The 45,507-nt window shown below is 42.0% G+C and carries 33 protein-coding genes and 1 pseudogene; 20 read left to right on the forward strand and 14 right to left on the reverse strand.

Features of this window, described 5'->3' with window-relative positions; translation table 11 throughout:
- Nucleotides 1-184: 184 nt before the first annotated feature.
- From QZ562_RS03455 to QZ562_RS03475, 5 genes are all read left to right on the forward strand, one after another.
- A complete protein-coding gene (locus QZ562_RS03455) occupies nucleotides 185-2,626 on the forward strand; it encodes a TonB-dependent receptor (RefSeq protein ID WP_293756940.1) in 2,442 nt (813 codons plus the stop codon).
- A gap of 103 nt (nucleotides 2,627-2,729) precedes the next feature.
- On the forward strand, nucleotides 2,730-3,527 hold the full coding sequence (locus tag QZ562_RS03460; protein ID WP_293756941.1) for an SDR family oxidoreductase: 798 nt from the start codon (nucleotides 2,730-2,732) through the stop codon (nucleotides 3,525-3,527).
- Between the two features lie 95 nt (nucleotides 3,528-3,622).
- The gene (locus QZ562_RS03465; RefSeq protein ID WP_293756943.1) at nucleotides 3,623-4,612 is read left to right on the forward strand and encodes an NADPH:quinone reductase; all 990 of its coding nucleotides are present in this window, start codon (nucleotides 3,623-3,625) and stop codon (nucleotides 4,610-4,612) included.
- 90 nt (nucleotides 4,613-4,702) lie between these two features.
- A complete protein-coding gene (locus QZ562_RS03470; protein WP_293756945.1) occupies nucleotides 4,703-6,265 on the forward strand; it encodes a carboxylesterase family protein in 1,563 nt (520 codons plus the stop codon).
- Nucleotides 6,266-6,280: 15 nt separating this feature from the next.
- Nucleotides 6,281-7,786, forward strand: a complete 1,506-nt coding sequence (locus QZ562_RS03475; protein ID WP_293756947.1) for a BCCT family transporter — start codon at nucleotides 6,281-6,283, stop codon at nucleotides 7,784-7,786.
- Nucleotides 7,787-8,083: 297 nt separating this feature from the next.
- Here QZ562_RS03475 and QZ562_RS03480 read toward each other — a convergent pair whose 3' ends face one another.
- Both QZ562_RS03480 and QZ562_RS03485 read right to left on the reverse strand, forming a co-directional pair.
- Nucleotides 8,084-9,034, reverse strand: a complete 951-nt coding sequence (locus QZ562_RS03480) for a PEP-CTERM sorting domain-containing protein (RefSeq protein ID WP_293756949.1) — start codon at nucleotides 9,032-9,034, stop codon at nucleotides 8,084-8,086.
- Between the two features lie 239 nt (nucleotides 9,035-9,273).
- Nucleotides 9,274-10,545: a TetR/AcrR family transcriptional regulator gene (locus QZ562_RS03485; RefSeq protein ID WP_293756950.1), complete on the reverse strand. Its 1,272-nt coding sequence runs from the start codon at nucleotides 10,543-10,545 to the stop codon at nucleotides 9,274-9,276.
- 323 nt (nucleotides 10,546-10,868) lie between these two features.
- Here QZ562_RS03485 and QZ562_RS03490 point away from each other — a divergent pair, with 323 nt between their 5' ends.
- From QZ562_RS03490 to QZ562_RS03500, 3 genes are all read left to right on the forward strand, one after another.
- Nucleotides 10,869-12,719, forward strand: a complete 1,851-nt coding sequence (locus QZ562_RS03490; RefSeq protein ID WP_293756952.1) for a class I adenylate-forming enzyme family protein — start codon at nucleotides 10,869-10,871, stop codon at nucleotides 12,717-12,719.
- A 34-nt stretch (nucleotides 12,720-12,753) separates the two neighbouring features.
- Nucleotides 12,754-13,218, forward strand: coding sequence for a MaoC family dehydratase (locus tag QZ562_RS03495; RefSeq protein ID WP_293756954.1), 465 nt, complete (start codon nucleotides 12,754-12,756; stop codon nucleotides 13,216-13,218).
- Nucleotides 13,219-13,308: 90 nt separating this feature from the next.
- On the forward strand, nucleotides 13,309-14,229 hold the full coding sequence (locus QZ562_RS03500; RefSeq protein WP_293756956.1) for an SDR family NAD(P)-dependent oxidoreductase: 921 nt from the start codon (nucleotides 13,309-13,311) through the stop codon (nucleotides 14,227-14,229).
- A gap of 847 nt (nucleotides 14,230-15,076) precedes the next feature.
- Here QZ562_RS03500 and QZ562_RS03505 read toward each other — a convergent pair.
- The 5 genes from QZ562_RS03505 to QZ562_RS03525 all read right to left on the reverse strand — a co-directional run bounded on the left by QZ562_RS03505 (nucleotide 15,077) and on the right by QZ562_RS03525 (nucleotide 20,475).
- Nucleotides 15,077-16,051 carry a 3-hydroxyacyl-CoA dehydrogenase family protein gene (locus tag QZ562_RS03505; RefSeq protein ID WP_293756958.1) on the reverse strand — a complete coding sequence of 325 codons (975 nt, stop codon included), beginning with the start codon at nucleotides 16,049-16,051 and terminating at the stop codon, nucleotides 15,077-15,079.
- Nucleotides 16,052-16,101: 50 nt separating this feature from the next.
- Complete coding sequence (locus QZ562_RS03510; RefSeq protein ID WP_293756960.1) at nucleotides 16,102-16,905, reverse strand: acetoacetate decarboxylase family protein; 804 nt, start codon at nucleotides 16,903-16,905, stop codon at nucleotides 16,102-16,104.
- Nucleotides 16,906-17,051: 146 nt separating this feature from the next.
- Nucleotides 17,052-18,224: a 3-hydroxyacyl-CoA dehydrogenase NAD-binding domain-containing protein gene (locus tag QZ562_RS03515; protein ID WP_293756962.1), complete on the reverse strand. Its 1,173-nt coding sequence runs from the start codon at nucleotides 18,222-18,224 to the stop codon at nucleotides 17,052-17,054.
- Nucleotides 18,221-19,042, reverse strand: coding sequence for an acetoacetate decarboxylase family protein (locus QZ562_RS03520; RefSeq protein WP_293756964.1), 822 nt, complete (start codon nucleotides 19,040-19,042; stop codon nucleotides 18,221-18,223). The genes QZ562_RS03515 and QZ562_RS03520 overlap by 4 nt, the downstream gene beginning before the upstream one ends.
- A gap of 29 nt (nucleotides 19,043-19,071) precedes the next feature.
- On the reverse strand, nucleotides 19,072-20,475 hold the full coding sequence (locus QZ562_RS03525; protein ID WP_293756966.1) for an aldehyde dehydrogenase family protein: 1,404 nt from the start codon (nucleotides 20,473-20,475) through the stop codon (nucleotides 19,072-19,074).
- Nucleotides 20,476-20,788: 313 nt separating this feature from the next.
- On the opposite strand from QZ562_RS03525, the gene QZ562_RS03530 reads away from it, so the two are divergent.
- On the forward strand, nucleotides 20,789-21,439 hold the full coding sequence (locus QZ562_RS03530; protein WP_293756968.1) for a TetR/AcrR family transcriptional regulator: 651 nt from the start codon (nucleotides 20,789-20,791) through the stop codon (nucleotides 21,437-21,439).
- Nucleotides 21,440-21,557: 118 nt separating this feature from the next.
- On the opposite strand, the gene QZ562_RS03535 is transcribed toward QZ562_RS03530, so the two are convergent.
- From QZ562_RS03535 to QZ562_RS03550, 4 genes are all read right to left on the reverse strand, one after another.
- A complete protein-coding gene (locus QZ562_RS03535; RefSeq protein ID WP_293756970.1) occupies nucleotides 21,558-21,887 on the reverse strand; it encodes a hypothetical protein in 330 nt (109 codons plus the stop codon).
- Nucleotides 21,888-22,049: 162 nt separating this feature from the next.
- On the reverse strand, nucleotides 22,050-23,030 hold the full coding sequence (locus QZ562_RS03540; RefSeq protein ID WP_293756972.1) for a CocE/NonD family hydrolase: 981 nt from the start codon (nucleotides 23,028-23,030) through the stop codon (nucleotides 22,050-22,052).
- Between the two features lie 54 nt (nucleotides 23,031-23,084).
- Nucleotides 23,085-23,627: a GDSL-type esterase/lipase family protein gene (locus QZ562_RS03545; protein ID WP_293756974.1), complete on the reverse strand. Its 543-nt coding sequence runs from the start codon at nucleotides 23,625-23,627 to the stop codon at nucleotides 23,085-23,087.
- A 6-nt stretch (nucleotides 23,628-23,633) separates the two neighbouring features.
- A complete protein-coding gene (locus QZ562_RS03550; RefSeq protein ID WP_293756976.1) occupies nucleotides 23,634-25,079 on the reverse strand; it encodes a carboxylesterase family protein in 1,446 nt (481 codons plus the stop codon).
- 293 nt (nucleotides 25,080-25,372) lie between these two features.
- Between QZ562_RS03550 and QZ562_RS03555 the strand changes: the two genes are divergently transcribed.
- The 9 genes from QZ562_RS03555 (at nucleotide 25,373) to QZ562_RS03595 (ending at nucleotide 37,355) form a co-directional block, all read left to right on the forward strand.
- Nucleotides 25,373-26,794 carry an MFS transporter gene (locus QZ562_RS03555; protein WP_293756978.1) on the forward strand — a complete coding sequence of 474 codons (1,422 nt, stop codon included), beginning with the start codon at nucleotides 25,373-25,375 and terminating at the stop codon, nucleotides 26,792-26,794.
- 195 nt (nucleotides 26,795-26,989) lie between these two features.
- Nucleotides 26,990-29,563 (forward strand): TonB-dependent receptor, encoded by a 2,574-nt coding sequence (locus tag QZ562_RS03560; RefSeq protein WP_293756980.1) that lies wholly within the window; start codon nucleotides 26,990-26,992, stop codon nucleotides 29,561-29,563.
- A 79-nt stretch (nucleotides 29,564-29,642) separates the two neighbouring features.
- Nucleotides 29,643-30,335: a Crp/Fnr family transcriptional regulator gene (locus tag QZ562_RS03565; RefSeq protein ID WP_293756982.1), complete on the forward strand. Its 693-nt coding sequence runs from the start codon at nucleotides 29,643-29,645 to the stop codon at nucleotides 30,333-30,335.
- 220 nt (nucleotides 30,336-30,555) lie between these two features.
- Complete coding sequence (locus QZ562_RS03570; RefSeq protein WP_293756984.1) at nucleotides 30,556-32,046, forward strand: NAD(P)/FAD-dependent oxidoreductase; 1,491 nt, start codon at nucleotides 30,556-30,558, stop codon at nucleotides 32,044-32,046.
- A 6-nt stretch (nucleotides 32,047-32,052) separates the two neighbouring features.
- Nucleotides 32,053-33,243, forward strand: coding sequence for an iron-containing alcohol dehydrogenase (locus tag QZ562_RS03575; protein WP_293756986.1), 1,191 nt, complete (start codon nucleotides 32,053-32,055; stop codon nucleotides 33,241-33,243).
- On the forward strand, nucleotides 33,240-33,671 hold the full coding sequence (locus QZ562_RS03580) for a thioesterase family protein (RefSeq protein WP_293756988.1): 432 nt from the start codon (nucleotides 33,240-33,242) through the stop codon (nucleotides 33,669-33,671). The genes QZ562_RS03575 and QZ562_RS03580 overlap by 4 nt, the downstream gene beginning before the upstream one ends.
- Entirely contained in the window at nucleotides 33,668-34,603 is a 936-nt protein-coding gene (locus tag QZ562_RS03585) for an alpha/beta hydrolase (protein WP_293756990.1), read from the forward strand. The genes QZ562_RS03580 and QZ562_RS03585 overlap by 4 nt, the downstream gene beginning before the upstream one ends.
- Nucleotides 34,600-35,436 carry an SDR family NAD(P)-dependent oxidoreductase gene (locus QZ562_RS03590; RefSeq protein WP_293756992.1) on the forward strand — a complete coding sequence of 279 codons (837 nt, stop codon included), beginning with the start codon at nucleotides 34,600-34,602 and terminating at the stop codon, nucleotides 35,434-35,436. The genes QZ562_RS03585 and QZ562_RS03590 overlap by 4 nt, the downstream gene beginning before the upstream one ends.
- Before the next feature lie 113 nt (nucleotides 35,437-35,549).
- The gene (locus tag QZ562_RS03595) at nucleotides 35,550-37,355 is read left to right on the forward strand and encodes an acyl-CoA dehydrogenase (protein ID WP_293756994.1); all 1,806 of its coding nucleotides are present in this window, start codon (nucleotides 35,550-35,552) and stop codon (nucleotides 37,353-37,355) included.
- A gap of 364 nt (nucleotides 37,356-37,719) precedes the next feature.
- Here QZ562_RS03595 and QZ562_RS03600 read toward each other — a convergent pair whose 3' ends face one another.
- Both QZ562_RS03600 and QZ562_RS03605 read right to left on the reverse strand, forming a co-directional pair.
- Nucleotides 37,720-38,721: an HAD family hydrolase gene (locus tag QZ562_RS03600; protein WP_293756996.1), complete on the reverse strand. Its 1,002-nt coding sequence runs from the start codon at nucleotides 38,719-38,721 to the stop codon at nucleotides 37,720-37,722.
- A 138-nt stretch (nucleotides 38,722-38,859) separates the two neighbouring features.
- Nucleotides 38,860-40,038, reverse strand: coding sequence for an acetyl-CoA C-acyltransferase (locus QZ562_RS03605; protein WP_293756998.1), 1,179 nt, complete (start codon nucleotides 40,036-40,038; stop codon nucleotides 38,860-38,862).
- 1,210 nt (nucleotides 40,039-41,248) lie between these two features.
- Here QZ562_RS03605 and QZ562_RS03610 point away from each other — a divergent pair.
- Together QZ562_RS03610 and QZ562_RS03615 are read left to right on the forward strand one after the other, a co-directional pair.
- Nucleotides 41,249-41,707: a hypothetical protein gene (locus QZ562_RS03610; RefSeq protein ID WP_293757000.1), complete on the forward strand. Its 459-nt coding sequence runs from the start codon at nucleotides 41,249-41,251 to the stop codon at nucleotides 41,705-41,707.
- 515 nt (nucleotides 41,708-42,222) lie between these two features.
- On the forward strand, nucleotides 42,223-43,605 hold the full coding sequence (locus QZ562_RS03615; protein WP_293757002.1) for an ATP-binding protein: 1,383 nt from the start codon (nucleotides 42,223-42,225) through the stop codon (nucleotides 43,603-43,605).
- A 427-nt stretch (nucleotides 43,606-44,032) separates the two neighbouring features.
- On the opposite strand, the pseudogene QZ562_RS03620 reads toward QZ562_RS03615, so the two are convergent.
- Nucleotides 44,033-45,058: pseudogene (locus QZ562_RS03620) on the reverse strand (IS110 family transposase).
- Nucleotides 45,059-45,507: the final 449 nt, after the last annotated feature.

Raw genomic sequence — 45,507 nt, forward strand, 5'->3', positions numbered from 1 at the left:
GTTTTATTCAACAGTAGGAGAGATAAAATCGTTTGTTTTGAATGCAACCCCATTGTTACCATTAAATAATTGTAAAGGATATGTTAATAATTTGTTGGCTATCCAAAGTGATATTACGAGTCTACTTTCTACTTTTTTGGGATTTGTGACTTGTTTGATATACATATTATAAAAGGTACACACAATGACCAATAAGCATCTAAAAAACAAATCAAAGTCTATTCAATTAAATCCCATAATGGTGGCAATACGTGATGCCATTAACGACAAAAAGATTCAAGGTATTGCATTGTCAGCGTTGATGGTTGGCGGCATGGCAGTGATGCCCAGCGCCAATGCACAAGTGGTAGATACGGCTCAAACCAAAACAGCTGATAAAAAGACGTCTCAGGGGATCGAGACAATAACAGTAACCTCACGAAAGCGTGTTGAAAATATTCAAGACACTCCCTTAAGTATCACGGCATTAGGTGCGACAAAGTTAGATGAATTAGGAATCGAAAACTTTGATGATTACGCATTGATGTTACCCAGCCTCTCCTATCAATCAGCGGGGCCTGGTTTGTCACAAGTCTATATGCGTGGCGCATCAGATGGTGGCAGTGGAAATGCATCAGGCTCTCAACCAAGTGTTGCCATTTATCTAGATGAACAACCGGTCACTGCTATCGGGCGAAATCTTGATTTGCATATCTATGATATCGAACGAGTCGAAGCACTTGCAGGACCTCAAAGTACGTTATTTGGCGCAAGTTCGCAGTCGGGTACTATCAGGATCATTACTAATAAACCTCAAGTAGATACTTTTGAAGGGGGTGTTGATGTCAGTTATGGCACGACCAACAGTGGCGATCCCAGCCACTCGTTAGAAGGATTTGTGAATCTTCCAGTCAGTGATAATGCTGCAATCCGCTTAGTTGCTTGGACCAAAAAAGATGGCGGCTACATTGATAATATAGCAGGCACCAGGACTTATGGGTTGTTCACCGATGGTGGAAACTTCTCAACGGTTGAAGAAAATAACGATGATCTGATAAAAGAAAATTTCAATGAATTAACGAATAGCGGCGCTAGAGTGGCTTTAAAAGTCAACCTTAACGATGACTGGACTGCAACAGCTAGTTACCTGACTCAAAAGCAGGAGACGGAAGGTGTATGGTTTCAAGACTCAGAAAACCCTAGTGGTGAAGTCGGTGATTTAGAGGTTCAGCGTTATTTTCCTGATTCAATGGATGATGAATTTAGTCAAGCAGCCTTAACGATAGAGGGTGATTTTGGTTCTTCTAGTCTCGTCTATGCGGGCTCATTTATGGACCGAGATGTGCAGTACTTTAATGATTACTCTGACTATGCTGACTATTTTTCTACTAGTTGGATCCAATATTATGGCTGTGAATATTATGGTACTGCAGATGTAGATGTAGATTGTTCCAGTATGGCTATTTTTTACAATGACGATAATCAATATAAACGTAATACTCATGAACTGCGTTTGCAATCAACAGACAACGACCCGCTTCAATATATTGTTGGTTTATATTACGAAGATGCCAGTCATGATTACCGTCAAGAATGGATAATGGATGGGATGGCGCAAGGCTCTGACTTTAGACAGTTTGGCGTGCCTAATCTTTGGTATTTAACGGATCAAAAGCGTGCAGATAAGCAGTCGGCATTGTTTGGTGAAGTGAGCTATGCATTTACAGATCAACTCACCACCACACTGGGTGCGAGATGGTTTGAAAATGAAAGTAATTTAGTCGGAGTGTCGGGTTATGGCGCCATTGCGCCTGGCTTCCCTATTATTAACGTTGATAGTAAAGATGAGGATAGTGATAGTATTTTTAAATTCAATTTAACCTATAAAATTGATGATAAAAAGATGGTCTATCTTACTTGGTCAGAAGGTTATCGCCCTGGTGGCATAAACAGAGATGAAACAGATCTGGTAGCGCGTATCTATAAATCTGACTTTGTCACCAATACGGAGCTAGGCTGGAAAACAATGTGGCTGGATAATAATCTTCGTTGGAATGGCGCTGTTTACCATATGCAATGGGATGATATGCAATTTACTCGCTATGATTCATCATATGGTTCTCCTGTTGGCTTAACAGTCAACGCCAGCGAAGCAAAAATTGTCGGCATAGAATCAGATATTACCTATTTACTGACTCCAGACTGGACGGTAACTGCAGCATTTAATTTTAATCAAGCTGAGTTGGCAGCTGATTTATTAGTAGGCAGTAACTTGTCACCTGACGGCACTGCACTGCCCAACGTGCCTGATTTTAAGGGGAATTTAACCAGTCGTTATAACGTTGTTATCGGTGGTTATAATAGCTTTGCGCAAATTGTTTATTCCTATGTTGGCGAGACATACAGTGATATCTACAAGTATAAAACCAGTGATGTAAACCTAGACCTTCGTGATGTCAATAACAGCTACAGTATTGTTAATTTGTCTGCAGGAATAGATATGGATGGCTGGGGAGTCAATATGTATGTCGATAACTTGACCGATGAACGTGCTCAGCTGTCTCGTGGTGGCGCAAGTTACGATAGCACTGTAACAGTCAACAGACCTCGAAATGTAGGGATAAGATTTCATATGTTATTTGAATAAATCTCTGGTTGCGCGTCTTGACGGGTTCAATAAATCCAGCATGACGCGCACCTGTATCTTCCTAATTTCAAGTGCGTATTTTTTGTAATATGAGGACATTCTAATGACTGAAGTAAATAACGGGTTGGGCCCGGAGCATGTTGTGCTCGTTACCGCTGGCGCCAGCGGCATTGGCCGTAAAATAGCCGAAAAATTTTTAGGATATGGTTGTAAAGTACATGTTTGCGACATTAATAATAAGGTTGTAGCTGAATTTCTTGAAGCAAATCCTAGTGCAACAGCCTCGGTAGCAGATGTTGCAAATGTTGCTCAAGTTAAACAAATGTTTGCTGACTTGATGACTCATTATCAACATTTGGACCTGTTGGTAAACAATGCTGGGATAGCAGGTCCGACGGCATTGGTTGAAGACATTGATCCTGACGATTGGGCACGTACCATCAATGTTGATGTGAATGGACAGTTTCATTGCACTAAGTTTGCGGTACCGTTACTCAAGGCAAATGGCTCGGGCAGCATTATCAATATTTCATCGAACGCTGGCTTTTTTGGTTTTCCGATGCGCTCGCCTTATGCCGCATCTAAATGGGCACTGATTGGTTTAACAAAAACATGGGCGATGGAGTTAGGGCCACATAATATTCGCGTAAATGCACTATGCCCTGGCAGTGTTAAAGGAGAGCGGATTGACAATGTTATCCGTCTTGATGCCGAAAAACGTGGGGTAGCACCGGATGTGGTAAGAGATATCTACGCAGAACAAAGTTCACTTCGGCTTTTTGTCAGTCCAGATGATATAGCCAATATGGCCATATTTTTAAGCTCTACACTGGGGGCTAGTCTTTCTGGGCAGGCGATTGGAATTGATGGGCATACCGAAAGTTTATCTAGTAAATTTTAAATATTATGCATGGTTGGGTTTAATCGGTTCTGATTGATTCATTAAATATAGCTGAGCGCAACATAGTGGGATGTGGTTAAAAATGGGAGAAAACAATGAAAGCAGCTTGGTTTGAAAAGTTTGGTGCTGCATCAGATACAATCATAATAGGTGAGCAACCCAAGCCGATTGCTGGAGATGGTCAGGTATTAGTCAAATTAAAAACCACAGGGGTTAATCCCTCAGATGTTAAAAAGCGCATAGGCGCTTTTCCTAACCTACTGGATAATGGTCATGTGATCCCGCATAGCGATGGTGCAGGTATTATCGAGGCCGTTGGCCAAGGCGTTTCTGAAAGTAGAATTGGCGAACGCGTTTGGGTTTATCAGGCGCAGTATGCTCGCCTTTTAGGCACAGCAGCTGAATATGTCGCCATTGATGCATCGCGAGCGGCCACGTTACCGAGCAATACATCATTTGAGATAGGTGCTTGTTTAGGCATTCCTGCCATGACTGCGCATCGTGTTGTCTCATCAGATGGTGCGGTTGATGGCCAGACGGTTTTAGTTACCGGTGGAGCTGGCCGGGTTGGCTACTATGCTATTCAATGGGCTAAACTTGCAGGAGCAAAAGTCATTGCAACAGCAAGTAACCCAATAGATGAAGCCACTTGCATTCAAGCTGGAGCTGATTTAGTGGTTAACCATCGTGAAGCTAACTGGGGTGATAAAGCCCAAGAGGTGAACGATGGTGAAAAAGTGGATCGGGTGATTGATGTTGATTTTGGCTTTAACTTGCCTGAAGTCCTTAAATGTATTCGCACCAGTGGCGTGATTGCCACTTATGGGAATACCCAAATCAAAGAACCCACGTTACCTTTTTTGCAGATGATGTTTATGGATCTCACTATACGCATGACTATTGTCTATGCCATGCCAGAATTAGCGAAACAGCAAGCTATCGACGACATTTACAAGGCCTTAGCTGAAGGGCATTTGCAACACAGAGTGACGCATGTACTGCCTTTTCAACAAATGGCAAAAAGTCATGCGTTAATAGAGGGAAATGGATTGCGCGGCTGTGTTGTTGTTGATATTGATGCGTAGATTATAGTTAAAAGGCCCCAACTCATGATAAAAACATCGTTACTCCCTATCAGATTTATGTGTTTTTTGGGTAGGGGCCTACCTATTACAATGTCCTTGTTTATTTTTTGCCACGTGTGCGCTGCCAACGAGTCACTCTCAGTTGAAGTAACCGCTGGCAATGAAATATTGATTGGGCAATATACAGATCAAACACTAGCAGTTGCTGCCTTTAAGGGTATTCCGTATGCTGCGCCTCCGTTAGATGATAGTCGTTGGCAAGCACCAGAAAAACATCAACCACGATCAGGTAAACAGTTAGCCACTCAGTTTGCCCATGCATGTTTTCAAGATAGCTACAATACTCAATGGTATCAGCAGCTGGGTGCTGCCTTCGGTGTGTCTCCTGAGGAATTCACTGATCCAAGCTTTAGTGAAGATTGCCTTTACCTAAACATTTGGACGCCACTGTTGAGTAAAGATAAAAAATTACCTGTCATGGTTTGGGTACATGGTGGCAGTAATAAGGCTGGCTGGTCATACGAGCAAAATTATATTGGCGCTAAGCTTGCGCAACAAGGGAATGTTATAGTCGTTAGTATCGCCTATCGCTTGGGTGTGTTTGGCTTCTTCTCTCACCCTGAATTAATGCAAAACAATGCGTCCGCAAATTTTGGTTTATTAGATCAAATCGAAGCATTAAGCTGGATCAATAAAAATATCGAGCAATTTGGTGGTGATAGTTCAAATATAACACTCTTTGGAGAATCAGCTGGAGCGGCAAATATTGGCAACTTGATTTTGTCACCCTTGGCGGATGGTCTTTTTCAACGTGCCATCAGCCAAAGTGGTGGTTTCCAATTGTGGAACAATACTGCATTAAAAAACCAACAAACATTTGGTCACGACTTAGCCCACTCCATTGATGTCAACGACCGTTCACTGTCGACACTAAAAAAAGCATCTGCAACCGTCCTGTTTAATAAAGCCAAACAAGACTTTCCAGAGTATTACTATGGTGCTTCCGTCGACGGTTATGTGCTCCCTGATACTGCCTTAAATTTACTGTTTAGCCGGAAGTTGCAGGTCGATCTACTGATTGGTAGCAATCAAGATGAATGGTTAATGTATTTGGATAATTCTCCTGAAGAATTATCTCAAATGATCCATTCCTACCCCAAAGACATCCAAAATATATTGAAAGATCGTGCGCAACAAGAGCAAAGCATTGCCCATGGACATGATCAAGCGTCTACCCTAATTGACATGGTGTGTCCGGGTTATGCTTATGCACAGCAAATCGTTAAGTCAGATAAACGTGCTTATATTTATCGCTTTAAGCGTGTTCGAACGGGTAATGGCGGCGACCAGCTCCAGGCTTACCATGGCGCAGAGATCCCTTATGTGTTTGATAGTCATGATGACTGGCTCACAACGAACAATGACGACACTGCGCTAACAAAGGCGATGGTAAGCTATTGGACTAATTTTGCTAAAAGTGGCGATCCTAATGATCCAACATCGACTGATCTGCCTCATTGGCCGCAATTTGATGAAAAGGATCCTAAAGTGCTCGCGTTATCGGCCCACATATCGACAATCTCGGCACCTGATTTCTCAAATTGTCAGAAAATATTTCCCGTCCTACAGCAAAACGCAAAAGAAGAAGAATAATAAAGGAGAATTAAGTTGAATCAACGAATTGATAAACCCGGTTTTATCGCCACCATTGCTGTCATGTTGTTGATGACAGTACCTTTAATGATGGCGCCAGAATTATCGTCAAAAGTGATGCAACAAGCTTATGAATACATAGGCAGTAACTTTGGCTTTCTATATGTATTTCTTGCCGCGACGATATTACCGTTACTTCTTTGGTTGGCTTTTGGCAAATATGGCAGTATTAAACTCGGTGATGCAGATGATAAACCGGAATATAATAATTTTGCGTGGAGTGGCATGTTATTTTGCGCGGGCGTTGGCGCTGGATTATTATATTGGGCGACAATTGAATGGGCTTTCTATTACCAATCTCCACCGTTTGGTGTAGAGCCAATGTCAACAGAAGCGGCTAAGTGGGCATCATCGTATGGATTATTTCATTGGGGGATAAGCGCATGGGCGTTTTATTGTTTACCCACGTTAGCGATTGCTTATCCTTATTACGTTAAAAAAATTCCAATGTTAAAGTTCAGTATCAGTTGTCATCATGTGTTGGGAGGCAAAGAAAACTCTGTCGCAGGACGTTTTATTGATTTTCTTTTTCGGATAGCGTTGATTGGTGGAGCGGGTTCATCTTTGGGTTTTTCAACACCTTTGATTGCCGAAGGTATAGCACGATTGATTGGTATCGACTCAAATTTCTCGCTTGAAGTAATTGTGGTGTGCGTGTGCGTCATGATATTTGCCACGAGTGTTTATTTTGGATTAGAAAAAGGGATGAAACGGCTCAGTTCAGCTAATGTTTGGTTATCATTCTTATTGCTGGCATTTCTTCTATTTGCAGGCCCAACGGTATTTATCTTCAAATCAAGTATAAGTGGTCTAGGCACTGTTTTACAAAACTTCATCCAAATGAATACCTGGACAGACCCATTTACAGAATCTAATTTTGTTGAAAACTGGACTGTTTTTTATTGGGCTTGGTGGGTTGCTTTCGGTCCATTTGTTGGCATTTTCGTTACCCGTATATCAAAGGGCAGAACCATTAAAGAAGTCACTGTTGGTATGCTCACATTCGGGACTATCGGGGGCTCGTTGTTTTATATGATTTTTGGCAATTTTGCATTATATCAACAACTTTCAGGTAATTTGGATGTGATAGTGTTAATGAATGAAAGTGGGATACCCGAAGCGATTATTACCGTATTTGAACAGTTACCATTATCTAATATTGTTATAGGCTTATTCTGTGTGGTTTGTATCATCTTTGTAGCGACAACTTATGATGCGGCTTCTTATGTTCTTGCCAGTAGCGCTACGGCTGAACTACCTGTTGGGGAAGATCCTCATCGCTTACACCGGACATTTTGGGCTTTGGCACTGGCACTCCTGCCTATTTGTTTAATGTATGTTGGCGGCCTCAAGGTTGCACAAACGGCTGTTTTAGTGGTGTCATTACCTATTTTGTTTGTATATATGATAATGACTTACTCGTTCTTGAGTTCATTAAAACAAGATTATGGGACGAGTTAAGTCAAATTAACAAGCACCCACTTAGTTTTTACCATTAGCTCCGCGTCGGCTGGGGCTATTGTCTTTATTATTTCGGAATATTTCTTATCAAAGCTTCATCAAAATGGTTATGCACCTGCGGAGGCTGGTTCGTTGAAGCAGTTGAATAGAATGATGAATCGGTAAACTATCAAAAGTTATCGGCGAAAACTATCAGGGTCAAAACTATCTGACCCCGATAGTTTATCGACACCGATAGTTTACCGATAGATTTACGTATTCAATTACACACTGATTAAATTGAAATGGGTGTCTAAGTTATTCTGGTTTATTTAAGGCACAACGCTTTGGGTAAACGGATTTAGATATTATTAAGGGCGCAGCCTTTACTTTACTTTCGCTCACAAGCTGTTCAAAGGCTGCCTGTTGTAGCATGTTTACTGCATGGCGGGACATGCCAAGTTCGAAACCAGAACATTCATTTCTACCAAGTGAACGAGGATCTAAACCTGTCAGATTACCAAACACTACCAAAGCCTGAAGGTAGTAACCATGAGTGCTGGCATGGTAATAATCCCAAGACCATAGACTGACTTTTCCAAACTCGATTCCATCGTACGGATTGGTATCGGCAATGCCTAATACCATTGCCCGGGTCCAAGCTTCACCCACACCATTCACTGCTTTAACTGCGGGCGCGGCGGCTGCAGCTAAGTCGTAACCAGCACGTATGTCCAATGCCATTTTTGAGATAGGTGTGCCTGACCAATGTCGGTCAGCCTGATAAATTAAATCTGCACGGGACCACGTTGCACTCAGAAATACTTCGACGTTTGGGTTCAACTGCTGCAAGAATGTTGACAATTTCACTGTGGTCTCAACAAGCATTGCCGGATCACCTGGCTTTTTGCTATCTAAGGTACTGTAGCCATGCATCACAACCTGATCCCATGGTTGTTTACCAATGACAGCCAGCTTGTTTTCTAAGTGAAAGTCGAGCGCACTGCTGCTTCTTGTTTCTAAGTAAACATCATAATCAAGACCCGCTTGTTCACTGAAAGACTTAAAAAGTGCTGGTACTCCACCAATACCGTGATTGTTTAGATCGGTTACCGAGTCAGCACGATAGTATCTAGTGGCAGAGCCATAGCCATATGTAAAACTATTCCCAATAAATAACACGCTCGTTTCGGTATTAATATCAGCGTTAGTAAAAGCACTATTCACCATAAGAATCGTTGTGGCGACAGTCGTAATTAATGGTTTCATCGTTAAGTCTCTGGATATTTTTATTGGATGAGAGTAACCAGTAAACTCAATTCATACAATATAACTATTTAGTAACTATTCAGTAACTATTTAGATTGTTGTCTCTTTAATCTGTATTTTTAAGTGGAATAAAAAAAATAGGGATATCAAGTTAAATAATTGAGGAACACTAAGGCTAAAAGTGTGTCGATTGATACATTAATCAACATATTTGAATGAGTAAAATAGGTTGTCAAAGGCTAGGTTGCAATGCCGTTAAAAAAGATATGAAAGAAGTCTGCTGAGTCTCCTAAAACGTTATCTTCACCGATGGAGTCGCCAAGATCAGGAATTGACTCAATGGCACCTGCAATGATGTTTTCTGCTACCAGTAAATCAACTTGTTTAATGCTTTTATCGTCTATGCCTAGTTGGATGATGTCGCCAAATAGGTCTCTTATTTTACTGGTAGTGATTTCCATTTCTTGTCTTTTTTCAATCTCTAAAGACCACATTCTGGCATATCGAATTAAAGGGCCTTGTTCACCTACCTGAATACTGAAGAGTTTTTGTGCTGCGTAAGCTAATTTTTCTAAGCCATTGTTATCTATCGCTAATGAGTCTTCTAATACCTGACTTTCAATATTAATAGTACGCTCAAAACACTTGATAAGCAGATCATCTTTATTTTTGATGTGGTAGTAAAAAGCACCTTTGGTAACACCTAGTGATTGAGCTAATTCATCTAAAGATGTGCCTTTAAATCCTTTTTGATTGAAGAATATCGAACCAACACGATAGAAGGCTTCCTGCTTTATTTTATTTTGTTGGTTTCTATCAAAGCCTGCAGGAGCCACTTGTTCTTTGGCAAGGTCAGTTACAGTAAAACTTAATGCCGAGGTTTGATTATTTAAGCCATATTTAATGATAGATAACCATTGCAGGTAAGCGTCCTCTCGGCTTTCATCTTTAACTGAGTGCAACCAAACAGGAAGCCAAAATATGGCACCCCATAGGGCACTAGCCGTCTTCGCGGGGTGCACGTTTTGAATACTGCCGTCGATTTGTCCTTGCTCCATTAACTGCATCACTTGCATTACAAATGTGCGAATAAATTCAGAAATCTCTGTTTTATGTTGGCTTGATAAAGAGGATATTTCAGTGAAACCGGCCAGGTGACCGCGACTGCCATTAATAATGCCGTTTAAGCATTCGAAATTTAATCGCAGCAGGTGTTCTATTTTGTTCATTGCAGAGCCGTCAGTATCCTTTGAACTGGTTATCATGGCTTGCAGCTCAATACACGTGTTTAAGTAACATTGATGAACCAGCTCTTCTTTATTTTTTGCATAATAATAGAGACTGGTTTTAGTCAAATTAAGTTTGTCTGCAATTTGAATTAACGTTGTGCCGCGGGTGCCATAGACATTAAATAGCTCTGAAGCAGCAGATAATATCGTTTTGTACTTTTGATCATGCTGATTTGTTTTACTAAAAGGTGAGCTTATTTTTTTGTGGTGCAATGGGGGCATATCTATCGTTTAGACCTAGTCAATAATTATACTCAAAGTTCAATTTAAAGTGTATGTTATCTACTTTAAATGCACAACGGCTAGGTTACATTAAGATATTTGTTTCTCATCTAAACACTTTTTGCTGACGATTTTTCTTCAAGAAATACCAAGAACAGATAACAATTGATTAACTTTAATTTAAAGTATACTTGATAGTTATATAAACATACTGTAAGTTCAAATTATTGAATTTTAGATCTTTAATTTCTAATTAAAGCGGTGTGGCGGTTATCGACTATTGCTTTGATATGGATTTGGTCATTTGCTGGAATGTAGAAACAATGCTGCAAAATCAGGATATTTTTATTGATCAGGCCTCTGCGAAGTCAGTCGTTAAGGAAATTTATAATATTACAGCACCAAAAGGGGTCTTTGAGGTATTCAACAAGGAACGAAACGGTGTCACTTATCCCGCATTTTTAACATTACCCAATAATTTGGGAGACATGTTTAAAAAGGCTGCTGATGCACATGGGCAAGCGGATTTTTTGGTTTACCAAGATGAGCGTTATAGCTTTGAAACGTTATACCAACTAGCCCTATCTTTTCGTGAAGTGTTAAGAGTCCAATACAATATAAAAAGAGGCGATAAAGTGGTTATCGCTATGCGTAATTATCCGGAATGGCTGGTTTCTTTCATGGGCATCACTATGCTTGGGGCTGTGGCTGTGCCTATTAATGCATGGTGGTCGCAACAAGAGTTGTTGCATGTTATTCAGCATTCTCAGGCTTTTCTGGTGATAACAGACGATAAACGTTACAACATACTTCAAGCGTCACTTCAACAAATTAACCTGCCGTGTCTGATAGCTAGGCCCAATGAGCAACAAGGTAATGATCTGTGTTTGATGCGCAAAATCAAAAGTGTTACTGAGAAAAGTGTTACTGAGAAAAGTGTTACTGAGAAAAGTGTTGAAAAGAAAAGTGTTGAAAAGAAAAGTGTTGAAAAGAAAAGTGTTATCGCAAGTCACACCCAAAACAAAACCTGTACTAACTCCACTACAGCTAAAATTTCATCAGATGATGTTCTGCCTAACGATACTGCCAGTATATTTTATACCTCTGGTTCTACCGGTTTCCCCAAAGGTGCAGTTTCCACTCATGAAAGTATATTAACCGCCTTAAATACCTGGCTTATGCTGGGGGCCGCCGCGGGTATAGCGAATGGTACTGCGAATGTTGAGCCTGCATATCCTCCAGCGGCATTGATGACAGTGCCGCTATTCCATGTGACGGGTTGCCACACTTTGTTTTTGTTATCCATGTTGATTGGTCGTAAAACAATAATGATGCCTTATTGGGATGCTGAGCTGGCTTTAATACTTATCGAAAAAGAACGCGTGACATATTTTAATGGTGTGCCCACTATGTCTATGGAGTTGATGAATCATCCACAAAAACACCAATATGATTTAACGTCATTATTGGACATTTGTGCGGGTGGCGCGGCAAGAGCACCCGAACATGTTCGAAAAATATGTCAGTCGTTTGCCCAAGGTAACCCTAGCTGTGGATATGGCCTAACTGAAACCAATGCATTGGGCGCAGTCAATGGTCCAGTTGAGTATTTAGCCAAACCAACAAGTGCGGGTTTACCTACGCCGCCTATTGTCGACGTGCAGATTTTTAACGATACTAATCAATCATTGCCTCAAGGCCAGATTGGTGAAATTGCGATAAAAAGTATTGCTAATATTAGTGGTTATTGGCGAGATGATGCGGCGACAGACGCTGCTTTTTCAAATGGGTATTTTAAGACAGGTGATCTTGGGTTTTTAGATGAAGACGGATTTATTTATATTGTGGACAGGATCAAGGATATTATTATTCGAGGTGGTGAAAACATATCTTGTTTAGAGGTTGAATCTGCACTGTATCAGCACCCTAAAATTATTGAAACCTCAGTGTTTGCTTTACCAGATGATCGTTTGGGAGAACAGCCTGGGGCAATTGTCTACGTTAAAAGTATGGCAGAAATTGACGAAGACAGTCTAAAGTTGTTTCTTATAGATTTGATTGCTCACTTTAAAGTGCCAAGTAAAATTTGGTTGGTGGAGCAAAAGTTACCCCGCCTAGGGTCGGGTAAAATCGACAAACGAGGGTTAAAAGCCCATTATCAAAATTTGGTTTAAGCATTCAACAATCGAACAGATATAGGATTTTTCTATGGCAATTACAACGCAAGCACAACACTTAACTGACTATATTGGGAAAGAAACCGGTTTGTCACGATGGTTTACTATTACTCAAGAGCAAATAGATACCTTTGCTGATGCGACTCACGATCATCAATTTATTCATATTGATCCCGTTAAGGCAAAGCAGACACCTTTTGGCAGCACTATTGCCCATGGCTTTTTATCCCTATCTTTGTTGTCGGCCGTTGCCTATGACGCTGGGATTAATATTGAAAATACTCTGATGGGATTAAACTATGGTTTTGATAAAATTCGTTTTTTACAGCCTGTAAACGTCAATAGCAAAATTCGGGGACATATGCTGTTGGTTAACGTGTTTGAAAAAAGACCTGGGCAATTCTTGCTTTCTTGGGATGTGACTATTGAGATTGATTCGTCGGACAAACCAGCACTGACTGCACAATGGCTAACTATGACCATCATTAATCCGTAAAATACTCGTACGTTCGCCTTATCGATTAGCTCTTTCCATTAGCTCTTCACATTAACCCTTTACATTAACCCTTTAATATTTGAGAACCTTATGACAATTAGATACGACAACCAAGTAGCAATAGTGACAGGCGCAGGCGCAGGTTTAGGCCGCTCTCACGCATTGGCTTTGGCAGCAAGAGGTGCAAAAGTGGTGGTCAATGATTTGGCTGCAACAGATGGAACATTGTCTGAGGGTTCGTTAGCCGTAGTAGCTGAAATTGAAAAGGCGGGTGGCGAAGCGATAGCAAATGGAGCCAATGTTGCCAATATGGAACAAGTGCAGACCATGGTGGATCAGACCATGGAAAAATGGGGCCGTATTGATATTTTAGTTAATAATGCCGGCATATTGAGGGACAAATCCTTTGCAAATATGCCCATAGAAGACTTTAAACTGGTGATTGATGTGCATCTCATAGGGTCTGCTAATTGCAGTAAAGCTGTTTGGGGGATCATGAAGCAACAAAACTACGGACGCATAGTCATGACCACTTCGTCTTCGGGATTATACGGTAACTTTGGTCAAGCCAACTACGGTGCAGCTAAAATGGCAGTGGTAGGGTTAATGAATACCTTATGTATCGAAGGGCAAAAAAATAATATTCAAGTCAATTGTTTATCACCTACAGCCCGAACAGCTATGACAGAAGAGCTGATTAAAGACAAACGTGTATTGGAACTGATGACAGTAGAATCGGTTACTACTGGGTTGTTAGCGTTAGTGGCTAACAACGCACCTAATCGCACTATTTTGGGATGCGGAGCAGGGGGATATGCCAGAGCTGTCATCAAAGAAACTGACGGTATTTATTTATCGCCCGAGCAACAAACACCAGAAAACCTATTAGCCAGTTGGGATACCCTTGAAGACCAAACTAATGCAGAAGAGCTGAAAGCTGGTTGGATGCAAACTAACAAATATGTCGCTAAAGCGGCGGCCTCGTTGGGTGTGGATTTGAGCCCTAAATGAACGGCTGTATTACACAAATGATATCGAAATAAATAGCTTGATTATCAAGATGCCAGAATTAAAACCTCTGGCATAATTCACAAAAGCTGTTTTGTACCCACCAACATGTATCACTTTTTATAAGGCAGGTGAAGGTACATTCATCATAAAACTCTAACATAATGCGACCTCACTCCAAGCGCTTCAAAGTAAGCGTTTTATGAACAACAGGGCTTATACTATGAATAATTTATTTTCGGTTGCTGGAAAAGTCGCAGTGGTTACCAGTGGTTGAAGCGGAATAGGCGCAATGATTGCCCGTGGCTTTGTTGAAAACGGCGTTAAAACCTGCATCACCGCGCGCTAATTTGAGCAGCCACAGCAAACCGCCGCTGAATTATCCGTTTTTGGTGTTTGCATAGCCATTCAATCTGATTTATCAACCATGGCTGGGGTTGATCCTTTTGCAGATGAGATGCTGATCAATAATTCAGGTGCATTAAGGGATCGCGGCTTGAAGAATTTCCCGAGTCGGGTTGGGATAAGGCCATGGATTTAAATGTGAAATCTATTTCCTTTCTAGCAAACTTTTATTACCGACATTACGATTCGCTGGAAAAGCTAATGAACCTTCACGTATCGTGAATATTGTATCGGTCAATGGGATCACCTATCCGCGCATGAACAATTATTATTAATCGACTACCAAAGCGGCTGTCATTCAAATGACACGGCATACGGCAGCACTGATGTAATGGCACTTTTGGATCTTAAATAGTCGGCCTCATCAGCCAACGAAAACTGCCATCGAGCTATCCCTTGCATGCCATTTATATCCAAATTTGATGAAAGTCTTTGATGACAATTTTTAATTCCGCTTATTTGCTTTCAACGTTCTGATGATCCCATCGTTGACCTTTTCCCAGAACTTATTTGAATCGGCATGTTGGTATTCAAAAAAACCTTTACCGGTTTTAACGCCCAGATCGCCTTGTTGGACTTTATCGCGGATGCGTTGGTGCGATCTATAATTTGGGTCATCAAACGCCTCAGCGAGATACTCCCCAACATTAGCGATTGAATCAAGCCCGACCATGTCCATGAATTGAATGGGTCCTACGCTAGGCAGTCTCAGCCCAAAGCCGTTTTTGACGACATTATCGATCTCCTCGGCGGTGGCAATTTCCGCATCCATCAGGCCCATGGCTGCTCCGATCAGTGCCCCTTGGAGAATATTATGGATGAAACCGGGGGTGTCTTTGCAGATCACGGGGTGTTTTCCCATCTCCTGAAACAGCGTCATTGCTTTTTCTTCTGTCGCTTTGGCGGTCTGCACACCAGACACAAGCTCCACCAAAGGACTTAAATGACCAGGGATGGTCCAGTGCGCAGTGATTGCTCTTTGGGGATATTTCATCTGCTCGGCAATGCGAGTAATACTCATGGAAGAGGTATTAGAGGCGATGATCACCTCCGGGGCACAGAGCTTGTCGCAGCGGGTAAAAAGCGCTTTTTTTTGAGCCATATCCTCAGGAATGACCTCCATGATGAAGTCTGCCTTGGAAATGGCGGCATCCCAATCCATTGAGCGATTGATACGCTGCAGCGCACTCTGAGCCTGCTCTTTATCGAGGAGACCGCCTGCGACCATCTGCATACAATTGGCTTCTGCTCTTTTTGCCGCCTTTACCAGTTGCGTCTCAAAAAGATCCACTGCCGTAACGTCATACCCTGCGATAGCAAACGTAAGGGCGATGTCGACTCCCATGACTCCCTGCCCCAAAATGGTCACTTGCTGAATGTTTTTGTTTTTAATCGCAGCTTGGCTATCTTGTTGATTCATTTTTATTAATCTCTTTTTAGGGGTTGATGCTATCAGCCCTATAACAAAGGCTATTTTAACTCTCGAATGAGTTTTCCAGCTGGCTCCAGTTCTGTGGTGCCTTTGGTAACGGCCGTGTAAATAACCCCCAGATTTGGCAAATCCGCCAAAGCATTAATAATGTGAAATTGTGTTGGATTTTGCTCCCAGCTTAGGTGCTCCCAGTGAACCTCTCCCTGTCCAAGCCAAACCTCTGTGGCGATATTCTCAGATGGGAAAAGGGTGGGGTAACTCACTGCGGGGCCAACGCCATTTGGATTCGGGATGTATTTGTATCCCATCCAATTGTCTTTTCCCTGCATCGACTTTTTCGCTTCAGCAATATCTTTTTCACTCAGGGGGGTAAGATTATCGGCGCTTATTTTGAGAATTTGGTTGCCAAAATGGCTGGCATTGGCCCGCCACTGACCATTGCTAATCTGGTGATCAGGTATATCCGCATAGATTTTGGGGATCCCCTTAATTTCACGACCGGTTAGGATAGGATCGGTAAGGTTTTCCCACATAGCCAGGGTTAAAGCCCCTTCCAATTGGTCCTCTTTGCCCTTGAACTTCACCGAAGCATTGACGCCGATCAGGTTATAAGACCGGCCGGCCAGCCATTCAACCCCTTTGTTGCAGGCATATGAAACAGTAATAATCGGCAATTCCCCCACCTCAAATGGCGCCGGAATATATTTAGCAAGCTGCTCGCGGTCGGTGAGATAAGAGACAATAATGCTGGTGACATCGTTATATTTTCTGCCTATCACCTTGCGAGGAATAGGGCCGAAAAAAACGGGCATGAGATATTCTTCATTTGGATCAAAAAACATGATAATCACCCATCATTTTATTGTGATAAATATTTTTAAGGAAAGCTTGCATTACAAGTATTCTCCTATGGCGCTAACGCCCTCAAAGTGCCATAGAAACTCCGAATCAAGATTAGGCACAATCATTAAAACTTATGCCCGCTTAGCTATGGCTGAGGGGCGATGTCGATAAATCCTTGAATGGCGTTCACTTGCTCTTCTGAACATAACGCAATGGCAGCCTGTGTTGTCTTTGATAATGCATCAAATTCTGTAACACCCCATTCGCTAAGCATGGTGAACGGTCCTTTTGCAATTGAAACGCCGGTCACCCAAGTTTGATCAATCATCTCCCGATCGGCGACACCCGCGTCATATACCAAAATGGCCCGTTGTATGATGGCCGTGCTTAACGCCTTATAAAGTCGTTTAGGTATATCCTTGTTTTGCGTAAACTCAGGTGCCTGCCAACTGGCATGTGGGTAGCCATAAAAACCTTTTCCTGTTCTCATACCCAGATCACCTCGTTGCACAAAAGGTTTTAAATAGGCGCTGACTCGTTTAGAAATAACTTGCTCGTAGGCTTCTGTTTTTTCATCCGCCCAACTGTCATAGATTACTTTTATACCGATATAATCCATTAAGCCAAAAGGCCCCATCGCACCATTACTATGAGCTAACCAAGCGCGATCAATTTCTTCAATAGTGCCCTCACCATTAGCGACCAATAAAATTGCGCCGGTAAGAAAAGAGCCTAATAATGCATTGAGTAAATAGCCCGGATATTCTTTATTCAACAACAACGGCTGGCAATGTAGACTTTTCACATAGCGCACTAACGTCTGCAATGTTTTGGTCTCGCACCGTGGGCCACCCACAATATCCATTAATGGAATGCTAAGGTAAGAATGAAGCGCTGCGAATCGACCGCCATCCTCAAGTGCCGAATCCAGTTCAGAAACTAACAATGCTGACGTATTAGTGGTGATGATGCAGTGGGGTTGGCAATGATTCTCTATGACTTTAAGCACTTTGCGTTTTAAATCTCGCTGTTCAAACACCGATTCACTGACTAAATCTGCCGAGCCTAATGCCGTTGTCGCATCACCACTTAAGGTCACTCGTTGCATAGCCAGCGTAAAATCTTGCTGGCTTATCGTACCCGCCGCTAACATCGGTTCTGCAAGTTGTGTATATTTCGAATCAGTAGCCGCTAAATTTTGCGCTGACACATCGTACAAAATCACTTGATAACCTGCCAACGCAGCGATAAGTGAGTTGTAACACCCCATAGTGCCACTGCCGACAAAGCAAACGGTTTTTATTTCAGGGAGAGTCATACATTAAGTACTCGCGTTGGGCGATCCGTTAAGGTTAAATTCACACTGCCTTTTGTCACCACAGAGGGTAAGTACGAAATAATTGGCAACGCAGCGATGGCATTAACAATCTGAAACTGAGTCGGGTTTTGCTGCCAAGTAAGACTGTGCCAATCCACCTCGCCTTCGCCCACAAAAACTTCACGATGAAAACTTTCACTTGGAAACGTAGTAACCTCGTTCAGTGCCGCCCCATCCACGCCAATATTTGGCAAGTATCGGCACGCCATTGGATGATCTTTTCCGAGCTGGCTTTGTATCATTGCTGTCATTTCTTGAGCACTTAACGCGGTTAAGTTTTTAATAGAAAGATCAACAATCTTATGACCAAAATGGCTGGCGTTGGTGGCCAGTTTTCCTAATCGCTCTGAATGCTCTGGAATATCAGCAAACACTTTTGGTATCCCCTGCACCTCACGGCCGCGCAAAATGGGGTCGGTTAAATTTTCCCAAATGGCTAAACAATATGAGCCTTCTAGGGTTTCATTCTTGCCTTTAAAGATCACTGAAGCATTCACACCGATCATGTTATAACCATGACCCGCAAGCCAATCGACTTGCTTATTACAACAGTAATAAACGGTGATCACCGGAACCGATGTGGGCTCAAATCCGGCTGGTAAATACCGCGCGATTGCTTCTCTGTCGGTAATATATGGCACCGCAATAACTGTGACATCGTGATACCACCCATTGGGGACGGTATCTTGCTGATTATGATCACTTTCACCAAAGTGTGCTGGCATGGTGTATAACTTATTAGGGCTTGGGGTAAACATCTCTGGCGCTCTTTTTTATGTAGTTATTTTTATTTCGCGATATTAATGATTTTAGTTTGGGTAAATTCGGCCAACCCTGACTCACCTAATTCACTGCCAAAGCCCGATTGCTTGGCACCACCAAAGGGAATTGCTGGATCTAGCTCGCCATGTTTATTTATCCAAACAGTTCCTGCATCTATTTGATTGGCCAAGTGATAAACCGCTTTGCTATTCTCGCCCCATACCGAAGCACCCAAGCCAAAAATACTCGAGTTTATACTGACCAATAGCGCCTCTTCATCGTGATAGCGAATAATGGGCAACACTGGGCCAAATTGCTCTTCGTCGACCAAGCGTGTCCCTTCGCTAATGTCTTTAAATAAAGTTGGGCGAATAAAATAACCTGTACCGGGCACTGTTTGTTTAGTCGTGATTTGAATGCCATGAGATTGGGATTCTGCAATCAGCGCTTTCACCTTGTTATATTGCAACGCATTTTGTAACGGGCCCATGGTGGTAGTCTCTGCCATACCATTGCCTATCACAACGCCATCGGCCATGACTGCCAACCGATCACAAACATCGTCGTAAATACTGTCGTGTACATACAGGCGTTTAACCGCGATACAAATTTGACCTGCGTTATGAAAGGCTGCTCCAAATATTTTGGGGAGCGCATCATCAAGTTTGGTATCCGCCATGATCACTGCCGCATCGTTACCACCGAGTTCTAGCGTAATGCGTTTAATCAAATCGGCGGCTCCCGCCATAACTTTTGAACCGGTCGCCGTAGAGCCAGTGAACGAAACTTTATTGACATCGGGATGGGCCGTCAGCGGTGCGCCCAGTTCGTTATTGTCGGTAATAATATTCAGGGTACCGGCGGGTAAAATATCTTTAATTAACTCACCGATACGCAAAGTACTTAACGGGGTGGTCGACGCGGGTTTCAACACCATGGTATTACCGGCTATCAAAGCGGGCGATAATTTAAAGGCCATTAATATCAATGGGAAATTCCAAGGCACCATGGCCGCAATCACACCTAATGGTTTTGCATGAACTTCTACGCGGCGCTGCGTACTGTCTTCTAATATTCTAACGGGTAACGTTAGCTCGCAAAAATATCGGCAAAAAGTCACAAAGCCATGCACTTCTATCACTGCATCAGCAATCGGCTTGCCCTGTTCTTGTACTAACAATTCGCCTAACTCTTGGGCATGGGCTTCTACCACCTCAGCAACCTTGGCAAGCAAGGCTTGCCGAGTGGCCATTGGTGTTGCACTCCAATCGGGAAATGCCGCCTTAGCCGCAGCGACAGCTTGATTTAATTGATTGAGAGAAGCGTGAGGGCTATTTGCCACCAGCGTTTCGTCGGCCGGATTCATTACCGCCATGGTATTATCACCAGCGATAAGTTCGCCGTTTATGAGTAACCGATAAACCGTCATTTTATTTACCCGATTCAATTTATTGTTGTAGCAAACCTAAAGTAATTAAAAATCTATCAATATAAAACCTGTCAGTCAACTGGTTTTATCTAATAAAACATGCTCATGTTCGTGTATATGTGGGCTTAAGTTGATAACTTGATAATGTTTTTAAGTTAAAAATTGTATTTACTGCAGAATTAAGTTTATTAAAAATTTAATTGGAGAATATATTTTTAATAATGTCTGCATATAAACAAGTTTAGAGTTGAAAAGTGTTAACTCCTGCAGTATTTTCATTGCTAAAATAATCCTTGTTTTAAATAGGTGTCATATGACTAAAAATACAATTAAAAATGAAAGTGCAGCTCCTAAGCGCAGTCGTCGTATTCAGGAGCGAACAGAAACTGCGCGCACCGATTTAATGAACGCCGCAACGCCAATGTTCGCTGAGCAAGGATTTGACGCGATTTCGGCAAGAGATATTGAAACCGCAGCCAAAGTAAATCGTGGCATGTTGGCTTACCACTTTGGCGGCAAGGATGAACTGTGGAAGGCGGTTGCGGACAATATATTTAAGGCATTAAATGTGGCACTGGAGCAACGCCTAGTGATTATCAAAGAGGTGTCTAAACGTGAAAGCGTTGCATTATTGATTCGTTTTCATGTACGTTATTACGCCGAACATCCTGAATTAAGTCGCCTAATGAGTCAGGAAGCGCGACAAGACAGTTGGCGAATTCACTACCTTACCGACATACATGTACGTCCAAGCGTCACTAAAATCAAGAAATACATTGCCAAAGAACTCAAACTCACCGACCAGCAATTTGCCCACTGGTATTACATTATGGTCAGTGCCAGTGCGACCATTTTTTCGTTTGAGTCGGAATGTAAAATGCTATTTGGATTTAACCCTATATCAGAGGAGTCGATAATACGACACGCTGAAATGTTAGTGGGTATGCTGTTAAAAGAAGGTTAAACGGGCTTTTAAGCGGCTAAATAATAATGAGTCTAAATAGCGAGGAAGATCATTGTTTGCAGTCATCTGAAACTCTTCACGTTTTTATTTATATTTTAAAAAGAAATTTTTACAAAAATTAGATGTTTGATACTTCGGATTCGAACTCCCCTTTTAAAAAAATTTTCTCTAGTATATAAGGAGTGAATTTTTCGAGAGAAGATTGCTCAACTAAACGAGTTAATAAATAAATGACTGCTGGAGCAGTCGCCATTCCACAGTGAGAGCAGTCGACCTGGATGTTCTGAGTTAATTTACCTTGTGGCAATAAACTCACTTTCCACTGCACAGTGCCGTCGGCTTTGGAATAAATTGAGGTCATTAGGCATTCCGGTAATGGCTCAAAATTATCTTCAAATTTATGCTCTATGGGCAGTAACTTTTCATCAAGTTTGTATGGATTAAACATATTGTAAATTTCTGAAACACTCGAACCGTCACCCTCTTTATCAAAAAGTGGGCGACCTAAACTAATGACTTTTAGACCCTGTTTATTAATGCCAACATCTGTTGTGTCAAACGCTATAAGTGCTTGGAAATATAGGCCGCATTAGCGGCTGAATTCTTATTTTTAAGGCTTTAAATACTTAACCAACCAAACCGCCGTTTCTTTAAACGCTGCTTTTTGATTATCACCTTTGTACAGGTCGTAATGTCCGCCTGGATAGGCAATGTACTTAGTTTCCAAACGCCCTTTAATGCTTTTGTGCAACAGAACGCCATTTTGAGAGCGGTCAAATAATGTTTCATTTTCCGCATCAATAATTAACGTGGGAACGTTTAATTGGTCGACATAATGCATCGGGTTGAAGCGTTTCATCGCTGCCCAGTTAGGATAACCTTTAAGCGCAGGGTTTTTAGCCATGGTCGCGTCAGGGTAGGGTGGCAGTATTCCACGTGCGGTTAATGTTTCTATTTTTCTAGCCATAGCTATAGGCATTTCCCGAAGATTATGCACATAATTTACCGGTCCCATCTGATCAACCAATACCTTAATACGGTCATCACTAGCAGCCATCACCATAGCCAACCCGGCACCGAGGCTAGTACCCCATATACCTAGGTTATTAGGCATGACCTGAGGCTCCCCACCAAGATAATATAAAGCAGCCCGTACATCGGCTAACATAGAAAATGGCTCAACCACTTTTCGAATATGGGTGACATTGATATCAAGCTTTGCTGCCTCCTCTGAATGAGGCAATGCATCAGTGGGCACAATAGGGCCATCACTTTGGCCCCAGCTTTTATAATCAAAAGCGAGCACAATAAAACCAAGTTCCGCAAAATGGGGGCCATAATTCTTTTTTAAATTCTCTTTGCTGCCACCCCATCCAGGAACTAATAATATACCGGGTAGTTTTTGTGTGGCGGTTAGCCCTTTGGGCTTGTATATATCAGCTGCAAGGCGCACCCCCTGACTCCAGATAGTGACTTCCTCGTGAACAACATCTTTGATGTTTGTTGCCGCACTTAAGCTGCTAAAAGTCAATGTCATACAAAACAGCAGTAAAGACATAAGTGGTTTTGTTTGGTCATTTATATTGAACATAACGATCCTTTAGAAAGTAATTAGTAATCTGCTTTTGGACAAATAGGTCTTGTTTTACAGTGCTTCCCTCACCCATCTTTCGATGACAGGTTGGTAAAATTTGTTGAGCATTTCATATGCATCAGGGGTTAAGTGCAGGCCATCGTCAGCAAACCACTTGGCTTGGTTACGCAGGGCCTCATTAAATTCAAAATAATGGTATTGCTCGCCAGTTTGTTTACGCATATGGGTATTAATCTTTTCGATAATGGGTAATTGTCTAGCGGCTTGTTTCTGTGGACATTGTAGAATTGAAAAATAACCTATTTGAGATTTTGGAAACTGAACAGACAAGTTGGTGATTAAACCATGAAGATTAGCCATAATCTGTTCACTGTTATTGCCAAAAATAAGGTCGTTACTGCCACAGTAAACCAAGATGTGTTTAGCCGTGGGTAAGGTGCTTAAATCGTAATCTAACCAAAACTCAGTGGTGGTGCTGCGAATGGCCTGGTTAGATATTGAAAGTTGCCCCCATTGTGGGGAGCCCCAGAATTCAAAGATACTGCTACCAATCATGACAATGTCGTAATGAATTGGGCGAGTATAATTAGCCATAATGGATTAAAAAGAGGCCAGTTTTTGGTCGCTGATACGCGACCAAAAATCAATGGATTTGGGAACCGATTTGTGTGCAGTTAAGTGACTATGCTGATGATCAAACAACATAAAACAAAAATCGTCATCATAACTTGGCCATGGGTTTTTTAATGTTGCAGGACTGCCATTATGAGCAAAGGCCGTCCAACTGCTTTGTATTTCATTAACCAATTGCACCACTCTTGACGTCTGGCCATGAAAACGTTGATCTGTTGTGCCAAATACATAGCCAATATCAGCCGCATGAGTACAGCCAAATTTTTCGATTGGCGAGCGCCTCCCCAATTGATATCGATAGGCACGTCCCCCCGCTTTTATTTGGTTACTCAAGAGTCGATGGCAAGGTTGTGTAAACCAATATTCACAATACATTTCGCTTAGTTGATTTTGGTAACTCGTAGGGCGGCTCCGACTGATGAGTTGCTGGCTTATTTGTATCAAACATTTGTCAATATCCTCAGCCTCAATTAATAGACAAAGAGCGCTATGCAATGTTTCTTTCGACGATATGTTTTGCTGCAGTAAAGCGGCAAAAAAAGTCCATTCATCGGTGTTTGTGCCAGCAATGATAATGATATCTTTGGCACTGCCTTGAGCAATTGCCTCATGGGGTGGAAGCGGCAATAATTGATTTTCAATCACAGGGGTAAAAGGTAAAATACCAAATTGTTGGAAGACTTCTGGCCGTGCTAAAAAGTGCGCTTGTATTTTCAATAACTCTGCACTGCTTAAACTGGGAAATTGTTGCAGCGTAAAACCCAACTGGTTGGCACTATTAACAAACTCGGCAGCAACCTTGTTAGCTTTTTCTATAGAAGAATAAGTATGGCCAGCACCACTTTGTAAAATAGCCTTGTGAAATAACGTATTAGCTGCGCCAGATGCCAACAAACATGCAATGCTCATAGCTCCCGCGGATTCTCCAAATATGGTGACGTTATTTTTGTCTCCACCAAAATAGTGGATGTTGTTTTGTATCCATTTTAACGCGGTTATCTGGTCACCGAGTCCTTCATTACCGGTTGATGGGATAACACCATGGCTAATGTCGCAAAGCCTCAAAAATCCTAAACTTCCCAATCGATAATTGATTGATACCACAACGATATTGCCAGAACTTGCTAATTTTGTGCCCTCGTATTCAGTTAACGACCCACTACCACCTTGAAAACCACCTCCATGTATCCAAACCATAACTGGCAAGTTTTTATCTATGCCGGGTGAGAAGATATTAAGGTTTAAACAGTCTTCATTTTGATTTAATTGCTTCACTGGGTTACTAGATATTGGGTTAACGGATGGAAGCTGAGGTGCAATAGGACCCACTTTGCCTATTTGCTTTGAAAACTCAGTTCCTACAACAGAAGGATGCCATCGCGGATGCCATCGCGTTTGCAACTTTGTTTGCAACCGCGTTTGAGCAGCTATTGATGATGAATAATCAAGTCCTAAAAATTTATGAATATTAATGTTAATTCACCACACCAAGAAACCCTGAAGAAATAAAACATACCAAAAGTTCAAGTTTGGTGCAATCAACATATTAATCCAAATAAAATCTAAAATTTAAATTGCTAAATTAATGTTAAATTTGTTAAATAATTCTTGTAAGTAAAATTAACATACTGTAAGTTCAAATTCTAATCGTTGCATCGTTAAAACATTATAAGCGACGCAGCTATAAAATATTTTGAGAGAGAATAATGTTGAAGTTAACCTTTTTTACAAAAACAGCTTATGGAGTGGGTCAGATGTCGCAAGGCGTCAAAGACACTGCATTTCAGTCATTTGTGGTTTTCTATTTCAGTCAGGTCTTGGGCATGCCCGCCATTATGGCTGGGTTTGCTGCGTTGATAGCATTGCTGTTTGATGCAATCACTGATCCTTTAATGGGTGACATTTCTGATAACTGGCATTCGAAATGGGGGCGTCGTCATCCCTTTATGATAGCTGCGGTTATTCCTTTCCCGATATCACTGTATATGCTTTTTTCACCGCCGGTCGGTCTTGATCCTGATGGGCTGTTTTTGTGGTTGTTGGGCTGGTCTATCGTTGTAAGAATTTTGTTAACAATGTTTAATGTGCCTCACAATGCCTTGGGAGCAGAATTAAGCCAAGACTATCAAGAGCGCACTAAAATAGTCAGTTATCGCACCTTTTTAGGTTTTGTGGGCGGTATCACTTTATCCGTTGTAGCTCTTAATTCGTTTTTTAAAGCATCTGAAACCTATCCAAATGGTATGTTAAATGTTGAAGGTTACAGTAGCTTAGGTGCGCTAGCGGGGAGCATCGCTTTTGTGGCAATGATCCTTTGTATTCTTGGCACCAAACACACAATTCCATACTTACCTAAAGCACCTGAAAATCAAAAGAAAGTAGATTTGAGCCGCAGCTTTAAGGCCTTTGCCGAAGCGCTGAAGTTAAGACCCTTTCGGATTATCTTTACAGTACAGATCATGACAATGATTGCTGGTGGGGCAGGGGCAACTTTTATGTTGTATATCGGTAGTTACTTTTTTGAACTATCCACGGCTGAAATATCTTTATTAACGCTGACCATAATAGTGGGCTTAATACCGGCATCTATTATTGCCCCAGTATTGTCTAAACGTATTGATAAAATGCCCAGCTTAGTTGCCTGCTTACTGGTGGCAACAATCTTTAGTTTTAGCCCTATATATTTACGTTTGTTAAGCGTTATGCCTGAAAACGGCTCTCCATTAATTATGCCAATACTTTTTGCGACTTATGTAGTTGGTTATAGCTTCTTTATTGCTGCAGGCATAGTCATCGGCTCTATGTTGGCAGATATTGCTGACTTACATGCAAGCAATACAGGTAAACGTCAGGAAGGTCTATTTTTTGCGGCCAATTCGTTTGCTCAAAAAGCCACTTTCGGACTAGGTACTTTGTTTGCTGGCATCGGGCTCGACCTGATCGCTTTTCCAAAACAGGTGGATGTATCGATGGTCACTGAGCAAACCATTTTCAACTTAGGTTTAATTGCAGGGCCTTTGCCTTTTGTGATTTATCTCATCGCTGCGTATATCGCCACAAAATACGATTTAAACAAAACACGACATGCAGAAATTTCTGACCAACTTTCGGCACAAAAAACCACATAAATAACTACACAAAGAATTACACAAAGAATTACACAAAGAGCTGCACAAATGACTGTGCGAAGAGCTAAACAAAGATTTTCACAAAGAGCTGCACAGATGACTGTGCAAAGAACTACACAAATGGCCCCGCAAAGAAGCTAAGCCAACTGACTTAACACTGAAATCTAAACATAATTAAAAAGACGGGGAAACACTATGGTCCTGAATACTCATAAACACACTGCTTTTAATCGATTAGCTTTTAATCAAATAGCTTTTAAACTTACTCCTTTGGCCTTTGCATTGATTTGTATTAGTACAAGTTCAACGGTCTTGGCCCAAGAAGCTGCCACAGCAAATGAATCATCAGGCATAGAAGTGATTCAAATTACCTCCACAAAACGTGTTACATCACTGATGGAAACAGGTCAAGCGGTCAGTGCATTTAGTGAAGAAAGCATGGCGCAGATGAATATTGATGGTAGCCAAGATTTGGTGCAATATTCTCCTTCATTAATTATTTCTTCTAGTAGAATATCCATACGAGGGGTGGGACGACCTAACACTGCACTAGGCTCTGACCCTGGTGTTGGCATATATACCGATGGTGTATACAACACCGAAAATGGTATTTTTGATTATTGTAATTTTTGTGACATAGAGCGTATTGAAGTGCTGCGTGGACCTCAAGGTACGTTGTATGGCAGAAATGCTGTAGGCGGCGCAATTAATGTCATCAGTAAAGAGCCCCAAAGAGAATTGGGTGGTTACGTTAACTTAGAAGCGGGCAATGACGGTTATTTAGTGACGCAAGGTCAAGTAACGGGGCCACTTGGTGAAACATTTTCAGCTATCGCTACGTTGTCTAAAATGGAGCGTGATGCACTACAAGAAAACTTAGCGGCTGATGTTGGCGACCTAGATAATAGAGATCGAACTTATTATTCAGTTACCTTAAAAGCGGATTGGACTGAAAACTTTACCAGTACTTTGCGTTACATGAATTATGATCGCAGCGAAAATCCGTCACCTGGTTATTTAGGTGATGCTTACCCAACAGACTTTGTCAATCTTGGTGAGGGTCCTTTACCTGGGATTTTTACAGGTTCAAATGCGCTTAATCATGTGTCGGGATACACCATTGCCAATCCGGCAGTGAACGATATTAATCAAACCAATGTTGATTTTTTAGGTCAACAAGATGTGGAAACAAAACGCTTAACTTTCATTAGCACATTGACATTAGATGAACTGGAATTTAAATACACCTATGGCGACAATGAGTTTACTTATGACTCTATTGCTGATGGTGATGTGTCAAATGCAGCCTTTGGAGGTATGAATTTTTCGGAAATGTTTAGACAAGTCACTACATTGGTTGGCATTCCAGGTGGGGTCTATTTACCCAATCCATTAACTGGCGCACCTATTACACTTGCCTCAGATATGACCGCTAGTGTGGTCCAATCAGGTGAGTTCACATCTCATGAATTACAGGTAGTATCCAACTACGATGGTGCCTTAAATTTTATTGCTGGTGTGTACTATTTTAATAGTGAAGAGAGTCAATATAGCGACTTTGTTGAGCGTGGTTTTGGCTTAATGCAGGGCGATGCTATTGCTGCAAATTATGGTGGTTTCCCCCCTGAGCTTGGTTTGCCTGCCGACAGTGGTACTTTCTTAGGTTTTCCAGGTTTTCAGCCAGGATTGTATCAGTTTTATTCTTCACTCATTGGCGCGCCTTTCGAAGCGACGGCTAATGGTGATGGTGGCTTTTTGTATTATGGACAAAATGAGCTCGAAACGACTGCTACTGCTTTATATGGTCAACTAGAATACCAAGTCAATGATGCGCTCACTTTAACCGCAGGTCTGCGTTATTCAAACGATGAAAAAACGGGGTCAGATGATGTATTTGCTTACTTATCCGTGCCTAAAAATCAGCATTTAGTTGATGACAGTTGGAACAAAGTCACTTGGCGTTTACAGGCTGATTGGAATGTTGACAAAGATACGTTTGTTTATGGCTACATATCTACCGGATATCGCTCTGGTGGTTTCAACCTGGGTGCAGCGACAGCAGCACCAGTAGACGTGGTTGATCCAGAAGAATTAACTGCATTTGAAGTCGGCTATAAAAAATCGTTATATGACAATAATGTTAACCTTTCTTTAGCGGCATATTATTACGATTATGCTGATCTGCAAGTGCTTTCGACAGTCACCGAAGGGGGAGTTACTACCGCCGCATTTGATAATGCAGCACAAGCTACAGTCATGGGGTTTGAGGCAGAATTACAGGCTTGGTTGACCCCAGATTTCCGTATTATGACGACCTATTCTTATACCCATTCAGAATACGATAACTATACAGCGGTTGATTCCACCGCCTGCGCCATTTTAGGCGAATGTGATGTTCAGGATCTGTCAGGTAACCAATTGAATATGGCACCTGAAAACAAATTCTCAGTGTCTGCCACTCAATTTTTTGAGCTGAATGGCATGGGTAGAGTATTGTTAACGGCGGGCTATTCTTATGTGGGTGAACAATACTCTCGGTCTTTTAATCGCAGTGACTGGGATCAAGTCGATAGTTATGACCGTATCGATGCTCGCCTAAGCTGGACATCTGAAAGTGAAGCTTTTGAGGTAGCCGCCTTTGTGAGAAATGCCGCTGATGAACGCGATATTTTACGCTACACAACACCTTCTACAGTGACACGTTTGCAGAATGTCGAGCTGTCCGATCCCATCTCGTACGGTTTGCAAGTTCGTTATAGCTTTTATTAACACATAGCGCTTCAAGAGAGCCCATTTGTAGGGCTCTCTTATTAACTTTTGACAGTAAAAATCACCCCTTGGCTTAACTATGAATTTTGAAACTGTCATCAGGCGATGCCCTTGGTTTAATGGTGCACCTGAATCTGCCTTTGAGACATTAATCGAGGCGGCAAGATTAAAGCGTTTCGATCAAAAAAAGTATCTGTATCGATTGGGTGAAGAAGGAGAGTTTGTTTACGCTGTGGTATCGGGGTTTGTTCGCATAAAAATTAGCAGTATTCACGGACAAGAGTTTGCGATCACCGAGTTTTCATGTAACGCCTGGCTAGGAGAATTTACCCTAACTAACCAACCAGCTAGGATGTTTGAAGCGCAAGTGCTGGATAACTCAAGCATTATTCAAATCCCCAAACGAGTCGTAAAAACACTCGCTGAAGAACACCCTGTTATTTATCAAAACTTGTTTTTGGCACAAGCCGAAAAAACTTTACAAATGTGTGAGCTATTGGGTGGCATGTTGTTCTATCCGCTTGCTGCTAGGTTAGCCGGAAGGTTGCAATGGTTTGCCCAACATTATGGGATACAAACTAATGAAGGTATTTTGATTGATAAAAAAATGACTCAACAAGAATTGGCTGAACTGGCTCGTGGTTCGCGACAAAGGGTGAACAAAATAGTGAAAGAGTTTGAAGATGAAGATATTTTGATTCTGACCGGACAGAAATACTTGATCAAAAATATGCGGGCATTAAAAGCTAAAACACAGTTCAAAAACGAATAAACGTTTTTACAAAGTAGACATCGAAATTGTCACCTAGGAGACAGCTGGCCTCGGGTTTTAGTTGTAATTTATCAATACTCCAGTATTGGCACGTAGAGCCTAGCTCCAGGAGCTTGGCTTCCAAAGTACGGCTCTTGGACCGCGATTTCAAAAACGCGGCTTCCGAAGCGCGGCTTCCGAAGTAATATTAGAAGAATAGATTAAAGAATTAGGTGATTTTATGAATGCGGTTAACAACAATGTCAATAACGTCGAACATTTTGATGTGCTGGTAGTCGGTGCAGGTTTATCAGGAATAGGCTCTGCTTACCATTTGAAAACACAACTACCAGACAAAAGTTTTTGTGTACTCGATGGCATGGAAAGTTTTGGCGGTACTTGGCTAACGCATAACTATCCTGGCGTTCGTTCGGACAGTGACTTATTCACTTTTGGCTATCGATTTAAACCTTGGACAGGTTCACCTATTGCTAATGGTGCTGAAATTTTGAAGTACATGGGCGAAGTTATCGCTGACAATCATATAGATCAGCATATTCGCTACAACCATCATGTACTTGGTGCAAGTTGGGACAGTGTGAGTCAACTTTGGACCATTACTGCATTTAAAAAAGACAGCAAAGAAACCGTCCTTATTACCGCTCACTTTTTATGGATGTGCCAAGGTTATTATAATCACGAAAAAGGTTATACCCCTGATTGGAATGGTAAAGATGATTACCAAGGCTTGCTCGTGCATCCACAGGATTGGCCAAAGGATTTACATTATAAAGACAAAAAGGTCGTCATCATTGGTTCCGGTGCCACAGCTGCCACTTTAGCGCCTAACATAGCGGAAGATTGCGAACATGTGACATTGCTACAGCGCTCTCCGACCTATTTTATTCCAAGGCCAAATAACAACCCGTTAACGGATCAATTACGTGATATCGGGATTGACGATGCATGGATACACGAAATAACCCGAAAGCAGTTACTTCAAGAGCAGGCTGGCTTTATTCAACTGTCTACTCAATATCCAAATGAAGTCAAAAAAGGTTTGATTGATGGCGTAGCGGCGCTTTTGGACGATGATTTTGATGTGGAAAAACACTTTACCCCCAAGTATGCCCCTTGGAGACAACGTATCGCGGTTGTGCCTGAAGGCGATATCTTTGCAGGAATTCGCTCAGGTAAAGTGGACGTTAAAACAGACCAAATTGAGTGTTTTAACGAAACGGGGATCGCGCTGCAGTCGGGCGAACAACTTGACGCTGACATTATTATTTCAGCCACAGGATTTAACCTGTCAGTCTTAGGTGGGATTGAGTTTTCTGTTGACGGCAAGATTGTCGACTTTTCTGAGAAAGTAGGCTATCGAGGCATGATGTTTACCGATGTACCTAATATGGTGTGGGTAATGGGGTATTTTCGTGCTAGTTGGACCTTACGAGTTGATTTAATAGGCGACTTCATCTGCCGATTGTTAACACATATGGACCAAAAACAGGTTAAACAACTCACCATGACACTGCGAGATGAAGACGCTGATATGGAGTTGTTGCCTTGGATCGATACCGAAGAATTTAACCCGGGTTATATGCTGCGGTCATTACATTTGATGCCGAAACGCGGCAACAAAGCGGATTGGCAACATACCCAAGATTATTGGGCAGAAAAAGACACACTACCTTCAGTCAATTTAGACGACAAACTGTTTGTGTATAAGTAGGTACCCATGAAACCATTTGTCTTTTCAACCACCAAATCGATTATCTGCGAAACTGGTGCGATTAAACGTATTGCCGATATTTGTGAGACTCTCGAAATTTCGAAGCCTTTGGTAGTTACTGATAAAGGTATTGTAGATATAGGTTTAATACAGCCACTAGATATTGCGTTTAAAAAAGCAGGCAAGGAGTATGTTTGTTTTGATCAAGTGGTGGCTGACCCATCTGAAAATATCGTGTTGTCTGCCGTAGCTTATGCAAAGGATCATGAAGTCGATGGGGTCATTGGATTTGGCGGTGGCAGCTCATTGGATACAGCAAAATTAGTAGCGCTGTTGGCTAATTCGGATGAACAACTGACTGATATTTATGGTGTCGATGCCATTAAGGGCAAACGGCTACCGCTAATTTTGATCCCCACAACGGCTGGTACTGGCTCTGAAGTGACGCCTATTGCTATCGTAACCACAGGCGATACCACCAAAGCAGGTGTTGTCTCAGCGGAGCTTTTACCCGATGTCGCCTTGTTAGATGCCAGTTTAACCTTGGGGTTGCCTTCTCACGTTACCGCTGCGACGGGAATTGATGCCATGGTGCATGCTATTGAGGCCTATACCAGTGCCATTAAGAAAAACCCTTATTCAGATTTGTTGGCTAAACAAGCGCTGACGTTGTTATCAAATAATATCGTTGAAGCAACGTTTAATGGTAACAACGTTGAGGCGCGTCAAGCGATGTTGCTAGGGTCGTGTTTAGCCGGTCAAGCCTTCGCCAATGCGCCTGTCGCGGCTGTTCATGCTTTGGCTTATCCATTGGGAGGGCACTTTCATATTCCTCATGGATTGAGTAACGCGTTAGTGTTAATTCAGGTGATGAATTTCAACTTAAGTCACTGTGCTGACTTATATGCTGAACTTGCGCCAAGTATCAGTGAGACAATCAACCTTGATGGCACTAATAAACAGATTGCCCAGGCCCTGATTGATTTTATCGCGAGTTTGATAAAACAGCTTAAATTGCCAGTGAGTTTAGCTGCAATGGGGGTTGGCGAAAGTGATATTAATACTTTAGCAAAAGATGCAATGTTGCAAACACGCTTGCTGGTTAATAATCCAAAACCTGTGACCTTAGAAGACGTCAAACACATCTATCGTCAAGCACATCTATCGTCAAGCAAATTAGGGGAGTGGATTAAATGAGTACTGAGTCTAAAACCGATTTTCTTTTTTTCTTTCCGATCACGACCAGGTGGATGGATAACGACATGTTCGGTCACGTGAATAACACCCATTATTACTCATATTTTGACACGGTTGTGAATCAGTTTTTAATCGAACAGGCGGGTTTCAACCCAATGACGAGCGCCCAAATTGGTTTTATTGTGAAATCTAGTTGTCATTATATGAGTCCTGTCGCTTACCCTGAACAACTGATTGGCGCTTTCAGAGTTGATCGTCTTGGAAAAAGCTCCGTAAATTACTCAATAGGTATTTTTAAGCAAGACCAAGACACGGCTTCAGCAGTGGGTTGTTTGACCCACGTATTTGTTGATCGTGAGACACAAAAGCCAACGGCCATTCAAGGTAAAATGCGCGAAGCTATGGTATCAGCGATGGTAAAGGTATGAGCCAAGAAATAATGGATAACCATTTAATGTTTGAACATGTCATTAAAGTAAACAGTGTTGATATTGCGTATCAACTGCATGGCAATCCATCACACCCCACACTGTTGCTCATTCATGGATTAAGCACACCATTAACTGGCTGGCCCAGTGAAATGGTTGATGAATTAGTGGCTGCTAACTTTCAAATTTTACTTGTAGATAATCGTGATGTGGGGCGCTCCCAGCAGCTTGACCATTTACCTATACCCAATATGGGCTGGGTCATAACGAAGTTAAAACTAGGACTCTCAATAAAAACGCCATATCAACTTGAAGATATGATGCGAGATATCATTGCATTATTGGATGCACTTAAATTATCTGAAGTCCATGTGGTGGGGGCGTCAATGGGCGGAATGATAGCGCAATTGATGGCAGTCCATTATCCACAAAAGATAAAAACCTTAACTTCTATTATGTCTACAACCGGATATAAACAGCTGCCTGGGATAGACAAAAATATTCGCCAAACGCTGTTACAAAAACCGGCCTCCAAAGAGTATAAAGATCAGATACATTACCACATCAGAAAATGGCAAGTGATTGGCAGTCCAGATTACCCATCTTCCGAAACTGATTTGCGGCAATACGTCGAAAGCATGTTGCAGCGAGGGATCACAACGAAAGGCACAATCCGGCAAATGCTGGCAATAATGGCCGCTGGTAATAGAGAAGGTGAATTATCTAAGCTAAATGTCCCAAGTTTAGTTATTCACGGTGACTGCGATGGACTAGTCAATGTAGCAGGTGGTAAAGCCACAGCAGATGCCATACCCAACGCAAAACTAAAAATTTACCCAGGAATGGGGCATGATTTTCCTGTTCAATTAATTCCCAACATAGTCGATGACATCGTGACCCATATAAATAAGAATAATGGTGAAAGAGCATGAAAGAATTTAATCAACCGGTAGCAGTTATTACTGGGGCCGCTTCAGGAATTGGTAAAGCCTTAGCCATACAATTGGCTGAAAAAGGTTACCACTTGGCTTTGGCTGACAAAGATACTGATGGTTTAGAAACGTTGCAGCAGCAAATACAGGCTATGGGTGTTGAATGTTTTATTACTCACCTTGATGTATCAGACAATCCTGCTTTTATCGCATTTGCGCAACGCACTCACGACAAGTTTAATCGCGTTGATATGTTGTTTAACAATGCTGGTGTTAGCTTAATTGATTCTGTGGAAAACCAAACACTTGAAGATTTTCATTGGATAATGAACATTAACTTTTGGGGCGTGGTGCATGGCACAAATGCGTTTTTACCTTATTTAAAAGCCTCGCCTAGTGCGCATATTGTTAATATTTCCAGTATATTTGGTTTGCTTTCTCTGCCATTGCAAAGCGCCTATAACGCATCCAAATATGCGGTTAGAGGATTCACCGAAGCGTTAAAAATGGAGATGGCAGGTAGCAACCTTGCGGTGCATTGCGTTCACCCTGGGGGCATTAAAACTAACATCACTAACAATGCTAAGGTATCCACTAACAGCATTCTTAAAAGCCAGTTAATTACAGACTTTAACAAACAAGCAAAAACAACCGCTGATCAAGCAGCCGAAATCATTTTAGCCGGAATGGATAAAAAACAACGGCGCATATTAGTCGGTGAAGACGCAATATTACTTGACGGTGTTGTCAGGGAGTTTCCAGACACTTACGAAGACATTCTAGGTTTTGAAAAAGGTGTGCTTGAAAAACGCAAAGAACTCATGAAAAATTAAAGGCACAGACGCGCTTAAACCTTTTTATTTCAACTTTTTATTTTAACGATTTATTTCAATTATTTATTTTAACTATTTAAATTTTACCGTTCCAACTGTTAGAGGATCTATAAATGCCAGCACCTATTGTAAGTCGCAGAGACATTGAATTCTTTTTATATGAGATGTTTGATATCGAATCTTTAACCACCCGTGAACGTTATCAAGATCATGATCGTGAATCTTTTGATGCCGCAATCGATATTGCACAGGCCATAGCCGAAAAATACTATGTACCTATTCGTTTAAAGGTAGACAGTCATCAGCCGACATTCGATGGCAAAAAAGTGCATATTATTCCTGAGATTAAAGAAGGTCTCGATGCGGTTATTGAAGCGGGACTCACCGCTCCAACAACTGATTACGAAATGGGTGGAATGCAACTGCCACAAGTCGCAGCGAGTGGCGCTTCTGCTTACTTAGCCGCTGCAGCAAGTACCAGTATTGGTTATCTTTCACTGACACATGCCAATTCAAATTTGATCGAAACTTATGGCACCCCCCAGCAAATTGAAAAATGGGTTATACCACAGCGAGAAGGGCGTTTTTTCGGCACTATGGCAATGACGGAGCCTGGAGCGGGTTCTGGTCTGGGTGACCTCACAACGTCTGCCACTAAAGAAGATAACGGCACGTATCGAGTCAAAGGCAATAAAATTTGGATATCGGGAGGAGATCATGATTTATCTGAAAATATTGTTCATTTAGTGCTGGCCAGAGTGAAAGGCGCACCTAAAGGCGTAAAAGGAATTTCGTTGTTTATTGTGCCAAAGTTTTTGGTCAATGATGATGGCAAGGTTGGCGAGCAAAACGAAGTCGCTTTGTCCGGTTTGTTTCATAAAATGGGCGGGCGAGGGCAGACGTCAACCGCGTTAAGTTTTGGTGAACAAGATGGTGCTGAAGCTTATCTAGTAGGCGAGGAAAATAAAGGCTTGATGTACATGTTCCATATGATGAACGAAGCCCGAATTTTGGTAGGCACTGGTGCAGCTTTAACTGCGTTAACTGGTTTTCAATATTCTCTGGACTACGCCAAAGGCCGTCCTCAAGGGCGTTTACTGTCTTCAAAAGATCCGTTAGCACCTCCAGTCAACATTATTGAACATCCCGATGTTAGGCGAATGCTGCTGACCCAAAAGGCGTATTCTGAAGGTGCATACGCATTGTGTTTATATGGACATCAACTTGTTGATGATGAAAAAACAGCACCCACAGAGAGTGAGCGAAAACACGCATCAACGATACTTGATTTCTTAACACCTATTATTAAAAGTTGGCCGTCAGAATGGGGACCAAAATCCAATGATTTGGCCATTCAAGTATTAGGTGGGCATGGTTATGTTAACGAACACCCAGTCGAGATGTTCTATCGTGACAATCGCCTTAATCCCATCCATGAGGGTACGACTGGAATACAGTCATTAGACTTACTTTGCCGAAAAGTACCGATGAATGACTTTAAAGGTTATCAAGCGTTTTTAAACGAAATACAGCTCACTGCTAAAAGTACAAAATCGATTGAGAGTTTACAGACTTATGCAGTCGAATTACAAAATGCGGTAGATAACATTAAGGAAGTGACAACCAGTGTGATGGGCGCTTCCAAGACACAAAATCTCGATTTGGTTTTTTCTAATTCAGTCAGTTATCTGAATATGTTCGGCCACGTCACCATTGCTTGGTTATGGTTAAGGCAAGCTGAAATAGCCACCGAAAAACTTGCCAGAGCCACTCATGGCGACGATGAAAAGTTCTATAACGGTAAAATTCAAGCCATGAAGTATTTCTTTAACAGCGAATTACCCCTAACGTATCATTGGGGTAACTTAGTCAAAAATATAGACAGTGCGAGCTTTGACACACACCCAGATTGGCTATGATATTCATCTAAACAATACTGGAGAATGAAAGTACGGAAATGTGGGAAATGTGGGAAATGTGGAAAGTGTAGTGTGGGAAGTGTAGAAAGCGCGGGATGAGAGTTCACCTTTCTGCATGACCAATAAAAAGGCTTATCTTCCGATAAGCCTTTTTATCTTTTGAAGCGATGACCCCAAAACTCATGAACTCAATCTTACTCAGGTTTGTCACACTTAATGTATTTAAGTCGGCTTTTTTAAGGTGCCCTTTATGGTTTTTAAACAGTTTAAAAATAGTTTTGAAATAGTTTTGAAATAGTTTCAGATTTTAGTTTTACGCTAAGACAGTGCAAGCGTCTAAGGCACATGGCATCGTTCGAGATGATTAATTCGGTTTGATTGGCTCGGGATAAATTACCTTCCAGTCTTTGCGCATATCAACAATTGTCCACTTATTTTCGGCTGCTTTATCTAGCCCTTTATCGAGCTTTCCAATTTCAGATTGTCGGTCATAAGCCCATTCCCGTTTTTTGTCAGTATGGTGGATCAACATACTAAGGCGAGCCCCTTTTCCTTTCGATACGTATTCTAACATGTGCATGTCGCCATCTGAGTTACCAAATGCAGCGATTGGACGGCGTCCAATGTGGGTATTGATGGCGATCACTTTGTGACTGTTGTTGTTATAAAAATCCATCTCAGGATGGCGAACAATCACCATTTTATTATTGTGTAATGCGTAAGTTCTTTTTACGGTACTGCCTATAATCTGTTCTGAGGGAATGCCATAAACCGATTCAGACCAAGCTCGAATAAACGCAATACCACCACCTGAAACGATATAGGTTTTAAACCCGTTTTGCTGCAACAAGCGGATCAGTTCCAACATAGGTTGGTACACCATGTTAGTAAATGGTCGCTGGGTAACGGGGTGTTTAGCTGTTTTAATCCATTGCGACACCAGCGCATGATAGGTCTCATTATCCATACCGGTATTAGCCGCCATAACAATATCATTTACCGCTGTTTTACTTTGGGTTAGGGCTCCGGGAATATCGCCTTTGAGCAATGAAGCAAAGGGCTCTTTGTTTTGCCATTCAGGGTGACTTGGCGCTAATGCAACAATACGTTCAATAGCAAAAAGTAACTGGGTATAGATGGGTTGTTCTGCCCATAAAGTGCCGTCGTTATCAAATGTGGCGATGCGCTCACTTTTTTTAACAAAATTAGTTGAGTTTGGATTTGTCACCTCCTTTACAAAAGCCATGATGGTCTGCTTACTTTGCGTATTATGCCAAGAAGGTAGCGGCTCTTGAGATGCAATGGCCCCGAAGCTCTGTAAAGTGATAGCCAACAAAAATGCGTTTGAAAGTAATGTATGAGTCATGATTTGTATCTCTTATTTAACATCTGTATCAAAGACAAAAAAGCATGGTCAGTTAATCACGTCTAAAATAACAGTGATATGCCGACCATCATTTCACATTATTTAGGTTGCCTAGTTTACCTAAAGTACCTTGAGCACCTAGAGCACTTCAAATAACCCAGCTGCACCCATACCACCGCCAACACACATGGTAATCACCACATATTTGGCCCCACGGCGTTTACCTTCAATCAGTGCATGGCCAGTCATGCGTGCCCCACTCATTCCGTAAGGATGGCCGATAGAAATAGCCCCACCGTTCACATTCAATCTGTCCATGGGGATCTCCAATTTATCTGCGCAATAAAGTACCTGAGTCGCAAACGCTTCGTTTAATTCAAATAAACCGATATCGTCAATCTTAAGACCGTGTTGCTTGAGTAATTTAGGGATCGCGAATACTGGGCCAATACCCATTTCGTCAGGTTGACACCCCGCTACTGTCATTCCTACGTACCGCCCTAACGGCTCTAATCCTCGTTGCTGTGCAAGTTTAGCTTCCATTAAAACGCAAGCCGATGCGCCGTCAGATAGTTGGCTAGCATTGCCCGCTGTGATTACGCCACCATCGATAACGGTGCGTAAGCCTTGCAAGCTTTCTATTGTGGTCGCTCTTAACCCTTCATCTGCAGAAATAGTGACGTGTTCATAAGAGACTTCTTTGGTTTCTTTGTTCATCACTGCTTTGGTGGTGGACATGGGTGCCAGTTCAGCGTCATAAAAACCTGCAGCATAAGCTTGGGCTGTTCTTTGTTGGCTTAATAAACCATATTCATCTTGGCGTTCACGGCTAATACCATAACGCTCTGATACGATTTCAGCCGTTTGTAACATTGGCATATAAATGTCCTTGTGGACATTCGCGAGCGCGTTATCCACCGCCATGTGAGTATTTACATGTTTGTTTTGCACGAGAGAAATTGACTCTAGTCCAGCACCAATTGTGACATCCATTCCATCATGGACAATTTGCTTGGCTGCGGTAGCAATCGACATCAAGCCTGACGAACATTGTCGGTCTATGGACATGCCACTCACCGACGTCGGTAGCCCACCTGCCAATGCCGCCAAACGGCCAATATTGAGTCCTGTTGTGCCTTGTTGCATCGCACAACCTATGATGACATCTTCAACTTCAGCGCCGTCGATGCCGGCACGCTCTACAGCATGTTTTATGGCATGTCCGCCTAATGTAGGGGCAGTTGTCATGTTAAAGGCACCGCGATACGCTTTACCAATGGGGGTGCGTGCGGTTGAAATAATTAGTGCTTCTCTCATGTTAAATTCCTATTGATAACCGGTTTATTATTGACTTGAAGTGACGCCAAGTGATTGATTGTAATGGTCATAGAGTATTGAAATTTAAGCGTGTTGTTTATCACCTAGGTGACAATTATGGATGGAAAAGGAAATCTACGTCATCTGAGACCTCAGATGTGTTGTTATCGTTGAGAGTTGAATGATTTACTAGATTAAAGAAACGAGTTTAGGCTCGTTTTTAGTTTTGTGGACATGCCGTTTTATGCGCTGCGGTTTTCAAGCATTCACTGCGTTCACCTGCATCCATGCAGTGTTTCAAACGAATCCAGCGCGGCTGCCGCCTTTGTCCAACTTACTTTTTGCCTACAGCAGCAAAAGTAAGCAAAAAATGCCGTTAGCAGGCAATGCTCTTCATCCGATTATCAGGCAAATTTTGCAGGTCGTTTGCACTTGCTCCCGGCAAGCGGAAGCCGCCCTCAACAAACTCAATCGCCTTCCATGGCGATTGCCTTAAAATTCACCTGTTAATCGGTGAGCCTTGAGTCGAGGGTAGATCAAAAAGCATCGGCTTTGCCGACTGAGAGTTTTAATGGCTTCGCCACTGCTTCTCCGCAGTACTACTTTTCGTATTGTATTGATTTAATTATGCTTTATCGTTTTGTTACAGTGGGTGTCTTGATAAGCGGATAGAGTCTTCTATAGAAACCCTTATATATGTAAGATCACGGGTAATTGTCGTATCTCAGCAGAAGGGTAAATTTAAGATCTGGAAATATCTATATGTTGTAATAACTTAGTTACTGCGTATAGAATAAGGTCAAATTTATACGGCAAAAGCCCGTGTTATTAATATTGTTATGTGTACCTGAAGTTGGTTGATTAATTTACAATATACACAGTATTATTATTTAGAGAGAAAACAGATGGTTATATTATTAGTTCTGCATGCACTTAGCATTTTCATTTGCTATTACATTGCAAAATATCGAGGTGCTAAAGCACGATTTTGGGGCATTATGGGAGCTATTTTTGGTCCACTAGCCATTCCATTTGTTTTAATCTCAAAATCTGTGGATGTATCTGAATAACAATCATTTCTTGTCTGTGTGATGCACACATAAGGCAATAAAGCAGGACTAAAAAAAGTTAGCTGCCGTTCGTGCCGCACTATTAGTCAACAATTTTTAGCCTCTTACTGGGGCGTTGAACTTAACTAGGTGATACAACTATGGAATTTAAAAAAGTTGCTTTGGAAATTCTAGATAAACTAGAAATTTTACCCAAAATAGTTGGTGTTTTTGCTGCTATTCTAGCTATTTGTGCCGTATTGATGCCTTCATTTTTGTGGAAACCATTCGAAGCGATGGTGGCCTCGGTTTATGGTGTAAGTGGCTATGTTTACTACGAAGTAGGCGTAAATAGAAAAATAACGAGTGATGGAAATTTCTATTTATTGAAAGTTACTAAAACTGGTTATTACGATGAGATCACAGTTGGCGATAAGCTTAGGGTGGCCGGAGATGTTAACTTTCGAAGTGGTCCAGGTCGTGAATTTTCGCGCTCATTCGTATTGTTTAACGGAGATTGTGTTGTTGTTACAAGCACCCCAAAGAAGGAAGTAAAGGTAGAAAAGGCGAAATCTGGCGGCTGGTTAAATGTAGCGACGTCACCTTGTGGCTTGTTTTAATAACCAAAGCTAACAAGCACTTCAAACGGAACAAAAGCAGTTGGTTAGGCTCTGCTTCGCTTCACATTATAACCAACTATTTTTGTTAAATTATAAAGACACCCATCGCAATAAATCACAAAAACTATTTTTTTGGCTATTCGTTATCATGGGTGTCTTATTAATTTTATTCTGATGTCTTGTTAATTTTTATTAGAAACGTTAACCGATAATGGTTGCGTGTGCATTGGCGCTAGCGACGTCAAAGCTAGAGTTGAATTGGTCAGCACTGTGGCGGCCGTCATCTTTAACGTCTTCGATTTAAATACGCCGAAAAAAACCGGTTCCGACTTAATCAAGGCGGTTAAAACTAAGGAGGGACAAAAGATAAAGTTTATTGTAATGTTAAAACCGTCAGTTCTAAAGTTGAAGGGAGCGACGTAGATACAGCATCATATCTTTTTTTGAAAAATCGTTGGATATTGATGGCCTGATAGACACAGTTGCCTCTGTGCTGGAGGCAAGGGAATAAAATTATGATGACAAAGATCTCACCCCTGAAACTATGGCTGGTTACGATTGCTCAAATAAAGTACCAGGCAAAGTATGCCTTGGTAGGTTCAATCTTCGGCTGTGTTTTTTTAGCAGTGGCGTGGGCTATTGAGCTGTTTAGCTCAGGCTTGATGCCAACAATTGCTAACATTATTCTGATACATTTAGATAATCCAATCATTTATATTGTTGATACGGCCCCGCTTGTATTGGGTTTTACCTTCTATTATCTCGGTACTGTGCATGCTCGCCTCGACGCGGAAGCTAAAAGTCAGCGGGACAGTGGTGCTCGATTTAGGGCACTGATGGATTCCGCTTTTGACGCTATTATTATTATTAATGCGCAGGGCGCAGTGATGGATTTTAATGCAGCCGCTGAAGGAATTTTTGGCTACCAAAGGCGGCAGGTTCTTGGTATCGCTCTAGCGGATCTGATTATCCCGCATCGTTATCGTGAAGCGCATGGTCAAGGTTTAAAGATGTTTCTTAAAACAGGTAAAGGGCCGCTGATTGGCCAGCGTTTTGAAATAGAGGCTTTGCATCATGATGGACATGAATTTCCGGTCGAGGTGGCTGTTGAAAAATACGAAGTTGTAATAGGGACGGAAAAAAAAGCTGCGTTCGTCGGATTCATCCGTAATATTAGTGAGCGCAAAGAAGCTGCTGCCAATCTTATCCAATCTTCCAAACTGGCAATATTAGGAGAAATGGCGACGTCAGTCGCCCATGAATTGAACCAGCCGCTGAACGTTATTCGTATGGCCGCTGGGAATAGCCGCCGAAAAGTGTCTGAAGGTACTGCTGACGCTGAATACCTCAACTATAAGCTGCTGCGTATTGAGGAACAGACCGCACGAGCGGCGACAATTATCGATCACATGCGGATGTTCGGGCGGCAGGCGACAGAACTTCCTGGATCTATTGATCCTCGAGTTGTGGTGGTTAATGCGCTTGATCTTGTGAGTGAGCAATTGAGATTGGCTGGAATTGAGGTTAGGACGGTGCTGGCGGAAGACTGTGCGTATGTTTTGGGCCACGCCATTCAAATGGAGCAAGTCATTTTGAACCTCCTCACTAATGCCCGAGATGCCATAGATGAAAGCGAAGATCGGGCGAAAATCACATTGCGAGTATTTGAAGGCGATAAAGTTGTCCATATTACAGTCCAGGATAATGGCGGGGGTATTCCCAGCGATGTTCTGCACCGCATCTTCGAGCCGTTCTACACGACCAAGGAAATGGGCAAAGGAACGGGTTTGGGGCTGTCTGTCAGTTACGGCATTGTTCGTGATATGAAGGGAACGATTATCGCTGAGAACATCGATGATGGTGCCCGGTTCACAATTACATTACCGATGTTTAGTTAATATCGATTTTTAGAAGGAGAAGGTCCGTGTCAATTAAGATCCCTCGCGCTGATCTTCAGCATGAATGACGTTTTGAATCTTGTATTACCGCTTGTCTGTTGTGTTGAAGGCAGTCTTAAAATGGCTTAGTTCTGACATATATTCAGGCTCTATATTAGCGTTGGTTTAATCAACGCTGGCCTCTGATGAAGTCCGTGCCGGGTACCGCGTACCTTATCGCCTAAAAATACACCCACTCGGATTATTATCCTTGTCTTATTCTGGCTTTGATGAGGTAGGCTAGACCGTTTTCTTCATCATATCCTGACTAAGCGGGTTGGGTGAAAAGTGTTATCCCGAGTCTTGCCTTCCATAACACCCACACAGGCTTGGTGCCTTTGTCCACAACGGAATTAAGCAAAACTGGGATAACGTAAACTGTTTCATATTATGCGCTCAGGTTGGCTGGTGTAACGCGATAGTGCTCTTGGCGAGAAAGTAATATCCAGATTAAACGAGCCAAACGGTGAGCCATGGCGACTGCCACTTTATTAAGCGGTTTGGTTGCACGAAGTTTCAACGCCCACAAAGCTAATGGGTCTGTGCTTTTTGCTGCTCGGCTGACAAAGGCTCTCGCACCGTGTATCAATTGTTTACGTAAGTAACGGTCTCCACGCTTGGTTATGCCGCCCATTTTACTGATATTACCCGATGCATGTTGTTTAGGCGTCAGACCTAACTACACTGCAAACTCCTTGGGGTTATTAAATGCTTGGCCTTTGTCGATGGCGGCTAACAACGCAGAAACATTAATCACACCGATACCAGGAATACTGCGTAGGATTTTTCCGCTTTCACTTGCATCGACAAATTCACCTAACTGTTTTTCAATACCTTTGAGACGGTTAAGTGTGATGTCATATTCGCTCAACATGTCTATCACCATATCTTGTAGTCGATGACTGTATTGAGGGTTATCTATCACACTGGTTAACCCATTTAGCAGGGCTTTGTGACCACAAGGAAACACTACCCCAAACTCACTCAATAGCCCTCTAGCTTGATTACTCATCGCTGTTTTGTTTTTGATAAGTCGCTCACGGATACGATGTAAGCAGGATATTTCCTGTTGGTGCTCAGACTTCACCGGAACAAAGCGGATATGAGCTCGTTGGCTGGCTTCTGCTATGGCAAAGGCATCATTGTGGTCATTCTTGTTGCCTCGCACAAAGGGCGTGACATGTTGGGCAGGGATAAGCTTGGTATCATGGCCTAATTTCGCTATTTCTCGCCCCCAGTAATGAGATGATTAACAAGCCTCCATGACCACCACAGTCGGTGACTGCTGGCGCATAAAGTCGAGTAACTCATTGCGCTTTAACTTCTTATTAAACTGAGGTTTTATCTGCTCATTCACCCCGCATACTTGAAATACATTCTTTGCTAAATCGATAGTAATTGTTTGAAGCTTCATCTTGGACGTTCCCTATGTAAATAGTCTGGTTGAAAATACTATTTTGGCGCATTGACGCCGTATTAGGGAGCGTCCATCTCATCACCCACATTAACAAACCAATCAACTCGTCAAACCAACATGAGTTGAGCACGGCATTAGTGAGGTAGAAACGTTTATTTCATTATCTTCGTCAGAAGGGCTGAATTAATGTGACTGTCCAGATAGCGTTTCCAGATAGCGTTCTTTGGTGATAAAGGATTGATAAGGTTATTAAAAGTAGTGCAGACGAAACAACGTTATTTGAATGGATAACTCAGGCTATTAGTAATACCGATCCCCATAAACAATTAACTACTTTTCCTAACAAATAAAAAAGCGACCACTTAAGGTCGCTTATTTAGATTACTTTATGACTAAACTAAAACTGGGTGTTATACCTAATACCAAATTCGCTCGCATCATTACTT

It is taken from the genome of uncultured Paraglaciecola sp. (assembly GCF_913058035.1).
In the GTDB taxonomy this organism is placed as follows: domain Bacteria; phylum Pseudomonadota; class Gammaproteobacteria; order Enterobacterales; family Alteromonadaceae; genus Paraglaciecola.

What these genes read in the sequence shown, in the direction of transcription:
- QZ562_RS03540 (WP_293756972.1), bottom strand. Translation starts at nt 23,030, where the DNA reads ATGTTCAATATAAATGACCAAACAAAACCACTTATGTCTTTACTGCTG.
- QZ562_RS03600 (WP_293756996.1), bottom strand. Translation starts at nt 38,721, where the DNA reads ATGACTCATACATTACTTTCAAACGCATTTTTGTTGGCTATCACTTTA.
- QZ562_RS03535 (WP_293756970.1), bottom strand. Translation starts at nt 21,887, where the DNA reads ATGTTTAATCCATACAAACTTGATGAAAAGTTACTGCCCATAGAGCAT.
- QZ562_RS03485 (WP_293756950.1), bottom strand. Translation starts at nt 10,545, where the DNA reads ATGCCCCCATTGCACCACAAAAAAATAAGCTCACCTTTTAGTAAAACA.
- QZ562_RS03530 (WP_293756968.1), top strand. Translation starts at nt 20,789, where the DNA reads ATGACTAAAAATACAATTAAAAATGAAAGTGCAGCTCCTAAGCGCAGT.
- QZ562_RS03455 (WP_293756940.1), top strand. Translation starts at nt 185, where the DNA reads ATGACCAATAAGCATCTAAAAAACAAATCAAAGTCTATTCAATTAAAT.
- QZ562_RS03545 (WP_293756974.1), bottom strand. Translation starts at nt 23,627, where the DNA reads ATGGCTAATTATACTCGCCCAATTCATTACGACATTGTCATGATTGGT.
- QZ562_RS03555 (WP_293756978.1), top strand. Translation starts at nt 25,373, where the DNA reads ATGTTGAAGTTAACCTTTTTTACAAAAACAGCTTATGGAGTGGGTCAG.
- QZ562_RS03505 (WP_293756958.1), bottom strand. Translation starts at nt 16,051, where the DNA reads ATGAATCAACAAGATAGCCAAGCTGCGATTAAAAACAAAAACATTCAG.
- QZ562_RS03595 (WP_293756994.1), top strand. Translation starts at nt 35,550, where the DNA reads ATGCCAGCACCTATTGTAAGTCGCAGAGACATTGAATTCTTTTTATAT.
- QZ562_RS03525 (WP_293756966.1), bottom strand. Translation starts at nt 20,475, where the DNA reads ATGACGGTTTATCGGTTACTCATAAACGGCGAACTTATCGCTGGTGAT.
- QZ562_RS03585 (WP_293756990.1), top strand. Translation starts at nt 33,668, where the DNA reads ATGAGCCAAGAAATAATGGATAACCATTTAATGTTTGAACATGTCATT.
- QZ562_RS03520 (WP_293756964.1), bottom strand. Translation starts at nt 19,042, where the DNA reads ATGTTTACCCCAAGCCCTAATAAGTTATACACCATGCCAGCACACTTT.
- QZ562_RS03560 (WP_293756980.1), top strand. Translation starts at nt 26,990, where the DNA reads ATGGTCCTGAATACTCATAAACACACTGCTTTTAATCGATTAGCTTTT.
- QZ562_RS03515 (WP_293756962.1), bottom strand. Translation starts at nt 18,224, where the DNA reads ATGACTCTCCCTGAAATAAAAACCGTTTGCTTTGTCGGCAGTGGCACT.
- QZ562_RS03460 (WP_293756941.1), top strand. Translation starts at nt 2,730, where the DNA reads ATGACTGAAGTAAATAACGGGTTGGGCCCGGAGCATGTTGTGCTCGTT.
- QZ562_RS03465 (WP_293756943.1), top strand. Translation starts at nt 3,623, where the DNA reads ATGAAAGCAGCTTGGTTTGAAAAGTTTGGTGCTGCATCAGATACAATC.
- QZ562_RS03470 (WP_293756945.1), top strand. Translation starts at nt 4,703, where the DNA reads ATGTCCTTGTTTATTTTTTGCCACGTGTGCGCTGCCAACGAGTCACTC.
- QZ562_RS03565 (WP_293756982.1), top strand. Translation starts at nt 29,643, where the DNA reads ATGAATTTTGAAACTGTCATCAGGCGATGCCCTTGGTTTAATGGTGCA.
- QZ562_RS03615 (WP_293757002.1), top strand. Translation starts at nt 42,223, where the DNA reads ATGATGACAAAGATCTCACCCCTGAAACTATGGCTGGTTACGATTGCT.
- QZ562_RS03500 (WP_293756956.1), top strand. Translation starts at nt 13,309, where the DNA reads ATGACAATTAGATACGACAACCAAGTAGCAATAGTGACAGGCGCAGGC.
- QZ562_RS03610 (WP_293757000.1), top strand. Translation starts at nt 41,249, where the DNA reads ATGGAATTTAAAAAAGTTGCTTTGGAAATTCTAGATAAACTAGAAATT.
- QZ562_RS03490 (WP_293756952.1), top strand. Translation starts at nt 10,869, where the DNA reads ATGCTGCAAAATCAGGATATTTTTATTGATCAGGCCTCTGCGAAGTCA.
- QZ562_RS03570 (WP_293756984.1), top strand. Translation starts at nt 30,556, where the DNA reads ATGAATGCGGTTAACAACAATGTCAATAACGTCGAACATTTTGATGTG.
- QZ562_RS03480 (WP_293756949.1), bottom strand. Translation starts at nt 9,034, where the DNA reads ATGAAACCATTAATTACGACTGTCGCCACAACGATTCTTATGGTGAAT.
- QZ562_RS03580 (WP_293756988.1), top strand. Translation starts at nt 33,240, where the DNA reads ATGAGTACTGAGTCTAAAACCGATTTTCTTTTTTTCTTTCCGATCACG.
- QZ562_RS03590 (WP_293756992.1), top strand. Translation starts at nt 34,600, where the DNA reads ATGAAAGAATTTAATCAACCGGTAGCAGTTATTACTGGGGCCGCTTCA.
- QZ562_RS03605 (WP_293756998.1), bottom strand. Translation starts at nt 40,038, where the DNA reads ATGAGAGAAGCACTAATTATTTCAACCGCACGCACCCCCATTGGTAAA.
- QZ562_RS03495 (WP_293756954.1), top strand. Translation starts at nt 12,754, where the DNA reads ATGGCAATTACAACGCAAGCACAACACTTAACTGACTATATTGGGAAA.
- QZ562_RS03510 (WP_293756960.1), bottom strand. Translation starts at nt 16,905, where the DNA reads ATGTTTTTTGATCCAAATGAAGAATATCTCATGCCCGTTTTTTTCGGC.
- QZ562_RS03575 (WP_293756986.1), top strand. Translation starts at nt 32,053, where the DNA reads ATGAAACCATTTGTCTTTTCAACCACCAAATCGATTATCTGCGAAACT.